This window comes from Mangrovitalea sediminis (assembly GCF_002514725.1).
Lineage (GTDB): Bacteria > Pseudomonadota > Gammaproteobacteria > Pseudomonadales > Oleiphilaceae > Mangrovitalea > Mangrovitalea sediminis.
The window spans coordinates 1-57671 of sequence record NZ_NTLB01000008.1; the positions used below are offsets into that span (position 1 = coordinate 1).

Consider the following 57671-nt stretch of genomic DNA (forward strand, 5'->3'; position numbering starts at 1 on the left):
TGACGAGCTCTGACCTTAATGTTTCTTACCGAAACATCCCAGTCAGCGCCCACACGAATTACTTGGTCAACTTGTTAAAGAGCTGCGAGCTTTCGCTCAATCAAGGCCGCGTATTCTACATCGAACCGCCACCTTGTCAACCGTTTATTTTTAAGTGGCTTCGCTATCCCAAAACCCTCAAAAACTCCCGGATCAAAATCCGTCAAAGTGGCGCGCATTTTACGCTGAATCACCACCTTGTCAACCGCTATTTTGAAATCTGAAAATCAAAATACTTCATTCAAAACAATCGGTTATCTTTCGATTTCTGGTCCGCCTCTGGGGCATTCCCCTCGAAAGAGAGGCGCATTCTACAGCCATCACAGAAAGAGTCAACACCTCTTTTTCACTCATTTCGGATTTCCGAAATGAGTGAAAATTTCCTAAGGCCTGGAGACAACATTTCCTGCAGTCAGAGCACCCCTGTTGCGCTTGCGAAACGCCCACCAAACACGCGACAACAGCAACAGACCCAGCACCATCCCATACGCCACCATGACACCAATATCACTCCGCGCCTGCCACAGGAAATGAATCCAGACCAACAGCGTCAGAGGGTAAATCAACCGATGGAGGCGCACCCAGTTTTTACCCAGCCGCCTCATCATGCCCCTTGTCGACGTCACCCCCAGCGGTATCAACATCACAAAGGCCGCAAAACCCACCGTAATGTAAGGACGCTTGGCGACATCATTCAGAATATCCTGCCAACCGGCGATAAACTGGAGATAGCACAGCACGTGAAGCGACGCGTAGAAGAGGGTATAGAGCCCCAACATCCGGCGACTCCTCAGCCACAGGGGCCACCCCGTCATACGACGCAACGGCGTCATCGCCAGGGTCGCAACAAGCAACTTCAAGGCATCCAGCCCCAATGCGCGCGTTATTGTCTTACCCGGGTCAGGCCCTAACTGGCCAGTGAAAATATCCCAGACCAGCCACAAGAGCGGCGCCAACGCCAACAGAAAGATCAGCGTTTTTCCCCAAAAGACCTTATCGAAGCGACGCGCTGCCATTAAAAATACTTCCGCAAGTCCATACCCTTATACATACCCGCAACATATTCGCCATAACCGTTGAACATGCGCGTCGGTATCCAGTGAGGGCTGAACAATCCGCTCGGCAAACGTCGCTCGCGTTTCTGGCTCCAGCGAGGATGATCGACGTGGGGATTAACGTTGGAATAAAAGCCATACTCATTGGGTGCGATGGTGTTCCAGGTGGTTTCCGGCTGTTTTTCCTGAAACCGGATCTTCACGATGGACTTGATACTCTTGAACCCGTACTTCCAGGGCACAACCAACCGCAGCGGCGCACCATTCTGGTTTGGTAACACTTTTCCATAGAGCCCGACAGTAACCAGGGTAAGCTGATTCATCGCCTCGTCCATCCGCAATCCCTCGCGATAGGGCCAGGGAATCTGACTGAACAGCGAGCTCTGCCCCGGCATATGCTTGGGATCGTACAACGTCTCAAAGGCAACATACTTGGCTCGCGAATTCGGCTCAAACCGCTTCAGTAAATCCGATAATGGAAAACCGACCCAGGGAATAACCATCGACCAGGCTTCGACACACCTATGGCGATAGATGCGCTCCTCCAGGGCATAGGGCTTGACGAGATCTTCCAACCCCAGCGTGCCAGGCTTATCGCATTCACCCTCGACAGCAATACTCCAGGGACGCGTCGGAAGGCTTCCTGCGTATTTCGCTGGATCAGTCTTATCGGTGCCGAATTCATAGAAATTATTGTAGGAGGTGACATCCTCAAAGGGCGTCTCCTTCTCATCGGTGCTTAGGCGCGTATTTTTCGAAAAGACCAGATCGCCGGCAGGCGGCAGCTCTGCCGCCTTCGCAAAAGATATCGGCATTGCCAGCGTTGCTGCGCCGGCAATAGTTCCTTGCATGAAACGTCGACGATTCAGAAAGACTGCTTCCGGCGTAACAGCAGATTCCGGAAGTTGCCAGGCGGGATTCTTCTTGATGAGCATGCGGTACACCTCTCCGTCTCAACCAATTTCATAGCGTATACGCTGGTTAGACACGGAGAGATGTCGGTTGTTACAGCTCCAAAAGCATCTTATGGAGACCGGCGCCTCGCCTTCCGCATCAGAAACCTCAAAGGACCGGATAACGTATAGACAAGGAAGATGGCAAAAAGTACGGTCGCAGGGTCCTGAGCGACCACCACAAAAGCCAGCACCACAATCAAAATGGCCGCAAATGGCACCCGGCCTTTCAAATCCAGATCTTTAAAGCTGTAGTACAGGATATTACTAACCATCAGAATGCCGACACCAGCCACAACGACTACTGTCAGCGCCGACAACCATCGGGAGGGTTCATCGGCATGAAAACACCAGACCAGACCACCCACGATCGCCGCGGCAGATGGACTGGGCAACCCAACGAAAAAGCGCTTATCGACCGAGCCGATCTGCGTATTGAAACGCGCTAGACGCAAGGCTGCCCCCGCGACATAGATAAAGGTAATGGCCCAACCGAATTTCCCCAGCCCATTAAGGGACCAGAAAAAAGCAACCAACCCCGGCGCCACACCAAATGCCACCATGTCGGCCAGACTGTCATATTCGGCGCCGAACTTACTTTGCGTATTGGTCAGACGCGCAACCCGCCCATCTAAACCATCCAGGATCATAGATACAAAAATAGCGATCGCCGCGTTTTCATATACACCGTTAGCCGCGGCTACGATGGCGTAAAAACCGGAAAACAGGGATGCCGTCGTGAACAGGTTGGGTAACAGGTAAATCCCACGTCGACGCACCTTTGCGCCACCCACTACCTCTTCTTCGATGACCTCGGCACCAGCCACCTCATCGGCTTCCCGCATTTCGCCTTCACTGGCCACTTCCGCCTTATCTTTGTCCGTCATGCAACCTACCTGTAGGGTCGACCCAAGAGAACTGTCTGGCGATTATAACTGATACCGGGCCATCACCGCCCTCCCCCTGACAGATACCCACAAAAAACGCGACCCGTAGGTCGCGTTTCCAGACAATCAGCGCACGTCTTAGTTGCGACTCTTGTCGACCAGCTTGTTTTGCTGGATCCAGGGCATCATCGAACGCAGCTTCTCACCCACCTGCTCGATCTGGTGCTCCTGAGCAATACGGCGCTTGGCCTTGAGGGTTGCCTGGCCAGACTGGTTTTCCAGGATGAATTCGCGCGCGAACTCACCCGTCTGGATTTCCTTCAGGCAGCGGCGCATTTCTTCCTTGGTTTCCTCGGTCACGATACGCGGACCACGCGTTACGTCACCGTATTCGGCCGTATTGGAGATCGAATAACGCATGTTGGCGATACCGCCCTCATACATCAGGTCAACAATCAGCTTGAGCTCATGCAGACATTCGAAGTACGCCATTTCCGGTGCGTAACCCGCTTCAACCAGCGTTTCGAAACCAGCCTGAACCAACGCGGAAGCACCACCACACAGGACAACCTGCTCGCCGAACAGATCTGTCTCCGTCTCTTCACGGAAGGTCGTCTGAATGATGCCTGCGCGGCCACCGCCGTTCGCGGAGCAGTAGGACAGAGCAACATCACGCGCCTGGCCAGTGGCATCCTGATGGATGGCGATCAACGACGGCACGCCGCTGCCTGCAACGTACTGACTACGAACGGTGTGGCCCGGCCCCTTGGGCGCGATCATGATGATGTCGAGATCCTTGCGCGGCTCGATTTGGCTGAAATGGATATTAAAGCCATGAGCAAAGGCCAACGCAGCGCCTTCTTTCAGGTTCGGCTCAACCTGAGTGTAATAGATATGGCGCTGATGCTCGTCCGGCGCCAGGATCATAACAACATCGGCACCCTTGACCGCCTCTTCAACCTCAGCCACCTGAATGCCGGCATTCTCGGCCTTGGCCCAGGAGCTGGAGCCTTTGCGCAGACCAACAACCAGGTTCTTAACGCCAGAGTCTTTCAGGTTGTTCGCATGGGCGTGACCTTGGGAGCCGTAGCCCACGATGGCAACTTTCTTGCCCTGGATGATGGAAAGGTCACAGTCCTTATCGTAAAAAACTTGCATGTGTTTCCCCTATTGGCTTTGCCCTGACGGGCATTCACTGTATGTAGTTTGGTGTCGCCGCGATCAGATGCTCAGCACCTTTTCGCCGCGCGCAATTCCCGACACGCCCGAACGCACAACTTCCAGGACAGCGGTAGCGCCAATGGCCTGAATGAAAGCATCCAGTTTGTCACTGTCGCCCGTCAACTGCACGGTATAGACCGTGCTGGTGACATCCACGATCTGGCCTCGAAAGATGTCCACCGTGCGCTTGATTTCAGCACGTTGGGCACCGGTTGCCTTGAGCTTGATCAGCATCAGCTCACGCTCGATGTGAGCACCCTCGGTCAGGTCCACCAGCTTGACCACCTCAATCAACTTGTTGAGCTGCTTGGTGATCTGCTCGATGACCTTATCAGAGCCCGATGTGGTCACCGTCAGGCGGGACAGCGTTTCGTCCTCGGTCGGAGCAACCGTCAGGGTTTCGATGTTGTAGTTACGCTGGGAGAACAGTCCCACCACACGCGACAGCGCACCCGGTTCGTTTTCCAGCAACACAGATATGATGCGACGCATGGTGATCAGACCCTCTCCGTTTTACTCAGCCACATGTCCTTCATGGAGCCGCGCGCTACCTGCATCGGGTACACGTGCTCGTAGGGGTCCACGTAGATGTCCAGGAAAACCAGTTTGTCCTTCATGGCGAAGGCCTTTTCGAGCATGGGCTCGAGGTCCTCGATACGCTCGATCTTCATACCGACATGACCATAGGCCTCGGCCAGCTTGACGAAGTCCGGTAGCGATTTCATGTAGGAATGGGAATGACGGGACTCGTAGTTCATGTCCTGCCATTGCCGCACCATACCGAGGGACTGGTTATTGAGGTTCACGATCTTGACCGGGAGGTCGTACTGCTTACAGGTCGACAGCTCCTGGATATTCATCTGGATACTGCCTTCCCCCGTCACACAGACGACGTCCTCATCCGGGAAATTCAGCTTCACACCCATTGCCGCCGGAAAACCGAACCCCATGGTGCCGAGGCCTCCGGAGTTGATCCAGCGGTTGGGCTTATCGAACTTGTAATACTGGGCCGCAAACATCTGGTGCTGGCCGACATCGGACGTCACAAACGCCTTGCCACCGGTCACCTTGTACAGGGCTTCGATCACCTGCTGCGGTTTGAGCAGCTTTTCGCCAGTCTCATAACGCATGCCATGGAAGGCTCGCCATTCGCCGATCTGCTTCCACCAGGCATTCAAGGCATCCTGATCCGGCTTGCCTTTGCTTTCCTTCAGCAGGGCGATCATTTCCTTGAGCACCGAATCGACCGGCCCCACGATGGGCACGTCCGCATCGATAGTCTTGGATATCGACGCTGGATCGATGTCTACATGCACGATACGCGCACCCGGGCAGAACTTCTCGGTGGCGTTGGTCACGCGATCGTCAAACCGGGCACCAATGGCCAGAATAAGATCTGCATGGTGCATAACCATATTGGCTTCATAACTACCGTGCATGCCGAGCATACCCAGGAACTGACGATCAGTACCCGGGAACGCGCCCAGCCCCATCAGGGTGCTGGTCACCGGAAAGTTCAGGTTATGCGCCAGTTCCTTAAGTTCTGCGGAAGCGCCACCAAGAACGACACCGCCACCGGAGTAGATCACCGGACGCCGGGCCGCCAGCAACATGTCCACGGCCTTCTTGATCTGACCAGCATGACCGCGCACAGCCGGATTATAGGAACGCAGTTTGACCTTCCTTGGGAAGGCGTACTCATAACGCTCGTTCGGTGTTGTCATATCCTTAGGGATATCGACCACCACCGGACCCGGACGACCGGACGCCGCGATGTAATAGGCCTTTTTCAGCACTTCCGGAATTTCTTCCGGATGACGGATCGTCATATTGTGCTTAACGACAGGACGCGAGACACCGATCATGTCCGTTTCCTGGAACGCATCCTCGCCAATCAGCGTCGATGCCACCTGGCCACACAGAATGACCATCGGAATCGAGTCCATGAAGGCGGTAGCGATACCGGTAACGGTGTTGGTTGCCCCCGGACCGGAAGTTACCAGGACCGTGCCCGGTTTACCGGTAGCCCGCGCATAGCCATCTGCCATATGAACGGCAGCTTGCTCGTGGCGAACCAGGATATGTTTGACTTTGTCCTGACGAAACAGCGCATCATAAATATGCAGCGCAGCCCCACCCGGATAGCCATAGATGTATTCGATGCCCTCATCCTGCAGGAAGCGGACAATCATGTCGGCGCCAGACAATAGCTCCACGACTAACTACCCTCTCATGAGTGAAATATTTCGTGATGTTGCGTTCTGCCCGGATTCCATTAAACGGCTTCTTGTGGATGCCGCAAGGGTCCTGTGCGCCACACCTGACGATGAGAGATTGTCTCCTGGCAAAATGGCCTCCCGAGGGTGACGGAGGACATTCGCAACTTCGGTCATAGGAACCGAGCGCCCCATCGATAAGACGGGGAAGAGCATTCAGTGTGGTAACAACGGGGGATACTGCTCGGGGTTGCCTGCCGTATTAGCCCCTGTTTTCAGGCAATCGGTAATTCTGACACCGCAAAAATCCGTGTCAATAGCGAAGGCGTTCAAAGTCGGGCACAGACGACATTTCAGGGGACCCGAATTTGGTCTAGTCTAAAAAGGGAATGAGGATTTCGACGCCTTAATATCTGCAAAGTGCTGCCATGAACATCGCGCAACCTTTGGATAGGATGCGGCTTTTAGCCATATCCACGAACGAGTGATCAGGAAACCAGAGTAGACGTTATGAAATTACGTGTTGGGATTGCCGGATTGGCTCTAAGCCTGCTGGCCAATGTTGCGTTTGCCGGAGCTGTCTATGTTTGGACCGTCAATGGCGTCAAACACTATAGCGACCAGAAACCCGACGGGGTGAAGGCTGAACAATTGCAGGTCATGACCGGCAGCGCCGTTACCGACAACGGCACGCCGACAAATGATCAGCCCCCTGCGGCCAACGCTACGGACGCGGCAAATACACCGCAAAACGCTGAAGCACAGAAGCAAAAGGCAGAGCAGGAAAAAATCCGCCAGGAAAACTGTGCCGCCGCCAAGCGTAACCTGGACGTACTGAATACCTACAGCCGAATTAAAGTGACCGAAGGCGGCAAAACCCGCTATCTCACGCCAGAAGAAGTCGCCACCAAGAAGCAGCAGTTCGAGAAGCTGGAAAAGGAATATTGCGGTACGCCCGCCGCTTCTCAGTAACCCGATCGCAGCCGTAAAAAAAAGGCCGGAAAGCTTCGCTTCCCGGCCTTTTGCTTTCGCGGAACCTCCTTCAGGCCAGCTTCACCCTACCGGCAGGTCCTTCAGGGGTCATGGTTAATGGGAGAAGGCGATCAGATCGCCCTGCACATCAGCGTGGATCGTATCCCCAGAGCGGAACTCACCGTTCAGGATCTGCTGCGCCAGCGGATTCTCGATCAGGCGCTGAATCGCGCGCTTGAGCGGCCGGGCACCATAGACCGGGTCGTACCCGACACTGGCCAGTTTATTCATGGCCGCTTCAGTCAGCTCCAGGCGCATGTTCTGGTCCGCCAGACGCTTGTTGACCAATTGCAGTTGGATGCGGGCAATTCCCTGGATCTGGTCGGAGCCCAACGGATGGAAGACTACCACCTCGTCGACACGGTTGATAAACTCCGGCCGGAAATGGGTTCCCACAACATCCATGACAGCGCTCTTCATCTCCTCATACTGCCCTTCGCCCGACATCGTCTGGATAACATCTGACCCCAGGTTTGACGTCATGACGATAACCGTATTGCGGAAATCCACGGTCCGCCCCTGGCCATCCGTCAAACGCCCATCGTCCAACACTTGCAGCAGCACATTGAAGACGTCCGGGTGCGCTTTCTCCACCTCATCCAGCAACAACACCGAATAGGGGCGCCGACGCACAGCTTCTGTCAGATAGCCGCCCTCTTCATAGCCAACATAGCCCGGAGGCGCGCCAATCAGGCGGGCCACGGAATGCTTCTCCATGAACTCTGACATATCGATACGCACCATCGCTTCTTCGGTGTCGAACAGGAACGATGCCAGCGACTTACAGAGTTCGGTCTTGCCTACACCGGTCGGCCCCAGGAACAGGAAAGACCCATTCGGCCGGTTCGGGTCTGACAAGCCTGCCCGCGACCGTCGTACCGCGTCAGCCACCGCCTTGACAGCTTCGTCCTGACCGATAACCCGATGATGCAGTTCATCCTCCATGCGCAGGAGTTTCTCCCGCTCGCCTTCCAGCATTTTGGAGACGGGGATACCGGTCCACTTGGAGACCACTTCCGCGATTTCCTCGTCGGTGACGCGGTTGCGCAGGAGCTTCATTTCCATCATTTCAGCCTGACTGGCCATATCCAATTGCCGTTCCAGCTCGGGAATCCGGCCGTACTGCAACTCAGACATCCGCCCCAGGTCACCAGCACGGCGGGCGTTCTCCAGCTCGATACGGGCCTGCTCCAGATCGCTCTTGATCTTCTGCGAACCGTGCAGCGCGGCCTTCTCTGTGTTCCAAACCTCCTCAAGATCGGCATACTCACGCTCGACCTTGCCGATCACATCATCCAGCTCTGACAGCCGCTGACGGGAGGCCGCATCGGTTTCCTTCTTCAACGCCTCTCGTTCGATTTTCAACTGGATCAGGCGACGCTCGAGACGGTCGAGGGCTTCCGGCTTGGAATCCATTTCCATACGGATCTGGCTAGCCGCCTCATCGACCAGATCGATCGCCTTATCCGGCAGCTGCCGGTCAGTGATATAGCGATGGGACAGCTTGGCTGCCGCGATGATGGCACCGTCAGTCACTTCAACCCCGTGGTGCACCTCATAACGCTCTTTCAGGCCACGCAGGATCGCAATGGTGTCCTCTTCGCTGGGTTCGTTGACGAAGACTTTCTGGAACCGGCGCTCCAGCGCCGCATCCTTTTCGATATATTCCCGATATTCGTCGAGTGTCGTCGCACCGACGCAATGCAGTTCACCACGGGCCAGTGCCGGCTTCAACATGTTGCCGGCATCCATCGAGCCTTCCGCCTTACCGGCGCCGACCATGGTGTGTATCTCGTCGATGAACAGAATGATCTGTCCTTCCTGCTTGGACAGCTCATTCAGAACCGCCTTCAGACGCTCCTCGAACTCGCCGCGGAACTTGGCTCCGGCAATCAGCGATCCCATATCCAGCGAGAGGACCTTCTTGTCCTTCAATCCATCGGGCACTTCGCCATTGACGATCCGCTGCGCCAACCCCTCGACAATAGCGGTCTTACCCACGCCGGGCTCGCCGATCAATACCGGGTTATTCTTGCGGCGACGTTGCAGGACCTGAATGGTCCGACGAATTTCGTCGTCACGACCGATCACCGGATCGAGCTTGCCTTCCTCTGCCCGCGCCGTCAGGTCGATGGTGTACTTGGACAGGGCCTGGCGATTTTCTTCCGCCCCCGGATCGTTGACCGAATCACCGCCACGCACTTGATCGATGGCAGCCTCCAGCGCTTTCGGCTGAACGCCAGCCTCGCGCAGCAGGCGGCCCAATGCGCCTTTATCCTCTGCCGCAGCCAGCAGAATCAGCTCACTGGAAATAAACTGATCTTTACGCTTTTGCGCCAGCTTGTCGGCCACATTGAATAGGCGCCCCAGCTCGTTCGACATATGAACTTCGCCAGGCGTCCCCTGCACTTGCGGCAGTGTGTCGATTTCCTTGGCAAGCGCCTGCCGGAAACGGGCCGCATCAGCACCCGCCTGTTGCAGCAGAGAGCGAACAGCACTCCCTTCCTGATCCAGTAGCGCCTGCATCAGGTGTAATGGTTCAATAAAATTGTTGTCTTTGCCGACCGCCAGGGACTGAGCGTCGGCCAAAGCCATTTGCAAGCGACTGGTCAGCTTGTCGATTCGCATGATCAATATCCTCGAAAACAGTGTCGGCTGGGGCAAAGCCGCATTGTGGCGATTAACGCCTAATAACTTGCCTTTAAATGTAAGGGCATGCGGAGGGAGTTCAAGCGTCACGCCATGAGGAATGCTGCGTATTTGTCGAGGATCAAGAATATGAAGGGCTTAACGGCTCGCCAGCCAGATCAGGGATGCCATACGCCCGGTTTCACCGTCACGACGATAGGAAAAGAAGCGGTCGGCATCGGTGACGGTACAATCACTGCCGCCGAACACCCGAACAACACCCAGGCGCCCCAATCGGCGACGGGCAAGGCCATATATATCCGCCAGATAGCACCCCTCCCGGGAAGGGCTCGGCAGAAAGCAGGCATCAGCCCCCAGATCGCCGGCGACGAATGCCGCACGCACTTCCGGCCCCACCTCGAAGTGCCGGGGGCCAATCGCAGGCCCCAGGTAAGCCATCACCTGATCTTCCGCCTCGAAGCTGGCCACAGCACTTTCCAGTACGCCGGCCGCCAGCCCTCGCCACCCGGCATGCGCAGCGGCCACCTGTGTCCCCTGCTGGTTACAGAGCAGAACCGGCAGACAATCCGCGGTCAGCACCGCACAAACAATCCCCTCCTGCCGAGTTGTCGCCGCATCCGCTGTAATGGGAGCCTCGTCGTACGGCAGCTCCACCACCTCGACACCATGCACCTGATTCAACCAGGCTATGTCAGGCGCACCGATGATCTGCAACAGGCGTCGCCGGTTTTCGCCGACAGCCACGGGGTCGTCATGCACATGTGCGCCCAAGTTAAACGTATCCCAGGGCGGCAGGCTTACTCCACCCTGACGTGTGGTAATCAGCGCCTTGACATTATCCGGAGCGGGCCAGTCCGGATAGATCAGGGGAATGCTCACGCGCCACCATCCCAGGCATCGTCAAAGGCCGCCAGTGTCGCAAGGAGTTGAACCATATCGTCTGGCAGAGGCGACTCCCAACTCATCGGCTCGCCCGTGGCGGGATGATCAAGCTTCAGCCGCCTGGCGTGCAATGCCTGCCGCGGGAATTCGCTGAGCGCGCGCTGCAGCGTTTCTGTCGTTCCCGGCGGCAACCGCATTCGCCCCCCATACACAGGATCACCGACCAGGGGATGACGGATATGCGCCATATGCACACGAATCTGATGGGTCCGCCCCGTCTCGAGCTGACACAATATGTGGGTATGTCCCCGAAATCGCTTGATCAGCCGATAATGCGTCACCGCAGGTTTGCCGCCTGCGACGACCGCCATTTTCTGACGCTGCTGCGGGTGCCGGCCAATGGGCTGATTCACCGTTCCGCCGCCGGTCAGCTCTCCGGTCACGACCGCTTCATATTCGCGCCCCATCGTGCGCTCCTGCAGTTGAGAGACCAGCGACGTGTGCGCTTCCAGGCTGCGCGCCACCACCATCAGGCCTGTCGTATCCTTATCCAGGCGATGTACCACACCGGCACGCGGCAGGCGATCGAGCTCCGGCGCATAGTGCAACAGCGCATTTACCAAGGTCCCGGCGGCATGGCCCGCGGCCGGATGTACCACCAGGCCCGCAGGTTTATCGATCACGATAAGGTCTTCGTCCTCGTACACGACCTGCAGACGGATGGGCTCCGCCTCCCAGCGACTCTGCCCTTCGACGACAGCCGCCACGACGATGCGGTCTTCGATCTGCACCTTGTCTCGTGGCTTGCGTGACTGACCGTTAACGGTCAGTTGTCCGGACTTGATCCAGCCCTGGATGCGGGCCCGGGAATGCTCGGGCATCAAGTCTGCAGCCGCCTGATCGAGCCGGCGTTCAGCCAGCTCGGGGGGAACCACAAACTCCGCATTAATCTGTTCAGTCGTCATGTCAATCCTCTGAGCGGCACCACTTCGATCATTACAGGGTACCAACAATCATCATTCACCCCTGCACAGGAGCCTTGCGGGTCGCTACAATGTCGGCCGGTCCACGAATCGCGGGCGGCATTGCGACTGCCCATCAGTTTACGTTGTTTCCGATCGTTTTCCGGCGATCGTCAACAGGCATTATACGGGAATCGGGCATGAGAACAGTTAGACTCGGCGTACTGGCCCTGCTTTGCGGACTTCTGGCCGCCTGTGCGTCAGGCCCTATCAAGGTGCTGCCGGAAAAAACCTATTACACTCAGGCAAAACAGGCGCTGGATTCCGGTAACTTCAAGGAAAGCATCAAGAACCTTGAGGATCTGGAAACATACTACCCCTTCGGACGCTATGCCGAGCAGGCCCAACTGGACCTGATCTACGCCCGCTACCAAAACCTGGACCTGGAAGGCGCGCGCTCCGCTGCCGAGCGGTTCCTGCGCCTACACCCGCAGAGTCCCCATGCGGACTATGCCTTGTACATGAAGGGGATGGCCTCGTACAACCTGGATTACAGCCTGGCTGAACAATATTTCCCGGTCGATGTCGGTGCGCGCGACCCAGGACAGCAACGGGAAGCCTTTAGGGATTTCTCACAACTGCTCAACCGCTACCCCGACAGCGAATATGCAGCTGACGCCCGCAAGCGGATGGAGGCTATTCGAAACCGTTTGGCCCAACTGGAGCTGGAGGCAGCGCGTTACTATATCAAGCGGCAGGCTTATGTCGCTGCATCAAACCGCGCCAGTTATATCCTTGAGAATTACCCGCATGCACCGGCGCTGGAGCAGGCACTGCCGATACTGATCGAAACGGACCGCAAACTCGGTATGAAAGATGCTGCAGATCACGCCGTTTCGTTGCTGGCGCTGAACTTTCCGCACAGCCGATGGCTCGATAAGAACGGCCACTATGTCACTCATGTCATCAAGCCGGAGAACCGCTCTCTGCTGAGCGTTGTCACTTTTGGCCTGCTGGGCGACAAAAAGGACGACACGCAAAACGATCAGTAGTCCTTGCTTGCCGTCCGGCCCCCAAAAGTGCCGGACGGCGCATTCCCTTACTCTCCCAAACGCCACCCGTTCGTGATCGGATAACGTCGATCCTTGCCGAAACCGCGCTCACTGATACGGACACCAATCGGCGCCTGACGCCGCTTGTACTCATTGATATCCACCAGGCGAATCACCCGCTCCACATCCTTCCGCTCGAAGCCTTCCGCAACGATGGCATCCGCACTGTAATCGCGCTCGATATAGAGGTTGAGGATCTGATCCAGGGTGTCATAGTCCGGCAAACTGTCCTGATCCTTCTGATCGGGCGCCAACTCAGCCGATGGCGGCCTGTCGATCACGCGTTGGGGAATCACCGGGCCAAGGCTATTGCGGTAGTCCGACAGTCGGTAAACCAGCGTCTTGGGAACATCTTTGAGCACGTCGAATCCGCCGGCCATATCGCCATACAGTGTTGAGTAACCGACAGCCATTTCGCTCTTGTTACCGGTCGTGAGAACCAGCGCCCGGAACTTGTTCGACAAGCTCATCAAGAGTACGCCCCGCAACCTCGCCTGCAGGTTCTCTTCCGTCGTATCCGGTGCCAGGCCTGCAAAGGGTTGTGCCAGCGTCGCCATGAAGGCGTCGTACATGGGCTCAATGGAAAATACGTCGTAGCGAACCCCCAGGGCCTCGGCTTCGGCGCGAGCATCCTCGATACTCATACTGGAGGTATAGCGGAACGGCATCATAACCGCATGAACCCGCTCCGGCCCCAGCGCATCGACAGCAATGGCGAGGGTCAGGGCCGAATCGATACCGCCGGATAAGCCCAACACCGTCGTCTTGAAGCCGTTTTTGTTGACGTAATCCCGTACACCGAGCACCAGGGCCCGGTAAACGCTTTCCTCCTCGGACATCGGCGCCGGCAACGGATGTGAGACCGGCTGGCAGTGGCGCTCGCAATTGAACGTCACGGGAACCAACGCCTCCTCGAAGCTGGGAGCCTGAACCGCCAGCGTGCCCGAGTGGTCATATGCCATTGAGCCGCCGTCGAAAATCAATTCATCCTGACCGCCCACCAGGTTCACGTAGACAATGGCTATCGCATTGTCCCTGGACCGCCGCTCAAGCAACGCCTGGCGGGTCGCCAGCTTACCCGAGGCGTATGGAGAGGCATTGATATTGAGGACCAGCGTCGCACCTTCTGCCGCGGCCGCCTCTACGGGTCCCTCTCGCCAGATATCCTCACACACCGTTAACGCGACCCGGACGCCGCGCAGGTCGGCAATAACCGTTTCATGACCTTCAGAGAAGTAACGTTTCTCGTCAAAAACCTGATAATTGGGCAGATGCTGCTTGCGGTACACGGTGGAAACCTGCCCATCATCAATGATGGCCGCCACATTGTAGAGCACCCCCTGATCCCACAGCGGATAGCCCACGACCAGCGCCGCCGTCAAACGGGCATCCGCCAGCTTGCTCAATGCCTTTTCGACACGAATCGACAGGCTGGGACGTAGCAGCAGGTCTTCCGGTGGATAACCGGTCAACGACAACTCCGGGAAGACGACCACATCCGCCTGATGCTCTTCGATGGAACGTTGAGCCGCCTCCAATATCTTGTCGGTATTGCCCGGAATATCGCCAACCAGTAGATTCAACTGCGCCATTACAACGCGCAAGGGAGTGGGCATCGTCCTCATTCTCCTATCAACGAACTTCGCAGCCTTCAGAGCTGCGGCGGCAGCGCGTATTTTACACGTCTTAAGGACCATGCCACAGGCACCGACACCGCACCACACCCGAAATTTCCAGCTACACTATGGGTCTGTATCCAACAAGCGCAGACTGAACCCATTCTCTGGACCGTCGTACTCCCTCAATGACTGCACCCGATAGCGAGTTGTCCTTCTCCCCACCCATAAAGCCAGGACAGGCACTGGACGCACAACGTACGCGGCTTTTCAGGATCTACAACCAGTACCGCGTTGTGGTCGGTCTGATCCTGGTGGCCCTGGTTTTTATCTCGGCACGTAATGCGCTTGGCCTGCAGTATCGCTTTCCGCTGCTTTATGAAAGCACCGCATTCAGTTACCTTGGCCTCAACCTCTTCATCGCCTTCCTGATGATAGCCGGCTTCCACCCTCGGCAGGGGCATGTCACGCTCTCGGTACTGCTGGACATCTTTGTCCTGCATCTACTGCTGTTCTTCAGTTCCGGCATCGGTAGCGGACTCGCCAACCTCGTCATCATCAGTGTCGCCGCAGGCAACATCCTCGCCCCGTCACGCATCGGCATCTTCTACGCCGCGCTTGCAACACTGGGCTCGCTCGGCTTAGTGGTTGGCGGCGCACTCACCTTTAATGACGGTGCCGACGCGATGGTGCGGGCCGGCTTTTTGGGGCTACTCTACTTTGCTGTCGCGTTTCTTCTGCAACATGTAACCCGGCGCCTGATTCTCAGCGAGACGCTGGCACAGCAACGGGGACGCAGTATTGCCGAACTGCAGCAGTTGAACCATCAGATCATTCAACGGATGCGCACAGGAATCGTTGTGTCCGATGCTTTCGGTCATATCCGTATGGCAAACCTTGCGGCAGCAGAGCTGCTGTCCGGTCGCAGCAATGACCCCAGTTGTGGCACGCAATTACCGACGCCCCTCAAAAAGCGCCTGGACAATTGGCTCAAAGACCCGCTCCAACGTACAGAACCCTTCCAGGCCGCCCCTGAAGCCCCTGTCGTGCAGGCAAACTTTACACGGCTGAGCAGAGAGCAAGGCGAGCAGATCCTGGTTTTCCTGGAAGACACCAGCAAGATCGCGCAACAGGCCCAACAGCTCAAGCTGGCGTCCCTGGGGCGCCTCACCGCTGGGATTGCCCACGAAATACGCAACCCCCTCGGAGCAATCAGTCACGCGGCCCAGTTGTTGGCCGAATCCCCCAAGCTGGAACCTGGCGACCGCAAAATGACGGATATCATTCAGCGTCACAGCGGTCGGGTGAACACCATTATCGAAAACGTGCTGCAACTGTCCCGGCGCAAAGAGGCCGATGCCGAGCTACTCGACCTCAATCACTGGAGCCGCAGCTTTGTCGACGATTACCAGTCCCAGCTATCCCAAACTCCCGAGCTAAATCTCGCGTTGCCCGAAAAGCCGGCCATGGCACGTTTCGACCCGAGTCAGCTGGAGCAGGTCCTGACCAATCTGTGCGAGAATGGTCTCCGATATAGCCTGGCCAACACGGGTGAGCCGCGACTGTGGCTGACCGTCGGCATGGCAGCCGACGGAGAACGCGCCTATATCGATGTGGAAGATGAGGGCAAAGGGATCTCTGCCGAACAGAAGAGCACCATTTTCGAACCTTTCTACACGACAGAAAAAAGTGGTACCGGTCTGGGCCTCTACCTGGCCCGCGAACTGTGTGAGGCCAACCAGGCCCACCTGTCACTGGTTCAAGGCACACATAGCGGTTGTTGCTTCAGGATCACCTTCGCCCATTACCGGCGATTGACCTGAATCAGCTGCAGCCATGCCGATATTTCGGAAGATAGTGAAAGACACGACGATAAATGGATAGCCGCATGACGACACCCCTGGCGCTGGTAGTTGACGATGAACCCGATATCCGGGATCTATTGGCCATTACCCTGGCTCGCATGGATATCGACGCCATCACGGTCGAGACACTCGACGAAGCTCGCGCACGCCTGCAGGACAGCCCGATAAAGCTGTGCCTGACAGATATGAACCTGCCCGACGGCAACGGTATTGATCTGGTGAAATGGGTACAGAAAAACCATCCTCAGATTCCCATTGCCGTGATTACCGCCTATGGCAGCATGGACACGGCGATCAGTGCCCTCAAGGCCGGGGCTTTCGACTTCGTCTCCAAGCCGGTCGAGCTGCCCCGACTTCGGGAACTCGTTGCCAGCGCGTTGCGTCTTTCCGAAGCACCTGCAGCCACTGAACCGCTGGAGAGCGAAGGGCCACTGCTGGGCGAGTCGCCGGAAATCCAGAAGCTGCGTAGCCAGATCCGCAAACTCGCCCGAAGCCAGGCGCCCATCTATATCAGTGGAGAATCCGGCAGCGGCAAGGAACTGGTGGCACGACTCATCCACCAACAGGGTCCTAGACGCGACCAACCCTTTGTTCCCGTGAACTGCGGTGCCATTCCCAGCGAGTTAATGGAAAGCGAGTTCTTCGGCCACAAAAAGGGCAGTTTCACGGGGGCAACCGACAATAAGGAAGGCCTGTTCCGCGCAGCCAATGGCGGCACGCTTTTTCTGGACGAAGTCGCCGATCTCCCCTTAGCCATGCAGGTAAAGCTTCTGCGGGCCATTCAGGAAAAATCGGTACGCCCGGTTGGCGAATCCCAGGAGGTGGAGGTCGATATTCGCCTGCTGAGCGCAACCCATAAGAACCTGGCCGAACTGGTCGATGAAGGGGAGTTCCGCCAGGACCTCTTCTACCGGATCAATGTCATCGAACTCAAGGTTCCGCCCCTGCGTTCCCGCCAATCCGATATCCCGCTGCTGGCCAATCACTTCCTGAAACGGATTGCCGCAGAATACGAATGCCCACCAGCACGACTGAGCCAGGATGCAATGAATGCCTTGATGGACTATGCCTTCCCAGGTAACGTCCGGGAGTTGGAGAATATCCTGGAGCGCGCTTTTACGCTCTGTGATGAGGACGAAATCTCCGCGGCCGACCTTCACCTCGACACACGCTCGATACAGGACAGCCCCGTCGTCGAAGGTTCCGCCGAGGTACCGGAGGGGCGTATCGACCTGGAAAACTATCTGGAATCGATCGAACGCCAGGCGATCGAAAAGGCGCTTGAAGCCACCCGCTGGAACAAGACGGCCGCCGCCAAACGGCTGGGTATCAGCTTTCGGGCTTTGCGTTACCGGTTGAAAAAGCTCGGCATGGAGTAATATCCTCTCCACGCTTGGGCCTCTGATCGAGACTTATGTATACTGCCGATGCCTACGGACAGGCATCGATATCCAACTCCAGGGAACGGAGAGACCACCATGCCTCCACGCTGCGGCCAAACCGGCCTCACGCTGATCGAGCTACTGACGGCGATTGCCGTCATCGCCATCCTCACTGTATCTGCGACAACCTTCGGCAGCTTGCTGGAACAGCACAGGGCCATCGCCGTCGAATCACACCTAAAGACACTGATCTATACCGCTCGCAGCGAGGCCATCATGCGAGGAACCCGGGTGGTCATCTGCCCTTCCCAAGACCGCCAGCACTGCGACGCCCAGTGGCATCGCCACATCCTGGTGTTCACCGATAGAAACCACAACCGGAAACTCGACGCCACGGAGAAGAGCATTCGCTATGTCGCGCTAACCAACACACAGGAAACGCTGACCTACAACCGCACCCTGCTGGCGTTCAGCGCAATGGGGACAGCCTTCGGCACCAATGGCACCTTCACCTACTGCCCCGGAGACGGAAATCCCCGGCATATCGCCATGGTTGTGGTCAGCGTGCTCGGACGAACACGCCTGGCCAGGGACATCACGGGAGATGGGGTTGTCGATAAATCCCAAGGAAAGCCGGGACACTGTCCTGGCCTTCCTGGGCACTAGCCTTTACCAACAGGTCCCGGCCGCGTTATCAGAAGAGGCGCCTTTGGCACGGGACCATTTATCCCCCTGCTCATTGATGGACATCGACCAACAATCGGGATCATCCTCCTGACCACCGCCAGCCTTGGGCGTCGCAGTCAGGATAAAGCAGGATTGCACCGTCACCCCGCCCACTTTATTGCTACAGGGGTTGCCATTGCTTTTAAGCTTGTTGGTCAGGGTGATAGTGTAGATACCCTGTTCAGAATCCATTGTGGTACCACTGCTGGCATTACCAAGATCCTTGACATCGGACGCATAGGTCGCAGGAGCCCCCAACGTATAGAACCGTTCCTGCTTGGCGGCCAGGTCTGTCAGGGTAGTCTTGGCATCGGTTCGCTGCCCCTCATTAACCGACTTCTGATACGCCGGCCAAGCGATAGCGGCGAGAATACCCACGATCGCCACAACAATCAGCAACTCCAGCAGGGTAAAGCCCTTTTGCCGAAATACCATCATTCACATCCTCACTGGATAGTCGTTGTATCGATCTGACGCCAGGATTGGCGACCGCTCTTGGGCTGAACGACCTTCACCTGCGTCGTCTTGATCTCACTGGTGGACATATTCGTCAATGCGTTCAGCTGCCCACCCGAACCCTGATGGAAGGTGACGCTCGAGGCCTGCCCCGAACCCAGGGAGATGTTGCTGAGAGACAGCGGATACTGGTTATTGACATAGCTGGTACTGGTTCCCAGCGACGCATCCGGTGTCGCGGTTCCTGTTGTCAGTCCCAACTCATACAGATAGCTGATCCCGTCGAACTCGCAGGAATCAGCCGGTGGTAGATATTCGGTGAACGCGAACTCACCGACGTTGGCCGGGTTGATCGTGGCATCACGAATCACTTTCCCGCTCGCCAAGGCGCCGCCGGAGGAATTGATCGGCTTATGCATGCGAATCTTCCAACCGGGCTCGGACTGCATGACGGTCTGCAACTGGGAATAATCCGTCACCGTCGTGCCATTGATACTCAGAGGTTGCAGGGTACCCGAGGACACATCCTTCACCGTACCGCTACTGGAAAAGACGGCGATATCGGTGGTATCGATCAGCGAACTGTCGGTCACGGACGAATATGTCAGAGCGCCACTGCTGTTTCGAGGCTCCTTGACGCCATAGAAGTACTGCTGATCCGTGTTGCTGTTGTCTCCAGGAACAAACTGACGGCCGCTACCTTCCAGAATCCAGCGTTCGCCGTTGGCGTCCCGCGTCGTGATCGGATTTGCCTGGAACGGTTTGCCGGGATTGAGCAGTGTCCCCAGGACGCCGGAGCCCAAACCATAGTAGACCTGCACGCTACCGTCATTGTCGTCGATCAGATAACGCATGATACGACCCGAGGGCGACGCTTCCGTGCCGGCAGTCAGCCCGACATAAAGGGCGTCATCACTGTAATCGTTATTCCAGTCGACGGACGTTAGTCCCCCGACAAAACTATTACTGACCCCGGTATCAAGCCCGTACGCGCTATTTGCTCCCATGGTAATCAGATAGCTCGTGCTGCTCCCTGTCGCATTCTGTACCAGCTTTTGCAGGTCAATCGCGTACAGGCGGGCATCAGAACTACTCTCTCCCTTCGTCAGCGCATTGCTTCCCGTCGGACCGGTACCGATCACCAGGTCCCACTTGTTCACACTGGGTTTGGACCAGTCACCGGTGGAATCCGGTGCACGCCGCTTGACGAGGACGGGTTTGCTGAAGGTAAGACCCATATCGTCCGGCAGCGTGATCTCACCCAACAACGTCGGCGGGCTCTCAGGATCGGTCACATCCATAATGATGTAGGCGGAGCGGAAGGTCTTACTCTGCCCGTCGATCGTTTCCGTTATCGGGGCACCACCCTGCCGCATACCCACGACCAGTATCGTGCCCCAGCCGTCCACATGCACAGTGTCGTTAGCTGGCCACGCATTGACATCAAAGGTTTCCGGCTCACCATCCACGTAATAGACATGGGGATAGTCCGGCGCCGCCAGCCACCGCAGATGAGGCAGCAGGTTTTCCGGAACATAGGCCCACATCTCCTGGCCCAGCGGGAACGCGGTTTCGCTCCCGTTCACAGAGGTCGTGCCGAACTTCTTGTTCGCTGCATCCCAGAAGCCGCCATTGAAGGCGTGCAACATACCGTCGTTTGCCCCCACATAGATCATCTGGCGACGATTCAGGTACTTGGTGACAAAAGCCTGATAGGTCGTATCGTTATACTTGACGTTGTACTGATCGTTCGGCGTCGCGACCACTGCCGGAGTGGAATGAATAATGTCGCCAAGACGCCAGACATCAAGCGTACCGTTACCGTCAATATCTATCGAGCGATTGCGCAGACCGGACTGTTCCTGCCCCCGGATATAGTTGATCAGGGTTGTCGCCGTCGTGGTATCCGGCATACCCAGGTACTGGTAATACTGACTGTCCGCGTTCTGCATAACGCTGGGCGTAAAGGCAACGACATCCTTTTCGTTGACCTCACCGTCGCCGTTTCTGTCCATCGCGGTCAGGATATACCGCTTGTTATCGGCCGACTGGGAGTTACTTGTCGTATTTCCCCCGCTCGTCGACGCATAAGTCCGCTGTTCTTCCGGGTGCTGCATCTTGGCCAGCCGATCGACCGCACTCCATATAGGTTTGATTTCATTCAGGTTTTTGGTATCGACATACTGCCAGGTGGTCGCGCCTGCCGACATGGAGTAACGGTCCACCGTCGTCTCGCCAGTGCTCTTCGTATACTTGAACACCAACCGGTAATCGGTCGCGGTGTCGTCCAACTGGCCATTCTGATTGGTGTCTTCCCGGATGTTGCCGTTTTGATCGATAAACAAGGCCCGAAGCGTGCCCGTCCAGGTTACCTGGCTGGCACCAACGGTATAGCGGGGCTGATAGAGGGCCTGGTATACCGCACCAATACCCGTACTACTATTCGCAACCACGGCGGCGTTGGTACCAGAAGAAGTGTGTGCAACCAACGACTCGAATACCCGTTGCATCTGGTTGACCAGGAGCGAAGGGTTACTGGCGAAGAAGTAGTTGTCCGGGACGCCATCGGGACCGGAGGCACCCGTCCGGTTGTTCAGGATGTCCCATTCCCGGGTCGAAGTCTTGCTGCCGGTCTGGGGATCGGTATAAATCGGGTCGCCGCTGCCGTCCATATCATTGAAGCCGCCATACTTCGCCGCCAGCCAGAGGGGTTTCTCCAGCAAGGTCGCTTCATTGGACGTTCCTGCAGCAAAGTACCGCGACTTCGGATAGTAGGTGTGGCCAGACTGCGTCGGCATCGGCATTTCATAGCTGCTGAGCTGGTACAGGTCGTTTTCGTTCTGGTTACCCGGACGCAGCAACCATTCAGACCCCGACGGCGCCCCATTGCCCGATGATGCCCCAGTAATATCGTACCCAAAACGCAAGGCAAAACCCGCCGCCGTCGAACCGACCCCTTGACTGATCCGCAACTCGTTGGCGCCGACAGTCACGTCGTCATAGTCCGAGTTCGGACGCGTGTCATCGTATTTACAGGCGCTACCGACACAAAAGCTGACGACCTGGGAGCCATCCAGCTCCGAATCATTCCCCCAAGGGGAATCTTCCCAATAAAACACCAGTCGTCCGGAAGTCAGGTTACCGTTGGCATCCTTGGTCAGGTTCAAGACTTCGACATCGTAAAGACGGCAGGGCAACCATCCGCTGGAAGTAACGGTTGCGTTCCCATTGTGATTGGACTCACAGGCCGGCAGGAACCGGATTTTTCCGCCACCGACCGGGATTTCAAAGCTGGGAACCGACTCGGCCAAATCCACGCCATAGGTATCAATCGTTTGCGAGCCGCTCAGATCGGGACGCAAATCATGGGTTTTACCGTAGTAGGCCAAACCGGCGATTGCATAGGTCCCCTCGAGGGCCGGTGATTCCGGACAGATCCCCAGCGCCCCACTTAGACCGGATAACGACTTCGGGGAACAGAGATCATCGGTTCCGCCACCGGAAAGAAAACTCAGGGGGAAAGTCCCGTACTCCTTCTGACCGACAAGATCCGTTTCAGCATTGATCCCGGACACGGTCAGACTATTGATGGAAGACACCGACGACAGCTCATCCCCATCAAACGAATTGACGCCCGACGAAATCATGATAATCGAACAGTTTGCACACGCATTGTCGGTCGACAGCGGGTTAGCCGACAGCTGGGAAGGCCAGGTCGCTGTCTTCAACGTTGAAATATAGGGCGTGTCATCGGCGACAAATGCCGAGGTCGCATCCGTCGCGCCTGCGAAGTAGCGCAATGCCTCCAGATAGATTTCAGAGACCGGGTTACCCCAGTCCCGGCACTGATAGGTTGCACCGCTCTTGAACGCCGAAATGGAAATCCCCGGCTGGTTACAATAGTCGTACTTGCTACCGTTCCAGTTAATGATGTGGATACTGTCCAGGGTATTGATAATGCCGTAGACACTGGAGTTGAAGGTGCCATCCGTCAGGCTGAGCTCATCTTTCGTCGGGTCGGTATTGCTGGCGATCAGCCCGATATTCTTCCGAAGGGTTCCGCCGGAAATATATTTGTCAAAGCTCCCACTGATCAGACCGAACTTCAGCGAACCGTCTTCGCCATAGCGTTGAAGCAGGCCCACCGGCTTACTGTCACCGGATTTATAGGTTTCACAGGACGACGCGGTAAGCGCGTCTTTCCCCGCGACACAGGCCGCCACCCTTACCTGGTTTTCCGACCCCTTGTTCAATTCGCTACTGGCACTGGGGATATTGTCACCCTTGTCCCACTGACACCCCTGCCCTTCCGTAATGGCCCAGTGAGGCCAGGCGCCGGCAGCCAACCTCAATTGCGGGGCACTGGAAGAGGGAGAGGGTGAAGAGGATACGTTACACATCGTCAACGCGGACAGGCTGCCATACGGCGTATAGTCGCCAAGATCGGAGCCCGAGTAGACCTTCGCAAAGGCGTGCATATCGTCCGGAATATAGGCACGCTCCAGGACCGTGGCGCTGCTCGTATCCAGATAGCGTTTGCCGCCATAAAGCACCTTACGCAGCACATCCATGCGCGTCATCGTTGCCCAGTTCAGGAAGTTGCCGCTCCAGTGGGCGCCGTCACTGTCCTTACAACTGTGGCCGTTAGTACCGGCAGCCTTGTTTTCCGGCTCGAAATAGCCGCTACCGCTGTTGTACTGATAACACCAGTCGCTCTCGAAATAGCCGTAGTAATTGAAGGTGTCCTTGTAGGTCAGATCCAGGTTACCGTCGCCGTCGATGTCCGAGTAATCGGAATAGGCACGGAAAAACAACTGCTCGTCCACCGACAGCCCGAACATGACCAGCGGCGTTTGACGCCGGATCAGAATGGGCGGCAACTGCGAGTAGTCAGACGCGGAGACCGCGTAGACGTCTGTCGCCAGGAGACACAGCGACAACAGCCCCAAGAGGAGGATCGACCTATAGCTTCGCGTATTCATGACATGCCCATCCTGTAACCGTGATGGCGGTTAATCGATTTTCTTGTATGTGGACTGCAGCATCACCTGCGAATCAGCACTGGAGCCACTGGCCAGCGCGGTGATTCTGAATAGCGGCGACCACTGCGCATAATCCGAAGGATCGGGAGATGCATTGGACGAATCCCGGGGTGTAAAACACCGAAACTCGATAATGTAACGCGCGTTCTGCACCGTTCCCTGCATCTGGTCCGCGGCCGCCAACTGGTGGTATCGCGTTGCGGTGCTCCAAAGCGTCGAGCTGGTCCAGGGCGTTGTCGTTCCCGGCACACAACTGGTCACCGGTGCAGACGAACTGGGGAAGGTGCCGTCGAAACACAATCCGTTATTACACGTCGCCGTAAAGGCATTCACCCCGGTCGCCTGAGGATTGGTATACACCTGGGACAATTCAAAAGAGTTGCTCTTTACCCATTGTTCCCCTTCCAGCAAGGCAGCTTCAGCCGCCTGAAAGGCCAGGTCCTGATCCCGGTAATTACCTGCCATGTGTTCCTGGAGAGTGGAAATATTCATCGCCGTAACGCCGACTATCGTCAGCAGCAACAAAAAGACCAGACTAATCAGCAGCACACTGCCCTTTTGCGTTTTCATCTTCATCAGTGGTCAGCTCCGATTCCGAATCATCACGGTCCGTGAAAATACCCGCGAAACAGGGTTACCGTTGTCGGCTTTGGTCAGGCTTTGAGCAGTCACCTGCAGTTTGACCACCACCACGGATTTCCAGGTATTCCCACTGATGGCACTGGCGTCCTTGTACTGAATGTTGCCGGAACTGTCCTTGACGCCATAGGTAATCGTGAGATTGCTGATACCTTCTACGAGGGGCTGCACCGTGTTGCTGGACGACCCATACTGGGAGGCGAATTCAACCCGGTACAGGGTGGGAGACGAAATGGTATTGTCCTGCGCCGGATCCCGTACGTAATAGCCAATAGAGGTGATCGTGTAGAGCGTCGAACCCGGGCTGTAGGCCGTTTGGGACGCATTCGCCTGGTTACTGCAGTCGAAGTCGCCTTTCAGGGCCTTGGTGCAGTTGCCAATACTACCGCCAGCCCCATAGTTGAAGGTTTTGCCCGTGTTGTGAACGACGTTGCCTGCGTTGGCGTTGGTATTGGTCGGCCCGGTCATCACGAAGATACCGCGGTTGGAGCAGTTCGCATCGACAATCATCATGACGGTTCCCGCCGGATAGGGATGCGTGCCCACAAGATTGATCTGCGCTGACGAGGGGTTGTGACTTTGCACCGTCAATCCCGACGAATTGGACGTCGTGTCGATGACCACGGCATCGGAGCCCGCCAAGGCGTCGGGGAACGTTGTCGATGGCAGGCTGCCGGCCTGATAGCCCTCGATACCGTAATCATAGTTGGTCAGGAAACCGGTACCCCCGGAAACCGCGTTGGCCGTACTCATTACCTGCGCACAACCGGTATAACCCGCCATGCGAATATCCCGGGCCAAAAAGTCCAGCGCAAAACGTGCGTTCTCCTGCACTTGCGAGATAGCGTCCTGGGTCTGGTAGGTATTCTTTGACTGGATAAAAATATTGATCACACCCAAAGAAATAATCAGCCCCAAGACCAGGGCAATCATCAGTTCTACCAGCGACAGACCTTGTTGATTCAGGGATAGCCCCTGCATATTCCGCTGCATCGTCAGATTCTCGCTATGTAGGTCAGTGTCACGGCCTGCCCATTGCCCTGTCCGCCCTGCTGCAGGGTGTAGGAAATCGTGATCTTGTAATCCTGCCAGTCAACGCTGCTGCCTTTCGCTAACGGCTCGAGTGCCCCTTTACCATCCGGCAGGTCGGCAGAAATCTCGCCGCGCCACTGAGCGAAATCGTACTGCGCCAATTGCTGGGGCGAGCAGTTCGAGCTATCACAGAGCGTTAAATTCGAGCCTGGGGTATCGGTCAGCTTGAAGGTATAGAGCGAGGTATTGGTGATGGCCACATCGCGGTTGGCCCGCAGCCGGTCCGCCATATCCTGGGCCAGGATCGTTGCCCGGCTGCGCAAATAGGCCTCGTTGTTATATTTAAGGCTTTGCGTCTGCAAACCAGCGAGGCCCAGCAGCCCCACGCCTAAAAGCAAAATGGCGACCAGCACCTCGATAAGTCCGGCCCCCATTTGTGACTTTTGCGAATCCAACATTGGCATGACCTCTACCTCTAGCCTTTTGTCGCCCGGCCCGTAAGCGATAGGCTGATCGTCTTGTCGTACTGGGTATCCTGGGGATCGGAAATCTTGAATTTCCCGAAATAGCTGATGGGGCTGACCGCTCCCACCTCGCAAATCCCCTGACTGTTGAAAATAATCACGTTGGCACTGTTAGTACCGGTGCTGTTGGTATCGGCTGTATAGGTCACGGTCAGTCGTTGATCGAGCTTGTCGTATACACGGACGATCGTATCAACAGAATCCTTCGTGCCATTGCCGTTCTTGTCCACAAACACCAGCCAGCCATCGGTCCAGGCGGCAGTGTTGTCACAGGTCGACTTGTCCTTGCTTTTACAGATGGTCACGTACTGGCCGCGTTTGACGGCTTCCGCTCTCGCATAAATCAACGTTTCGAACAGCTGATCCGTCGCGGACGACACGGTATTCGACACCATCAGTGAATTGAAACTGGGAATGGCGAAGCTCGCGACCACCGCCAGCACGATGAGCGTTACGAGTAACTCGATAATGGTAAAACCGGAGTTCTTGCGCATAACCTTTTATCCCTTTGTCCGCCTAATTAGCGTAATCAAGGGAGAACGGTCATGCAGGGGGATTCCGATGAACGGTCGAAGAGAGGAGATGAACGGTAGTTAATGAAACGGAAATGTGAGGAGAGACACAGGAATGAGAATATCCGGAGCCGCTCCCCGAGGGGATCAATCCACTTGCTGGGCAGGTATCCGCAATTCCTTCGGCATGCTGAAGACGATATTCTCCGCGCGTCCGGCAATCTCTTCAGGTGCTTCGCCACCCAGCGCACGCAAGCGATCGACCACTTCCTTGACCAGCACCTCCGGCGCGGAAGCACCTGCCGTGATCCCCACGGTGCTCACCCCTTTCACCCAGGCCGGGTCGATCTGGGAGGCATTGTCGATCAGGTAAGCCGGCGTTCCCATACGTTCCGCCAGTTCACGCAACCGATTGGAGTTCGAACTGTTGGGCGACCCCACGACCAGCATCAGGCCACAGTCACCAGCCAGTTGCTTGACCGCATCCTGGCGATTCTGGGTCGCGTAACAGATATCGTCGCGACGCGGCCCCTGAATATCGGGGAAGCGCTCACGCAGGGCCTCGATAACCCGCGCAGTGTCATCCATCGACAAGGTGGTCTGGGTCACATAGGCCAGGCGTGAAGGCTCGCGCACGGCCATCGAGGCAACATCGGACTCCTTCTCGACCAGATAGATATCGCCCCCTTGCGAGCGATCATACTGCCCCATGGTGCCTTCCACTTCAGGGTGTCCAGCATGGCCGATCAGGATGCATTCCCGCCCTTCGCGACTGAAGCGCATCACTTCCATATGCACTTTGGTCACCAGCGGGCAGGTCGCATCAAAGACCTTCAGGCCGCGGTCCGCAGCCTCGCGCTGCACCGCCTGGGACACACCATGGGCGCTGAAGATAACCAAGGCGTTGTCCGGCACTTCCTCGAGTTCGTCGACAAAGATCGCGCCCCGGTTGCGCAGGTTGTCCACGACAAAGCGGTTGTGTACCACCTCGTGACGAACGTAGATCGGTGCACCGAACACATCAAGCGCACGATTGACGATTTCGATCGCACGATCGACGCCGGCGCAGAAACCACGGGGATTAGCCAGTTGGATCTTCATCTCAGTCTCACTCGGCCCGCCAATGGCGGAAAAACATTACTCGACAGGTTGAACTTCCAGCACCGCAACGTCAAACCGCAGGGTCTCTCCCGCCAGCGGGTGATTGAAGTCCACGATGACAGTGTCGCCCTCGACAGCCTTGATGATGCCAGGCAATTCCGTTTTGCGGGCATCGGCAAAGGAAATGACGACACCCGGCTCCAGCGCCAGATCGGCCGCAAACTGGTCCTTACGAAAGGACTGGACATTATTGGGGTTCGGCTGCCCGAATGCCTTTTCCGGCGGCACTTCGAAACTTTGACGAGCGCCGGCTTCGAGGCCGACCAGCAACGCCTCGAAATTCTCCGGCAAATTGCCATCGCCGAACTCAAAGGAAGCGGGATCGCCTTCGAACGTCGAGTCAACGGTCCGGCCATCTGCCAGGGCCAGGGAAAAATGCAAGGTTACCCGGGTACCCGGACCTACCAATTGCTGCGCCATAATCTCAACTACTCCACAGATTCCCGGTCACCCGATCCCCGCAACAGGTCCACCGCCAGCATGACAGCGCCGACCGTAATGGCACTGTCGGCCAGGTTAAAGGCCGGGAAGCTGTATTGATGCCAGTGAAAATGCAGAAAATCGACGACATAACCCTGCACGATGCGATCGTGCAGATTTCCAAGCGCCCCCCCCAGCACCAGCGCTATACCCGCCGGCAACCAGCGATCCTGCCGAGGAAGCTTTGTGAGCCAGCGAATCAACACAATGCTGATGACGATAGCGAGGGCCACGAAAAACCAACGTTGCCAGCCTGAGGCTCCAGCCAAAAAGCTGAAGGCGGCCCCAGTATTGTGCAACAGCGTCAGGTTGAAGACCGGCAGGATATGCTGAGGCTCGCCATAGGGCAGATGGCTTTCGGCCAGTCGCTTCGTGCCCAGATCGAGCACCACGACCAACCCCGAAAGCCATAGCCAGCGTAACATGCCATAGTCTGTGCGGTTCGCATCCGTCGCTTCGTGCTCAGGCATAACGCCGTTTTTCTCCCTCACCTTCGATATTCTCCACGCAACGGCCGCAAAGGTCCGGGTGTTCTGCGATCTGCCCGACTTCCTCACGGTGATGCCAGCAACGGGCACACTTGTTGTACGTTGTCGGCGTCACCAGCACCTTGAAACCCTCCAGCTCGGTGTCCTGGGCATCGCCCGCCTCAGCCAACGGCGCAACCGTTGCTTCCGAGGTAATCAGCACGAAGCGCAACTCTTCACCCAGCAACGCCAGCTGTTCGCGCAGAGACTCGTCAGCGAAGAGCTTGACCTCTGCACTCAGCGACCCTTTGATCTGGCCTGCAGCACGCGCACTTTCGAGGCACTTGTTGACGGCCTCCTTCACACGGAGGATCTTGTTCCAGTATTCCCGTCCCAAGGCATCGTCAGCCGGCAGTTCTGCCAACTGCTCGTACCAGGTCTCCAGGAAGACACTCTCCCCACGCCGTCCCGGCAAATGCGTCCAGATCTCGTCGGCGGTAAAGCTCAGGACCGGCGCCATCCAACGCACCAACGCTTCCACGATGTGGTACATGGCCGTCTGACAGGAGCGGCGCGCCAGGCTGTCCTTTTGGGTGGTGTACTGGCGATCCTTGATGATGTCCAGATAGAACCCACCCAGCAGGGACTCACAGAATCCATAAAGCTTCTGGTAAACCTGCAGGAAACTGTAATTTTCGTAGGCCTGATCGATGTCCTGTTGCAGGAGCTTCGTCCGGTCAACGATCCAACGGTCAAGCGCCAGCATATCCGCCGCCGCAACCTGATCGGTTTCCGGGTCGAAGCCATTCAGGTTGGAAAGCAGGAAGCGCGCGGTGTTACGGATCCGCCGGTAGCCATCGGCCGTTTGCTTGAGGATATCCTGGGTGACCGCGATTTCGCCGCTGTAGTCGGTGGACGAAACCCAAAGCCGCAGGATATCTGCGCCCAACTGGTTCATGACCTCCTGAGGTGCAATGACATTCCCCAGGGACTTGGACATTTTTCGCCCCTGTCCATCTACGGTGAAACCATGCGTCAGCACCTGGCGGTAAGGCGCCTCGCCGCGAATGGCGATGGCGGTCTTCAGCGAGGACTGGAACCAGCCTCGATGCTGGTCAGAACCTTCCAGGTACATATCGGCCGGGAACTGCCCCAGCTCCGGGCGCTTGATGAGCACCGCGGCGTGCGTGACCCCGGAATCGAACCAGACGTCCAGCGTATCGGTCACCTTTTCGTACTGGCTCGCCTCTTCGCCCAACAACTCGGAGGCATCCAGGTCAAACCAGGCGTCGATGCCATCGGTCTCGATACGCTGCGCAACCGACTCGATCAGTTCGGCAGTCCGCGGATGCAGCTCCTGGGTTTCCCTGTGCAGGAACAGCGTGATCGGCACACCCCAGGTACGCTGACGCGAGATACACCAATCCGGCGACTGCTCCACCATTGCCTCAATCCGGTTCTGGCCCCAGGCCGGAATCCATTTGACGCCTTTGATGGCTTCCAGGGCATCCCGCTTCAGCCCTTTCTTGTCCATGCTGATGAACCACTGCGGCGTCGCCCGGTAGATCAGCGGCGTCTTGGTCCGCCAGCAATGGGGATAGCTGTGCTGGAAGGTGGTACGTCGCACCAGCTTGCCGTTCCGCTCCAGCGCTTCGCAGATCGGACCATCCGCCTTGTAAACGTGGACCCCGGCGAATTCCCCTGCGCCACTGGTATAGGTGCCATCGGCCTGCACCAGATTCAGCGTGCCGATACCATAAACCTGCCCAACCTCGAAATCTTCCATACCGTGATCCGGCGCGGTGTGTACGGCACCCGTACCCGCATCGGTGGTCACATGGTCACCCAGCACCACCGGCACCTGCCGGTCGTAGAACGGGTGCTGCAACAGCTGTTTTTCCAACGCACTGCCAGGCACCGATCCCAACACCTCATAGGACTCGACACCCCAGCGTGCCATGATGTCGTCCAGCATCGGTTGGGCCAGAACCATGCGTTCGGTTCCCTGCCCCGCATCGAGCTGCACCAGGGCATAGTTCAGGTCGGCATTGAGTGCGACAGCCTGGTTGGCAGGAATCGTCCAGGGCGTGGTGGTCCAGATCACGATGGATACCGGCTCATCCCCGCCACTCACCCCGAACAGGTTGAGCAGCGCTGCCGGATCGACGGCTGTAAAGCGGACATCGATTTGCGTCGACGTCTTGTCCTGGTATTCAACCTCGGCTTCCGCCAGGGCCGACTGACCGACAACGCTCCAGTAAACCGGCTTGTAACCGCGTACCAGATGACCGTTCTCGACGATTTTGCCCAAGGCCCGAACGATATCGGCTTCGACCTTGGCGTCCATCGTCAAATAAGGATTATCCCAGTCGCCCATAACGCCAAGACGGATGAAATCCGCCTTCTGACCAGCCACCTGCTTGGCCGCATAATCACGACAGGCTTGCCGGAACGTTTTGTAATCGACTTTGACACCAGCCTTGCCAATTTCCTGCTCGACCTTGTGTTCGATCGGCAGACCATGACAATCCCAACCCGGCACGTAAGGCGAATCGAATCCCATAAAGCCACGGGACTTGACGATAACGTCCTTGAGAATCTTGTTGACCGCATGACCGATGTGAATACTGCCGTTCGCGTAGGGAGGGCCATCGTGCAGAATGAACTTCTTCCGTCCGGCATGCGCCTCGCGCACAGCCTTATACAGGTTCAGTTCCTGCCAGCGCTTGAGCTGCTCCGGCTCCCGTTGGGCAAGGTTCCCGCGCATGGGAAAACCGGTTTCCGGCAAATTCAGGGTATGTTTGTAATCGCTCATAGTCAGGTCTGGTCAGTTGTCATGGGTCAATCAGGGATTGTCGGCGTGTCGGTCGGGGCGAACGCGACCAGAGGATCTGGGTGCTCCGCCAACCAATGACGCGCCGTCTCAATATCCGCCTGAATCTGACGGGTCAATGCAGCGATGTCGGCAAACCGCACCTCATCCCGCAGATGGTGCAAAAAAGTCACATGCAGACGCTGGCCATATAATGCGCCCGCAAAATCGAACAGATGCGTCTCCAACAGAGGCCTGCGCCCATTCACTGTCGGTCGCAAACCAATATTGGCGACACCCCAGTGACGCTCACCGGCTTCATCTTCAGCCGCCACGACGTACACGCCGCTGAGCGGCGGGCGCGTTGGCCCGAGCCGGATATTCGCAGTGGGCACACCAATCTGGCGCCCCAATGCCTGGCCATGTATGACCGTCCCGGTAATCGAATAGGGGCGGCCCAGCAGGCGGCTCGCGCTCACCAATGCATTTTCAGCCAGGCACTGCCGTATGCGGGTACTGCTGACTCTGTCGCCATCAAGACTGATCGTGCGCGTATGCGCCACACTGAAACCAGCGCTCCGCCCCACCTCCTGCAACAGGTGAAAATCCCCCTTGCGGTCGTAGCCAAAACGAAAATCGTCTCCCACGACCAAATGACGTGGCATCAGGCCATGACAGACCACCTGCTCGGCAAAATCGTTCCCCGATAACTGGCGCAGCCTAGAATTGAAATGCAGGCAAACCACAAGATCGACGCCGCAATCCCGCAGCGCTTCGTATTTCTCACGGAAACGCATTAGGCGCGCAGGTGCATCCTCACCTTGGAAAAACTCGCGAGGCTGCGGTTCAAAAATCATGACCACGGACGGTAACCCGAGCGCCAGCGCCTTCTCGCGAACCTGCTCGATAATGGTCTGGTGTCCAAGATGCACCCCATCGAAATTGCCGATGGTCGCGACACAACCGTTTCGAAGAGGAGAATCGTCTCGGCCTGCCAATGCCAGCAGATTATGCAGACCACGAATCAACCGCATTGCCACCTCTTACCGTTTTTACGTCGTTTCCGGGGAACACGCGAGTATACCGCAACCCTTGCACGCACCCAATGCTTCAGGTGTGACAGGCTTCAACGGTGCAAAAACTGCCGCAACCGCATGCCGCCCAGAAAGAGCGCCAGGAAATAGACCGCCAGCCCGGCCACGACCAGCAGCGCCAAGTGCAACCCGCGATGCAGGGCATCCCAACCCAGCCAGCGGCTATCTGCCCCCTTCAGGGCGAGCAGAGTAGCGACCAGAGCCAGGTTTCCCAGCAGCAGCCGCGCGCCATAACGCCCCCACCCCGGCTGGAAGGCGTAGGCTTTCTCCTTCCGCAAGCCTCGCAACAGCAGCCCGGCGTTCAGCCAGGCGGACATTGACGTCGCCAATGCCAGCCCCGCATGGGCCAACGGAAATACCAAAACCAGATTGAACGCCATATTGGCGGCCATGGCGATCACCCCGATACGTACCGGCGTCTGCGTGTTCTTGCGCGCAAAGAACCCTGGCGCCAGCACCTTGATCGACATAAAAGCGACAAGGCCCACCGCAAAGGCCCGCAAGCTGCGCGCAGACATTTCGATGTCGTGGGTGGTAACCCGGCCATAGTGAAACAGCGTGGACAGCAGGGGCACCGCGAGAACGATCAAGGCCAGCGCCGCCGGCACGCCAATCACCAGCACGGAGCGCATACCCCAATCAAGGGTCGCGGCAAACTCGGCTTGCGATTTAGCCGCATGCTTACGCGAAAGATTGGGCAGAATCACGGTCGCGATGGCTATCCCAAACACACCCAGCGGCAGTTCCGCCAGCCGGTCCGAGTAGTACAGCCAGGATACGCTTCCTGTTTGCAGAAAGGACGCCAGCACCGTATCCAGCAACAGATTTATCTGACTGACCGATACCCCGAACAGTGCCGGCGTCATCAGCTTGAGCACCTGTCGCACCCCCGGATCGAAGTAATCCAGTCGAGGCCGCGGCAGCAATCCCAACCGCATCAGGAAGGGAATCTGGAAAAAAAGTTGCAACATGCCGGCGATCAACACACCCCAAGCCAGGGCGACAACCGGCTGGGAAATATGGGGTGCCAGGAAAACGGCGGCACTGATCAGGCAGAGATTCAGCAATACCGGCGTAAAGGCAGGCACGGCAAAACGGTCGTAGCTATTGAGTATCCCGCCGGCAAAAGCCGTCAGTGAGATCAGCAGCAGATACGGGAAGGTAATTCGCAGCATTTCGCTGGCCAACCCGAACTTCACCGGATTGTGCAAAAAGCCGGGCGCAAAGATCGTCGTCAGTACCGGCGAGCCCAGCATGGCCAGCAGAGTGATCACCAGCAGAATGAAGCCCAACGTACCGGCAACCGCATCCACCAGGCGCTTGACCTCGTCATGCGTTTTTTGTTGCCGGTATTCGGAGAGCACGGGCACAAAGGCCTGGGAAAAGGCGCCTTCGGCGAACAGGCGGCGCATAAAATTTGGAATCCGGAACGCTACAAAAAAGGCGTCAGCACCGCTGGTCGCACCAAAATAACGAGCGATCACCATATCCCGCACCAGCCCAAGTACACGGGACAGCATGGTCATCAAACCCACAGTGCCGGAAGAACGCAGCAGACCCGGTGTCCTCCGGGTCCCGGCAGCGGATGTCGGTAATGACGCCGATTTGGCGGGGGGCGTTTCCGAGCTCTCGCTCATGCAGGACTCCAGGCATGTTACGTATCGGCGGCACCTCTCCATCACGGTTCAGGCACCCCACTCTCCTGCGAACAACCTCACACACTGCAAACACAGCAGCGAGGGCCTCGCTCAGATTCCACGATATTGATGGCGAGGCATGGTATCATCGCTCCGCAGACTTCGCAGCAGCGCCGATGTCTATTGACATCGAGCCGCCAAGACGGCATAGTTCCGCGTCATTTATTTGCGTACCCGGGACGCCTCCGCCGATACCGGCGCGGTTACAATGATGCCCGGGCAGCCGATTGCTATAGAAACACCCAGCCTGACACGAATTTGAGGAGTTACAAGGTGGCCAACTCTCCGCAAGCCAAGAAGCGCGCGCGTCAAAGCGAGAAACGTCGCAAGCAGAACGCCAGTCTGCGCTCAATGGCACGCACCTATATCAAGAAAGTGATTGCCAAGATCGAAGCCGGCAACCAAGCTGAGGCGCAAGCTGCGCTGCAAGCGGCACAGCCGATTCTCGACAGCATGGTCAACAAAGGCATTTTCTCCAAGAACAAAGCAGCTCGTCATAAGAGCCGCCTGAGCGCCCGCATCAAGGCGCTGCAAGCCTGATCTGGAGATCAAGCCTGACAAAAAACCGGCCCCATGGCCGGTTTTTTTGTTGTCCAACAGCCATCTCACAAACCTCGCAAGACAGCCCCTGAACTCCACACCCTCACTTCAGGAAACCAACACCAGGTTATCCCGGTGAATGAGCTCCTCTTCTGAAACAAATCCCAGCAACGACTGAATACGGTCACTGGGCTTTCCGATAATCAGCCCCGCATCCTCAAAATCGTAATTGATCAGCCCCCGGGCAATCTCTCGCCCCTGTTCGTCGACGCAAGACACCATTTCGCCCCGCCGAAACTCACCGCTGACCGCTTTCACGCCAACGGGCAATAGACTCCGTCCCCGCTCCCGAACACCTTTCACCGCCCCGGCATCCAGCACCAGCCTTCCCCGGGTCTTCAAGTGCCCGGCGATCCACTGTTTACGCGCCGCCAAACGCTCCTGCTCCGGTAGCAAGAGCGTGCCGACGACTTCTCCTCGTCGAACACGCAACAATGCATCATCCAGCCGCCCACCGACGATCACCGTAAAAGCCCCAGAACGCGCCGCCAATCGCGCTGCGCGCACCTTGGTCAGCATGCCACCCCGACCCAAGGCACCAGCCGCCCCGCCAGCCATGACATCCAGCTCCGGATCGCTGGCCTCCCGCTGCTCCACCAGCCTCGCATCGGCATGTTGCCGGGGATCACGATCAAAAAGCCCAGCCTGATCCGTCATAATGATCAAGCCGTCGGCCTCAATCAGGTTCGCGACCAGAGCCCCCAAGGTGTCGTTATCACCAAAGCGGATTTCGTCGGTCACCACCGTATCGTTTTCATTGACGATGGGCGTAACGTCAAAGTCCAGCAGCGTACGCAAGGTGCTGCGGGCGTTTAGATAGCGCTTGCGGTCCGACAGATCCTCATGGGTCAACAAGACTTGCGCCGTATGCCGCCCATGACGCTTGAACTGCGCCTCCCAGGCCTGCACCAACCCCATCTGCCCGACAGCCGCCGCAGCCTGCAACTCATGCAACAAGGCCGGTCGCTTCTTCCAGCCCAGCCGACTCATACCTTCAGCCACCGACCCTGATGAGACCAGAACGAGCTCGACCCCCTCACCAACCAGGGCCGCCATCTGATCCACCCAACCGGCGATGGCATCCACATCGAGACCACGACCATCATTGGTCAGAAGCGCACTACCAATCTTGACCACCAACCGCCGGGCAGTCACCAGCCTTTGCCGATCGCTCATGGGACCTGTCACACCAACTCAAACGCTATGAAAGACGGGCGAAGGCCCGGCTATCACCCAGGCCTGCCAACAAACGATTACTCAGGGGCATAGACGACTTCAACGTCGTAGTCATCGTCATCAAAATCATCATCGTCGTCATCGTCATCCACCTTGCGACGACGCTTCAGAGCCTGAATCTGCTCGCGCGCTTCAGCATCCATCCGGGCCCGAGCCTCACGCTCGCGCTCCGCGGCCTCGGGATCCTCGGCCTCCAGCAGTGCACGCTCCTCAATCCAGTTCATGATCGCCTGACACAATGCCGCCGCTCCCTTGCCACTCAACGCCGATACCTGGAATACCGGCCCCTGCCAGTTCAACGCGGAAACCAGCTCCTGGCAACGAGCCTCCTGCTGATCTTCAGGCAGCAGATCGACCTTGTTGAGCACCAACCAACGCTCGCGCAACGCCAGAGCAGGGCTGAAACGCTCCAACTCCCGGGCAATCGTCTGCACATTTTCGACTGGGTCCGACCCATCAAAGGGCGCCACATCCACAAGATGCAGCAGCAAACGCGTTCGCACCAGATGCTTGAGGAAACGAATCCCCAAGCCCGCACCTTCGGAAGCGCCCTCGATCAAACCCGGGATATCCGCCACCACAAAGCTACGGTGCGCCTGAACACTCACCACCCCCAGATTCGGCACCAGGGTGGTAAACGGATAATCCGCCACTTTCGGCCGAGCTGCGGAAATCGCCCGGATCAGCGTCGACTTGCCGGCATTCGGCAACCCCAGCAAACCGACATCCGCCAATACCTTCAGCTCCAGGCGAAGATTACGGATCTCTCCTGGCGTGCCATTGGTTGTCTGCCGGGGCGCACGATTGATGCTGGACTTGTAACGCGTATTGCCGAGACCATGAAAACCACCCTGCGCAACCCGCAGTTGCTGCCCGGCAACCGTCAGATCCCCCAGGACTTCATGGGTATCGACATCGACCACCGTCGTACCGACCGGCACCGGCAGCACAAGATCTTCCCCTTTCTTGCCGGAGCAGTTACGCCCACTGCCGCTCTCTCCGGTTTCAGCCCTGAACTTGCGCTGGTAACGGTAGTCGATCAACGTATTGAGCGAAGCATCCGCCTCAAGGAAAACCGACCCGCCGTCGCCACCATCGCCGCCATCAGGGCCACCCTTGGGGACATATTTTTCACGCCGAAAGCTCAGACAGCCATTGCCGCCTTTTCCCGCCTCGACGCTAATCGTCGCTTCATCTACAAACTTCATTTTTCTGCTGCCTCGCCGCGCCACGCCGGCGCCGACTCGCTATTATCCGGAATGTACGCATTATAGGGGGCGCCGCTGGCGCGGAACATACGAAAAAGCCCCGCTTAAGCGGGGCTTTCGGGAACATCGGGCTTGGTATTGCCGATTTAGCTCGCCGCTTCAACGCTCACGAACTTACGGTTTTCCGGACCCTTGGTTTCGAACTTGATCACACCGTCCGACTTCGCGAACAACGTGTGATCACGGCCAATACCGACGTTGGTGCCCGCGTGGAAACGCGTGCCACGCTGACGTACGATGATATTCCCGGCTTTAACCACCTGGCCACCGAACATTTTGACGCCAAGTCGTTTGGACTCGGAATCGCGACCGTTGCGGGTACTACCTGCAGCCTTCTTGTGAGCCATTGTCCTACTCCTCTAAACGCGGGACAGAAACAAGAGCGATTAGCCCTTGATCCCCGTAATCTTCACTTCAGTGTACCACTGACGGTGACCCATCTGCTTCATGTGATGCTTACGACGTCTGAACTTGATGATTTTCACCTTATCATGACGACCGTGGCCAACAACCTCAGCAGTTACCTTGGCACCATCAACCACAGGCGTACCGACTTTAACGTCGTCGCCGTTGGCAACCAGCAGAACGCGATCGAACTCAACGGTGCCGCCAGTTTCAACTTCAATTTTTTCCAGCTTGAGGGTCTCACCCTCGGTAACACGGTGCTGCTTACCACCGCTAACAATCACTGCGTACATGTTCACTTCTCCGATACTGACCCATCCCTGCTCTTTGGCACCTGGTTCTAAGGGAAGCGCTTTGGCAACCCTATAGCAGGGAGCGCAGGTTGGGATGAGGTACAAGGGCGCGTGATTGTACGAAAAGCACGCGCAATTGACAACCTCGGTTGACACTTAAAGCCGCAATACCTAGCATTGCCGCGTTCCTACCTCCCACTTTTCGATCAGCTCTGGATCAGCGGCATGAAGGTGCAACAAATCTACGACACCGTGGCGGACGATTTTGGTCTGGTCAACCAACTCATTTTCGACCGGCTGTCCTCGCATGTGCCACTGGTGGAAAAGATAGCCCAATACATCGTGGAAAGCGGCGGCAAGCGCATGCGCCCGTTATTGGTGCTACTCACCGCGCGGGCCCTGAAGCATCGGGGAGAGGATCACCTCAAACTGGCCGCGGTTATCGAATTCCTGCATACGGCCACACTCCTGCACGACGATGTCGTCGATACGTCGGACCTGCGCCGCGGTCGCGCTACGGCCAATGCCCGCTGGGGTAACGCACCAAGTGTTCTGGTTGGCGACTTCCTGTACTCACGCGCCTTCCAGATGATGGTCGAGCTGGACAGCATGGCCATCATGAACGTGCTGTCGAGCGCTACCGCCGTCATTGCAGAAGGCGAAGTGCTACAGCTGATGAATGTGAAAAACCCGGACATTAGCGAAGCCAACTATATGGACGTCATCCGCAGCAAGACGGCCATGCTGTTCCAGGCGGCCTCTCACAGCGGCGCCATACTTTCCGGTGCCGACGAGCACACGGAAGCGGCCCTTCGCGACTACGGGCTGCATCTAGGCCTGGCGTTCCAATTAGTGGACGATGTCCTGGATTATCGCAGCAGCGCCGAAGCAATGGGCAAGAACGTCGGCGACGACCTCGCCGAGGGGAAACCCACCCTGCCCCTGCTGAAGGCCATGGAGCACGGTAACGAGGAAGAGCGCCAACTTATCCGCAGGGCTATCCGTCAGGGTGGACTGGACCAGTTGGAACGCATTTGCGGCATCGTCGAAACCACCGGCGCCCTGGACTACACAATGCAACTGGCCAAGGACCACGTCGACAAGGCGAAATCCTGCCTGACCTGCCTGCCCGAATCGCCACACCGGGAATCGCTGTTCGGACTCGCAGAACTCGCCGTCGCGCGCTCAGCCTGACCGCTTCATGAGGTTTTCGTCGCGGGCGCAGAGCTGTGCCCGCGGACACCCCCCAATATCACAGCCTCAAAAAGAGTCCGGCCCGAGGGCCGCCCGCCCATGGGGCTGGGTAAAATCCAGCAGCGGCCCGACCGGCACAATCCCTGTAGGATTCACCGTCCGCTGACTGTAGTAATAGTGAGACTTGATCTCGCCGACATCCACGGTTTCCGCCACCCCCGGCACCTGGAAGAGATCTCGCAGATAACCTGAAAGATGGGGGAAATCTGTCAACCGCTGCCGGTTACATTTGAAGTGACTGAAGTAGACGGCATCGAACCGTATCAAGGTGGTAAAAAGGCGCCAGTCAGCCTCGGTCAATCGATTCCCCACCAGATAGCGCTGCCGCCCCAGATGTGACTCGAGCCGATCCAGCATCTCGAACAACGCCTTGTAGGCTTCTTCATAGGCATCTTGTGTGGTGGCGAAGCCAGCCCGATACACGCCGTTATTAACCTTTGGGTAGATCTCTGCATTCCAGGCATCGATATCACCACGCAGGTCCTGCGGGTAGAAATCATAGTCACGGGCGCCCAGCCCACTGAACGCCGTATTCAGAATCCGGATGATATCGGACGACTCATTATTGACGATGCGCCGCGTCTCACGATCCCAGAGCACCGGCACGGTAACCCGCCCGGAATAGTCCGCGTCGGTCGCTGTATAGATCTGGTGCAGATATCTCGCCTGATTCACATCATCCCGGTGTACCGCAGCATCCGGGCGAAACTCCCAGCCATTTTCCAGCATGTGTGGATGCACGAACGACACCGAAAGATGCGATTCCAATCCCTTCAGCTTGCGAAAAATCAGCGTACGGTGAGCCCAGGGACAGGCCAGAGAAACGTAAAGATGGAAACGACCGGACGCGGCTGGAAGTGCCGCCTGCCCCTCAGGACCGGGTTCGCCTCCGGGAGTAATCCAGTCACGGAACTGACTGTCTTCCCGGATAAAGACACCGCCCGTGTTTTCAGTGTCGTACCAGCGATCCTGCCACTGTCCTTTCACCAGTAAACCCACGAAAACCTCCTGCATCAAGTCACTTTGCTTATTGTCGACACAATAGGGGTACACTGACTCGGGCTCAAATGATCATTTTTGACTGATTACATCAGAAAGTTTGAACCATGCATCCTCCCATCACTATCGAAGCACTCCGAGTACTGGACGCGATCGAGCGCTGCGGTAGTTTTGCCGCTGCAGCCAGCGAGCTGCACCGCGTCCCGTCGGCGATCAGCTACACCATCCAGCGGCTGGAAGAAGACCTTTGCGTATCGCTCTTCGACCGAAGCGGCCACAAGGCTATCCTGACACCTGCCGGGCGTTATCTTCTGGATCAGGGAAGACATCTTCTGGACGCTGCCGATCAACTGGCCCACACAACCCGCCAAGTGGCCCAGGGCTGGGAAACCCGACTCAAGATAGCGATCAACACCTTACTACCGATCCAGTGCCTGTTCCCCGCCATCCAGGAATTTCAAGCCCTGGGCGTCCCGGTCGAAGTCCAGCTGATCGAGGAAGTCTTTGTTGGCGCCTGGGAAGCACTGATGGCCCGACGGGCGGATCTGGTGGTCGGCGCCGACCCGCTCACCCGACCGGCGGGCGAGTTCGCCACCCACCCACTTGGCGAAATCACCTTTGTTTATGCTGTCGCAGCCGACCATCCACTCACCCGCTTACCCACACCGCTGAATGACGACCATATCAGCGCCTATCCCGCCGTAGTCGCAGCCGATAGCGCCAGGCGGCTACCACCGGGCTCGGCAGGCATTTTCGCCCGGCAACAGACGCTGACGGTGACCAATATCGATCAGAAAATTCAGGCGCAGGTCGCCGGACTCGGTGTTGGCTGGCTACCGGAACCTCGCGTGCGCCAGCTCCTGGAGCGGGGCCAACTGATAGCGCTGAAAACAGAAAGCCGGCGTAACCCGGTCAGCCTGCACCTGGCCCGCCACACCGACGCCCAGGGCAAGGCGTTGGACTGGTTCTGGGAGCGGCTGAGCCGCCCTACCGCATTTCACGACTGGACAACCCACGGCTGACAGCCAGCCGGACACAACTCAACTCCCTGCGGAGCCAGTGTACCCAGGCTGCCGAAAACCGGCATTCAAAGCACTGCGGACTGCAGATGTCCCACAAGGCCATGTGAATTCAGCGCATTGGACAACGCCCCCATAGTATAATCAGCGGCCTTCAATCAGATATCAGATGAAACGAGGCAGGGAGCACAACCATGCAGCAGTTGTCCGAGCTGGACGCGTCTTTCCTCTATTTGGAATCGGAGAACACGCCGATGCACATCGGCGGAGTCTATGTTTTCGACGGTTCCGCGCGAGACAGACCTTTATCGTTCGAGGCTTTCGCCGGCTATCTGCGCAGCCGCCTGCATGTTGCACACTTCTTTCGCCAGCGACTGATGACGATTCCCCTGGCGCTGGATCTTCCCTACTGGGTGGACGATCCCGATTTCAGCATCGAGCGCCACCTGGCTTATGTGACGCTGAGCGGGCGACAGGACCTGAACGGGGTGGTGCAACTCGCCGAGCGCATTATCGAGGAACCCCTCAAGCGCGACCGCCCACTCTGGCACATTACCTTCGTCGACGGCCTCGAAGTCAGTGATGAGCTGCCCCCCCACAGCTTCGCCATGATCATACGTATCCATCACGCGGCCATCGATGCCTTCAGCGGCGAGGACATCATGGGCACGCTACTGGAATATTCGCCAGAGCCGCGGCCCGTGCCGCCTGCACCGGCATGGCGCCCCCGGCCGCTGCCGTCGACACAACGGCTGGTAATGCAGGGAGCAACCAACGCCCTGCGCAAACCCTTCCGTTTGGCGGCGATTGGCCGACATGCGCTTTCAGCATCGCTGCAGAATCTCATGCTGCCCCAAGTCGTTCGACGGAGCCTGCCTCGCGCCTTTTTCAACGCACCCCGCAGCCCCTTCAATCGAGGCATCACGGCACGCCGCAAACTGGTTTCCGTAGACGTCCCACTGGCACGGCTGAAAGCCGTAAAGTCCGCCATCGGCGATGTCACACTCAACGACGTGGTCCTCGGTGTCTGCGCCGAGACCCTGAGCCGCTACCTGAACGATCACCGCCAGATGCCCGATCGCCCCCTGGTCGCACTCACCCCGGTTTCAGTGCGCTCAAGAAGCCTGCGCCGGCCGACGGGCAACCAAATGTCCGCCATGACGCTCAGTCTCGCCACCGATGAACCCGATCCAGCCAAGCGCATCCGCATCATCCATCGCAATGCGGTCGTCTCGGAGTCGTACCAGGAAGCGATCGCCGCCGACCGTCTCACCGAACTGGTTCCCTCGACCCTGCTGGGTCTGTCTGCGCGGCTGTATTCCGAGTTCCAGCTGGCCCAATATTACCGCCCGATGTTCAACGTCCCGATCACCAATGTGCCAGGCCCGCAGGTACCGCTGTACCTGCAAGGTGCCCGACTGATGCGGCAGTTCAATTTCGCACCGCTGTTCGATGGACTGGGCCTGGTTATCGTGGCCGTCAGCTATGAAGGGGTTCTCAGCTTCAACCTGACGCTCGCACCGGATGTGATTGACGATGGTGACTGCTTCAGGGTGCTTATCGAGGAAAGTCTGAGCGCCATTGAGGACGCCGCCGCGGAACTGCTGCCGGAAGACGACACGGTTCCGCCCCTGCCTCCCCGACAGGGCGAGGTGCTCATGGAAACCGCACTGAACTGTGCTGAGCAGGTGGTCGACAACGTCAGCCAGCAGTGGAAACGCTTTCGCCAGCGCAGCTAAGGTGCCTTAACGCCGGACGCGTCAGACTCTTTGAAAATCAGCGCCTTGTAACGGAAAAACCGCAGCTCCTGCCCCCAGAAATCCCTGGGCAGACCGGCTTTGAGCCGCAAATGGTCGAGGAAATCCTGCGGTTCCGGCAAGGACGACCAGACACTGGGCAAAAAGGTTGCCCGCCGAGATCCCGCTTCCAGCACCAGGCCGTCGACACCAGGTCGCAACTGGTTCAGCAGACTGCGCTCATCAGCAGCCTCCAGCGCCTGCGGCGGCATCAACACCGAGATATCCAGGCAGATCGTCCCCAGTTCATCCGGCGCCACAGGGGCAAAGCGTGGATCACGGCAAGCAGCCGAATAGGTATTCTGGACAATATCGCTCAGTAAAGGGCCTCGCGCTTGCAGGGAGCCGATACATCCCCTCAAGTCGCCACCACAGGTCAACGTCACAAAACTCATCCCGGCCGCACTCAATGCCGGCGGCCAGTCATCGTGCTCCAAAGGCATCACCTCGCGCTGACCGACGCTATAGACCAACGCACGGCGCGCCACCCTGAGCAAAGTGTCACCATGGGGACGCAGGGTCGCCTCAGTAAAAGGCAAATCCACCATAACCTACTACTCTATCCCGACTTCCCGCAGTATCGCCTGAATTTTCAAGCGCCACCAATTCAGGCTTCCAACCGCGCTGAGCAGCCACCTGGAGCAGACCGTTAATCGCATAACATCCACAGGCCTGCTCCCCCCTCAAGTGCCCCTCCAGCCGCAGGATAAGATCGGCCGTGTCCTGATCCCGCTGCCGCGCATCCCTCCAAGGGTGGTAATGACTCAAGTCCGAACTGACGACCACCAGCGTTCCGTCCTGCCCAACAACGGTGTCGATCACAGCGGCGACCAGCTCGGCCGGAACCTCACCCACCACAAGTGGCACCAGCGTATAGCGGTCAAGAATTGCATTTAAAAAAGGGAGCTGAACTTCAAGCGCATGCTCGAGCACATGGGGCTGATCGGCTTCGATGACCCCCTCGCAGCCAGCGACCAGGTCAATTCCCTCGCGGTCCAGTAGGACTTCACCTCCCGGCAAGGCAAAACGCTGCCAGCGGGGCACGGCAATTCCCCTCAAAGGCACCCTGTGCGATGGACCCAGCAACAACACACGCCGAATGGCTTGGGAACAGTTTATAAGCCGACGATAAACCAGGCCGGCGACATGCCCGGAATATAGATAGCCGGCATGGGGCACGATCAGCGCCCTGGGTTGACGTGAATCCAGCGAGTTTCGCGGCTCGCCAGCATCACCGAGAAAGTGGTGAACAGTCTGTTGCAGTTCGAGAGGGTCGCTCGGGTAAAAAAGGCCGGCGACCGCAGCGGGACGCACGTTGGACATGAGGGCTGCCTCCACGAGGTATCCGGCCTCCAGTGTGAAGAGACCGGCACCCCGGGATCAAGCACTTTTACAGGCGGAAAAACGCGCTCCCCTCACCGCGTCTTATCGGCCCAATCCAAAAATGCTTTGCGGTCTTTCGGAGATGCATTCTGCCAGAGAGATTTCAACTGCCCCAGAGTGGCACTGTCGACCGGCGCATTCGTGGTCTTGACGGCGACCTTTCCGCCTTCGTCGATCAGCTTCGGGTTGAAGTCGCTGACCAGTGCGCGAGTCTCCTCACGGGTGCTGGGCTTCGGATAGGCGAAATGGTAGCGATGGCCCGCCTCGGCATTGAATGTCAGAGCCTGCGGCGCAGAGTCGATCGCGATCGCATTATCTACCTGGTCAGGATTGAACTGTTTCCTGGTCCAGACACTGACATATTTGAACTCAATCGTGTGAGTCCCCGGGCTAAGCTCGAAATCCTTCGCGAAATGGCCCAGTAACGGCGGCAGTTGCTTCTTGCCATCGATGGCTAACACTCTGATGTGATCATCAGTATGCAATACGGCGACGTTGCTATTCTGCATCACTGACTGTTCGGACGAAGGCGTCATGCTACAACCGGCAAGTGCAATCGAAATCGCACAGAAAGCAATAACAGACCTGATGGGTTGAAGGCGCATGGCCATTCTCCTTGGTTCAAAGCGGACGGGAATCGGCGGGAAGTTTTCTGGCATCCGATTCTGGCGTGCCAGGACGTCGCAATCAAGCATCGCGTTGGTCAACTTGCGACCAAAGTCCGATACGGATGACCCGCTGCCGACTTACAATGTAAAAAAATGTTGCAAAGTTTTTGCTCTGGCATACATTTTAAACAATCCAACCCCAAAAACAGGTCGTCGACAAAAACACAAGAGGGTGGGAATGGGAGGCAACATGGTAGAGCAAGCGCATCGCGATGGTGAAGCAGGCTCGATTCCTTTCCGCAGCAGTCGCTTTTTCTGCGTAGGATCGCGCTGGTATTTCACGACCAGAGAGGGGTTCGACAGTGGTCCTTATGCCTCACGCGAACGGGCAGAGACGGGTTTGCAGCGTTTTTTGCGTGTGGTGAACCTGCTACCGATGGAAGCTCGCGCCCAGTAACCATCGCGAAGGGTTCAAAATGCCTCATGGAAGCCAGGGAGTCGGCGTCCTTTTCACCCGAAAACGCCTGCTCCCCGCCACTCCGTGTGTTCCCGATTCAGCCCCAGCTGCCACCCAGCGCCAGAAAGTGCTGGAGAATGACCAGTGCTATCAGCGCGTATAAACCCGCAATCACATCATCCAGCATGATCCCTACACCGCCAGGGACGCGGCGATCGAGCCAGCCAATGGGCCAGGGCTTAACGATGTCGAACAGGCGGAACAATGCAAACCCCAGCAGGATCACCCATAGGTTCGACGGCCGTAACACCAACGTCAGCCACATTCCGACGAATTCATCCCAGACAATGCCGCTGTGATCATGGACGTTGAGCGCGCGCGAGGTTCGTCCACACAGATACACACCAAACACAAAGGCTGCGATCAACATCACCCCATAGGCCCAGGCCGGCATCAACCTCAATAGAGCATACAGAGGTAACGCGGCCAAGGACCCCCAAGTACCCGGTGCGGGCCGGATGGCACCACTGCCCAGTCCAAAGGCCAGAAGATGCAACGGGTCGCGGAGGAATCCCGGTGGTAGCGGCGGTGGTGTCGGCTTGCCGGATGAGGAACTGTCGGACATCAGGGCGACTCCTCGCGCACGGGTTTCGCTGGCGGGCGAAAATGATCAAAGCCGGAGGAAAGCTGCTCGCTCACGTTGTCACCGGCGCGCAGCCGAATACCCGGCAGCGCTTCAACAACACCGACAGCAGTCACCGGTGTATCGGCAATCTTTGCAGGCAGCGGCAATGATGACGGCCAGCAAAAACAAAGTTCGTAGTCGTCACCGGCCTGCAATGCTTTCTGAAGCGCCCGCTCTCCTGCTACCCGGTGCAACGCCGGCGATATAGGCAATGCGTCGGCGTCGATAACGGCGCCGGCGCCGGATGCCGTCAGGACATGTCCCAGATCGGCTAAAAAGCCATCGGATATGTCTATCGCGGCAGAGGCCCTACGCCGAAGAGCCTGCCCCAACGCCAGTCTTGGCGTTGGCCGGTAATAGCGTTCCAAAAGGAATGCCACGTCAGTGTCGGCACCCGGATGCTCCAACCAGTTTAGCGCTTCACCCGCATCGCCGAGTGTGCCGGAAACACAGATCAAGTCCCCGGCCCTCGCGCCCTGACGGTGCAAGGCATGCTGCGGCGGAACGGACCCCTGCACCTGAATCGTGATATTCAGCGGACCGCGAGTGGTGTTACCCCCGAGCAGAGCCAGATCAAAGCACTGCGCTGCTTGCCCAAGTCCTCGCGCAAAACCTGTCAGCCAAGATGGATTGGCCTGTGGAAGTGTCATCGCCAGCGTAAAACCCAGGGGGCGGGCGCCCATTGCGGCCAGATCACTCGCCGCCACCGCCAGTGAGCGCCAACCCAGGCGCTCTGGATCGCAGTCTGCCGGAAAGTGAACACCTTCGATCAGGCTATCGACCGAGATCGCCATGGCCTCTCCCGCCGGTAACCGCAGGAGAGCACAGTCATCGCCGATCCCAAGGGCAACTTCCGGGTGTTGCACCCGGCTGCCCAGAGGCTCGAAAAAGCGGGAGATAAGCTCGAATTCGCCCATCGACATCCCGAACCGGCTTAGCGACCGGCCCGGGCCTCGACGATCCGGATACGCTGGGAAAGCTTGTCGAGGATGCCATTGACGTATTTGTGTCCTTCGGTGCCACCAAAACGCTTGGCAAGCTCAATGGTCTCGTTCAAAACCACCTTGTATGGCACATCGATACGATGCTTCAGCTCGTAGGCACCGAGGCGCAGGATACAGAGTTCGATAGGGTCGACCTCGTGGATCGGCCGGTCCAGATAGGGTTGAAGTACCTGGTCCAGCTCATTCTGGTGGCGATCCACGCCTCGCAGGAGATCCTGGAAATAAGGAAGGTCGACATTGGACATGTCGTTATCCACCCGGAACTCCGCTTCAATCTGGCTAACCGCCGCCTTGGCCATATGACGCTGGTACAGCGCCTGTAATGCCATCACACGGGCACGCCGCCGCTCTGCCGGCTTCGGCGCGCGATTGGTGCTGCCTGGAACCCCGTCTTGATCGTCAGTCACACTCATTACTCACCCATGTTCCGCAACAGGCTGACCATTTCCAACGCCGACAGGGCTGCTTCGCCCCCCTTGTTACCGGCTTTGGTGCCAGACCGCTCGATAGCCTGCTCAATCGTATCCACCGTCAGTACACCAAACGAGACAGGAATTCCCGTTTCCAGACTTACCACGCCCAGCCCCTTGGCACACTCGCCAGCCACATACTCAAAATGCGGTGTACCACCACGAATAACGGCACCCAGTGCAATAACTGCGTCGTGCTTCCCGCCGCTGGCAACCCGCTTCACGACCAGGGGTATCTCGAAGGCACCCGGCGCCCGGTAAATCGTGATGCTGTCGCTGTCGATGCCATGCCGACGCAATGTATCCACAGCGCCGTCGAGCAGACTCTCCACCACAAAACTGTTGAAACGACCGACCACGATTGCATAACGGCCGGTACACTGTGCGAAGTCGCCTTCGTATGTCTTGATATCGCCCATGCCTCACTCCCACCTGATCGTCACCCGGCGAAGGCGACCATCGTATTGTCCGTCGGTACGGAACCGACCCGTTAGCCCTCGAAGGGCAGGTATTCAACAACCTCCAGGTCAAACCCGGAAATCGCCGTAAATTTTATGGGCGCACTCAGTAGCCGCATCTTGGCCACGCCCAGGTCACGCAGAATCTGAGACCCGGTACCCACCGTCATGTATACGCCGGCCGGCCCCTCTTTCGGAGCGGACGGCCGTCCACCAAAAAACTCGCGGATACGATCACCGAGGCCAACGCTATCCTCACCATTATTGAGGATAACCACCACACCCTGACCTTCCTCGGCGATTTTCGCCAGCGAACGATGCAGCGGCCAACTTGCCGTACCGGCGCGATGCGCGCCCAACAGATCACGCAGGGTGTCTGTGATGTGAACCCGCACCATCACCGGCTCATCTGCGGTGAAGCTGCCCATCGTCAAGGCCAGATGCGTACTTCCCTGAATGCTGTCACGGTAGGTACGCAGGTGGAAAGTACCGTGATCGGTTTCAAGATCGTATTCGTCAACGCAAGCCACCGTGTGCTCGGTCGTCACGCGATAATGGATGAGATCCGCGATGGTGCCGATTTTCAGGCCGTGCTGCTCTGCGAACTTCTCCAGCTCCGGGCGACGCGCCATGCTGCCGTCGTCGTTCATGATCTCACAGATCACTCCCGAAGCCTCGAAACCCGCCATGCTCGCCAGGTCACAGGCGGCCTCCGTATGGCCGGCCCGGGAAAGCACCCCACCGGGCTGCGCCATCAACGGGAAGATATGGCCAGGACTGACGATATCTTCAGGGCGCGCGTTACGCGCGGCCGCGGCTTCCACCGTGCGCGCCCGGTCGGCTGCCGAAATACCGGTAGTCACCCCTTCGGCGGCCTCGATGGATACGGTAAAACGAGTACCGAAACCGGAATTGTTGCTCTGCACCATCAGTGGCAACTTCAGTTGCTCGCAGCGCTCACGACTCATCGGCATACAGATGAGGCCGCGAGCTTCCCGCGCCATGAAATTGATATGTTCGGCGCGGACGCATTCAGCGGCCATAATCAGGTCGCCTTCGTTTTCGCGGTCTTCATCATCCATCAGGATAACCATCTTGCCCTGACGGATATCTTCGATAATCTCTTCGATACTGTTGAGTGCCATTGAACTGCACCTTTCTCCAGACGGCCTTGTCAGCCGCGGGTTTATCGCCGGTAGCCCTGTTGCACAAGCCACGCCAGCGTCATGCCGGACGAGGACTCGTCCGCATCATGCGATGACTGTAGCAAGCGTTCCGTATAGCGCGCGATCATGTCGGCCTCGAGATGAACTCGCTGCCCGACACGGTAGTCCCCAATAATGGTTTCGCGCGCGGTGTGGGGCACCACATTCAGCCAGAAATCCTTCGCACCCACCGTATTAACGGTGAGGCTGACGCCATCAACGGTAATGGAACCGCGAGTGGCGATATAACGTGCCAGTCCTTCGGGCGGCATAATCCGCAGACGAATGGCCCGCCCGTCTTCCCGGCGCTCCACAAGCGTGCCGACACCATCCACATGGCCGCTCACGAGATGACCGCCAAGCCGGCCGCCGAGTTGCAGCGCCTTTTCCAGATTGACCTTGTCCCCGGTGGCAACATCCCCGAGACGGGAATGACGTAGTGTTTCCGCGGAGACGTCGGCCTGAAAACTGTCGGCATCCCACTGCGTCACGGTCAGGCAGACGCCGTTGACGGCAATGCTGTCGCCCAGTTGAACGTCGCTCATATCCAGGCCCGCAGAACCGACATCGAGCACCAGGTCATCCCCCTGCCGCACACTCCGTCGAATGCGCCCTACCGCCTGAATAATTCCGGTAAACATGCCGCTATTCTCCGACACCAAGAACCAGACGCTGATCCTGGCCCACCATACGCCGATCCAAAACCCGCAAACGGAGACGGTCCGCCATCTGCTGGATCGGCAGGTCAACCAGCGGCCGGGCCTCGCTGCCCAGCAAGACCGGGGCCTGGTAGAGCCAGAATTCATCGACCAGGTCTGCTGACAGGAAAGCCCCCGCCAGCGTCGGCCCGGCTTCCACCAGAACTTCGTTACAACCCCGAGCCCCAAGCCAGTCGAGGACAGCAGCAAGGTCTACAGCCTCAGTCTCGCCAAGGGCCTCAACGAGCACGCCGGCCGAACTCAATGCAGCCGCCTGCACAGAATGGTTCTGCAGACTGTCCCGCGTGGTCAGGACGACACTGTTGCCGGCCTGCTGAAACAAAGGCGCATCGAGGGGAGAACGCAAGCGGCTGTCCAATACCACCCGTAAGGGCTGCCGGCCGGGCGACGCATGGTCGCCCAGGCCACCCATCTCCGTCTCTCGCACCGTCAGCGCTGGACGGTCCGCCAGCAGCGTCCCAATCCCAGTCACTATCGCAGAGCTGCGCGCACGGAGACGCTGGACGTCGGCCCGCGCTTCCGGGCCGGTAATCCACTGGCTTTCCCCTGATGCCATAGCGGTCCGCCCATCCAGGCTGGCCGCAATCTTGACCCGAACAAAAGGGCGCCCGGTTCGCATCCGCTTCAAAAAGCCCGGATTAAGCGCTTCCGCCTGAGCGGCCATCAGCCCCGACTCGACATCGATACCCGCGCCACGTAGCCGCTGAAGGCCGCCACCCGCAACCTGCGGATTGGGGTCTTCCATAGCGACGACGACCCGAGCAATGCCCGCACGGATCAACGCATCCGCGCAGGGCGGCGTCCTGCCATGATGACTGCAGGGTTCCAGCGTGACATAGGCCGTGGCGCCGAGCGCCTTAGCGCCGGCTGCCTGCAAAGCGTGGACTTCTGCATGGGGGCCTCCAGCACGCTCATGCCAGCCTTCGCCGACGACCTCACCAGCAGCGACGATAACGCAGCCAACGCGAGGATTGGGATCGGTGGAGTACAGGCCGCGCTCTGCCAATTGCAGCGCCCGGGCCATATGACGGCGATCATCAGAGACTGTCATTCGCGTAGAAAAGGGGCTCACTCTTACTCTTTGTCGCGGGCCAGAGCACCAGCAACTTCCGCGGCGTCACCGGCCTCATTCCCATGACGGGACAGCCGCTCGATCTCTTCCTTGAATTCGTTGACGTCCTGGAAGCTACGGTAAACGGAAGCAAAACGCACATAGGCCACTTTGTCGAGCTGACGCAGCTCAGACATCACAGCTTCCCCTACCACCAGGGACTTCACTTCCCGTTCTCCAGTGGCACGCAGATGAAACTTGATACGGTTAATCGCCGCTTCGATCTCTTCAATGCTGACAGGCCGTTTTTCCAGCGCTTTCATCATGCCGGCACGTAGCTTGTCTTCATCGAAGGGTGTGCGCGTGCCGTCCTGCTTGACCACACGCGGCATCACCAACTCGGCCGTTTCAAAGGTAGTGAAACGTTCTTTGCAGGACAGGCACTCCCGCCGTCGACGCACCTGATCACCATCCGCCACCAATCGTGAATCGATGACTTTAGTATCCGCCTCACCACAAAATGGGCAGTGCATAACGGGCTCCTGTCGCAGCGAATTATGTCGGCTCACCCGAGCCGGGCGCGGCCGCGAAGGCCGCGCATGGATCTTTTACTGCGCGTAAACCGGGAAGCGAGCGCAAAGTGCCTTCACATGTTCGCGAACCCGGTTGATCGTCTCTTCATTGGCGATGTCGTCCAAGATATCACACATCCAGCCTGCCAATTGCCGACACTCCGCTTCACCGAAACCACGGGTCGTCACTGCAGGGGTACCGACGCGCAGGCCGGAGGTGACAAAGGGAGAGCGAGGATCGTTGGGAACCGCGTTCTTGTTGACGGTAATATGGGCACTACCCAGCGCTGCATCCGCATCCTTACCGGTAATATCCTGCTTGATCAGGCTTACCAGGAACAGGTGGTTCTCGGTACCACCGGAAACAACGTCAAAACCACGGTCGATGAAGACGCCGGCCATTACCTGGGCATTCTTGACGACCTGCTGCTGGTAAGTCTTGAACTCGTCGCTCATCGCTTCTTTGAAGCAGACTGCCTTGGCGGCGATCACATGCATCAGGGGACCACCCTGGCTGCCCGGAAAAACGGCGGAATTCAGTTTTTTCTGCAGGTCTTCATTGACGCGAGCCAGGATCAGGCCACCACGCGGACCCCGCAACGTCTTGTGCGTGGTCGTGGTCACAACGTCCGCGTAAGGCATCGGATTGGGATAAACCCCGGCAGCGACCAAGCCGGCGACGTGGGCCATATCTACGAAGAGGTAGGCGCCGACCTTATCCGCAATATCACGGAAACGTGCGAAATCCAGCGCCTGGGAATACGCGGAGAAACCCGCCACGATCATCTTCGGCTTGTGCTCCAGAGCAAGGCGTTCGACTTCGTCGTAATCAATCAGGCCGGTTTCCGTGTTCAGGCCATACTGAACAGCCTTGTAAATCTTGCCGGAGAAGTTCACGGAAGCACCGTGAGTCAGGTGGCCACCATGAGCCAGGCTCATGCCGAGCACGGTATCGCCCGGTTGCATCAAGGCCATATACACTGCGGCATTAGCCTGTGAGCCAGAGTGCGGCTGGACGTTGGCATAGTCAGCGCCGAACAGTTCGCAGGCGCGCTCGATGGCCAATTGCTCCACCTGATCGACAAATTCACAACCGCCGTAATAACGCTTGTGCGGATAGCCTTCGGCATACTTGTTGGTCAGCACGCTACCCTGAGCTTCCATAACCCGCGGGCTGGTATAATTTTCCGACGCGATCAGCTCGATATGCTCTTCCTGGCGGACCTTCTCGGCCTCCATGGCAGTCCAGATCTCGTCATCAAAACCGGCAATCTTCATGTCGCGCGTAAACATCATCAGCCCCTGTAGCGTTAACTTGCCGCGCCAGCCAGCGCAGCCCTGCGGAAATGGGCGCCTATTTTAGCGTATAAGGGCGCCAATGGCACCACGCCTGTGCAGGCCTTCGCCAATTGCCATGCCCAGTCGGATTGGTTAACGTAGCGGCTTGAATCCCTTGCGCACCCAATCCTTCGAAGAGTCCGTGAATCCAGGCCGTTCAGGCGCATCCGGTTCGCGACACCGACGAGGCCTTACACACAGGACCTCATAAGGATGCGCGTCGACGCAACACTACGACCTCAGGTATCGATTCCGTTATGGCTCAATACGTTTTCACGATGAACCGGGTGGGCAAAGTCGTCCCACCCAAGCGAGAAATCCTCAAGGACATCTCCCTCAGTTTCTTCCCAGGCGCAAAAATCGGCGTCCTCGGCCTGAACGGTGCCGGCAAGTCGACATTGCTGCGCATCATGGCCGGCGTCGACCAGGACTATATCGGCGAAGCCCGTCCCCAACCCGGCATCAAGGTAGGTTACCTGCCCCAGGAGCCGCAACTGGATGAAAGCAAGACTGTCCGCGAGGTCGTGGACGAAGCCGTATCCGCCGTACGCGACGCCCTGCAGCGCCTGGATGCCATCTACGCTGCCTACGCCGAACCTGACGCAGACTTCGATGCCCTAGCCAAGGAACAAGGCGAACTTGAGAGTTATATTCAGGCCGCCGAAGGACACGACATCGACCGCAAGCTGGAAGTCGCCGCCGATGCCTTGCGCCTGCCGCCCTGGGAAGCTTCGGTGAAGAACCTGTCAGGAGGCGAACGCCGGCGGGTCGCTCTGTGCCGCCTGTTGCTGTCCGGGCCGGACATGCTGCTCCTCGATGAGCCTACCAACCACCTGGACGCCGAGAGCGTCGCCTGGCTGGAGCGTTTCCTGCACGACTACCCCGGCACAGTCGTAGCCATCACCCACGACCGTTACTTCCTGGACAATGTCGCAGGCTGGATACTGGAGCTCGACCGCGGACACGGCATTCCCTACGAAGGCAACTACAGCCAATGGCTGGAAGCCAAAGAGAAGCGTCTCGAAGCCGAGGCCAAGCAGGAAGCTGCCCACCAGAAGGCCATCAAACACGAGCTGGAATGGGTGCGTAGCAACCCCAAGGGGCGCCAAGCCAAGAGCAAGGCACGTCTGGCCCGTTTCGACGAACTGAACTCCCAGGACTTCCAAAAGCGCAACGAGACCAACGAGCTCTATATCCCGCCCGGCCCGCGCCTTGGCGACAAGGTCATCGAGATCGACAATATCAGCAAGCGATTCGACGATAAGCTGCTCTATGAGAACCTGTCCCTGACAATTCCGCCCGGCAGTATCGTCGGTATCATCGGCGGTAACGGTGCCGGTAAATCGACGCTGTTCCGGATGATCGCCGGCGCCGACAAGCCGGACAGCGGGGAAATCCGCATCGGTGAAACCGTCGAGCTCGCCTGGGTAGACCAGACGCGCGATCTGGATAGCAGCAAGACCGTTTGGGAAGAGGTCAGCGACGGCCAGGACATCATCCAGGTAGGCAGCTATCAGGTCCCGTCCCGCGCCTATGTCGGCCGCTTCAACTTCAAGGGCACCGACCAGCAGAAGCGGGTAGGCGACCTTTCCGGTGGTGAACGCAACCGCCTCCACCTGGCCAAGCTGCTCAAGGCGGGCGGCAACGTTCTGCTGCTCGATGAGCCGACCAACGACCTCGATGTCGAGACCCTCCGCGCCCTGGAAGAGGCACTGCTCGCCTTCCCCGGCTGCGCCATCGTGATCTCCCACGATCGCTGGTTCCTGGATCGTGTGGCAACACACATCCTGGCATTCGAGGGCGACAGCGAAGTGGTCTGGTTCGAAGGCAACTTCAGCGAATACGACGAGGACTACCGCCGCCGTAAGGGCGATTCTGCCCTCGCGCCGCAGCGAGTGAAGTACAAGCGCCTCGCCTAGGCGGCTATTGGCACCCCGCGCCCTGAACCCGCGGGGTGCCAATCCATTCACGCTTCACCCAATCGCGTCTATAGTAAGAAGCTAGAGTGATCAAGAGACGACAATGAGCCAAACTTGGCCCTCGTCGGCTGCCATAAACTGTCAGAGACCACGCGTCTTCTTACTTTAGCGATGCAGGTGAATCCGTTGAGCATGAAACCGACCGACCGGCGCCGATTCAGCAGAATCCTTTTCGATGCCCCTTGCGAACTGCATCAAGGCGACCAGCAATGGCGCACCGAAGTGCAGGACATTTCTCTCAAGGGTATCCTGGTGCGCAAACCGGACAACTGGAACGGCGACCTGAAAAAGCCCTTTGAAGTGGTCATCCATCTGGCCGAACAGGGCATCGCCATCGTCATGGCCCTCCAGCTCAAGCACACCGCGGAAACCCAACTGGGATTCCTCTGCCAGTACATCGACCTGGAAAGCGCAAGTCACCTCAAGCGGCTAGTCGAACTCAATCTCGGCGACCCCACCCTGCTCGGCCGTGAACTTATGGCCCTGGGGAAGGACGCCTGAGAAACAACGTTGCTTAACGGTATAAATCCGCCAGCGCCTCCAGCGCCTCGCCAAGCCGCGTTACGGGCACGATTTTCATATTCTCTACCGGCTTTCTGGGCGCATTGCCCTTCGGTACGACCGCCACTTTAAAGCCGTGCTTGGCCGCTTCCAGAATACGCTCCTGCCCACTCGGTACGGGGCGAATTTCTCCGGACAATCCTACCTCGCCAAAAATCACCAGATCCTGCGGCAGCGTCCGATCCCGAAACGAAGAGACTATCGCCGCCAGCAGGGCCAGGTCGGCCGATGTTTCGGTAACCTTCACCCCGCCGACGACATTGACGAAAACATCCTGGTCCGCACAATGCAAACCACCATGACGATGCAAGACCGCCAACAGCATCGATAGTCGATTACCATCGAGTCCGACAGCCACGCGCCTCGGATAGCCGGCCTGCGCCGTATCCACCAACGCCTGAATCTCGACCAGCAGCGGTCGCGTTCCCTCCCATACCACCATGACGACGCTACCCGGCGCCTCTTCGGAACTCCGGTTAAGGAAGATCGCGCTGGGATTTTTCACCTCTTTCAGCCCTTGCTCCATCATGGCAAAGACACCCAGTTCATTCACCGCCCCAAACCGGTTTTTGGTGCCACGCAGGGTCCTGAAGCGACTATCGGAGGAGCCTTCGAGCAACATCGAGCAGTCGATCATGTGCTCAAGCACTTTCGGCCCCGCAAGACTGCCATCTTTGGTAACGTGCCCCACCAGCAGCAACACTGTGCCGGATTGCTTGGCGAAACGGGTCAGGAACGCCGCACTCTCACGCACCTGGGAGACGCTCCCGGGCGCCGACTCCACCTCACCGATATGCATCACCTGAATACTATCGACGACCATGACCCGCGGCTTTTCCTGCTCCGCGATCTGGACGATCTGCTCGACACTGGTTTCCGAGAGGATTTTCAGGCGATCCGTCGGCAACCCCAGACGGCGCGCCCGCAAGGCCACCTGCTGCAGGGACTCTTCCCCGGTCACATACAAGGTGGACAGTTGCTGAGAGAGATGACAAAGGGTTTGCAGTAACAGCGTGCTTTTGCCGGCCCCGGGATGGCCGCCGATCAATACGGCGGAACCGGGCACCAACCCGCCCCCCAGAACACGGTCCAGCTCACTCATACCGGAGCCGACACGTTCCTGCTCCGAAAGATCGATCTGATCCAGGGTACTGACCTGACTCAGGGCACCGGCATAGCCCTGAAAACGGGCACCCCTTGAGGCCGTGCCCGGGGAGGACGCCCCGCGAAATTCGCTGATGGTGTTCCAGGCCCGGCAGGCACCGCACTGGCCCTGCCACTTCGTGTATTCCGCACCGCAATCGGTACAAACGAAGGCTACCTTGTTCTTCGCCATAACGCCGTTCATCGCCACTCAGTTGGAGACGGCCAACCGTAGCGAATCTGTCAGCAAATAGCTACTCACCCCTGAGAGAGAATCCCTCAGGCTTCCGGGTGCAGTACGGCATGCAGGAATTCCTGCGTGCGCTGATTTTTGGGCTCCGTAAAGATCTGGTCGGGCGGCCCCTCTTCCCGGATAGCGCCCTGATCGAAGAAACAGACCCGGTCCGAGATCCGGCGCGCAAAATCCATCTCATGGGTTACCAACAGCATGGTCAGATCATGCTCTTCCGCGAGCCGGTGAATGACCTTGAGTACGTCGCCAACCAACTCAGGATCCAGAGCACTCGTCGGCTCATCGAACAACATGACCTGGGGACGCATGGCCAAAGCCCGGGCAATACCGACCCGCTGCTGCTGGCCACCGGACAGTTGCGGCGGGAACTTGTCCGCCTGATCGGACAACCCCACCATATCC

Annotated in this window: 54 protein-coding genes (1 of these 54 running past the window's edge); 13 read left to right on the forward strand and 41 right to left on the reverse strand. The window is 57.9% G+C overall.

Annotation, left to right across the window (positions count from 1 at the left end; translation table 11 throughout):
• Positions 1 to 263: hypothetical protein (locus CLR77_RS20375; protein WP_227520003.1), on the forward strand; the 263-nt coding region annotated here is incomplete at its 5' end.
• Between the two features lie 159 nt (positions 264 to 422).
• Here the strand turns inward: CLR77_RS20375 and CLR77_RS18775 are convergent.
• From CLR77_RS18775 to CLR77_RS18800, 6 genes are all read right to left on the reverse strand, one after another.
• A complete protein-coding gene (locus CLR77_RS18775; protein WP_097462255.1) occupies positions 423 to 1055 on the reverse strand; it encodes a protein-methionine-sulfoxide reductase heme-binding subunit MsrQ in 633 nt (210 codons plus the stop codon).
• Positions 1055 to 2029, reverse strand: coding sequence for a protein-methionine-sulfoxide reductase catalytic subunit MsrP (msrP, locus tag CLR77_RS18780; protein ID WP_097462256.1), 975 nt, complete (start codon positions 2027 to 2029; stop codon positions 1055 to 1057). Before msrP ends, CLR77_RS18775 begins: the two co-directional genes overlap by 1 nt.
• Before the next feature lie 89 nt (positions 2030 to 2118).
• A complete protein-coding gene (gene pssA, locus CLR77_RS18785; protein WP_097462257.1) occupies positions 2119 to 2934 on the reverse strand; it encodes a CDP-diacylglycerol--serine O-phosphatidyltransferase in 816 nt (271 codons plus the stop codon).
• Between the two features lie 138 nt (positions 2935 to 3072).
• Positions 3073 to 4092 carry a ketol-acid reductoisomerase gene (ilvC, locus tag CLR77_RS18790; RefSeq protein WP_097462258.1) on the reverse strand — a complete coding sequence of 340 codons (1020 nt, stop codon included), beginning with the start codon at positions 4090 to 4092 and terminating at the stop codon, positions 3073 to 3075.
• A 63-nt stretch (positions 4093 to 4155) separates the two neighbouring features.
• The gene (gene ilvN / locus CLR77_RS18795; protein WP_097462259.1) at positions 4156 to 4647 is read right to left on the reverse strand and encodes an acetolactate synthase small subunit; all 492 of its coding nucleotides are present in this window, start codon (positions 4645 to 4647) and stop codon (positions 4156 to 4158) included.
• A gap of 5 nt (positions 4648 to 4652) precedes the next feature.
• A complete protein-coding gene (locus tag CLR77_RS18800) occupies positions 4653 to 6371 on the reverse strand; it encodes an acetolactate synthase 3 large subunit (RefSeq protein ID WP_097462260.1) in 1719 nt (572 codons plus the stop codon).
• A gap of 510 nt (positions 6372 to 6881) precedes the next feature.
• Here CLR77_RS18800 and CLR77_RS18805 point away from each other — a divergent pair.
• Complete coding sequence (locus tag CLR77_RS18805) at positions 6882 to 7343, forward strand: DUF4124 domain-containing protein (RefSeq protein WP_097462261.1); 462 nt, start codon at positions 6882 to 6884, stop codon at positions 7341 to 7343.
• A gap of 114 nt (positions 7344 to 7457) precedes the next feature.
• Here CLR77_RS18805 and clpB read toward each other — a convergent pair whose 3' ends face one another.
• The 3 genes from clpB to rluD form a co-directional block, all read right to left on the reverse strand.
• On the reverse strand, positions 7458 to 10031 hold the full coding sequence (gene clpB / locus CLR77_RS18810) for an ATP-dependent chaperone ClpB (RefSeq protein ID WP_097462262.1): 2574 nt from the start codon (positions 10029 to 10031) through the stop codon (positions 7458 to 7460).
• Positions 10032 to 10190: 159 nt separating this feature from the next.
• Entirely contained in the window at positions 10191 to 10931 is a 741-nt protein-coding gene (pgeF, locus tag CLR77_RS18815; RefSeq protein WP_097462263.1) for a peptidoglycan editing factor PgeF, read from the reverse strand.
• Positions 10928 to 11899, reverse strand: a complete 972-nt coding sequence (rluD, locus tag CLR77_RS18820; protein WP_097462264.1) for a 23S rRNA pseudouridine(1911/1915/1917) synthase RluD — start codon at positions 11897 to 11899, stop codon at positions 10928 to 10930. The genes pgeF and rluD overlap by 4 nt, the downstream gene beginning before the upstream one ends.
• A gap of 197 nt (positions 11900 to 12096) precedes the next feature.
• Between rluD and CLR77_RS18825 the strand changes: the two genes are divergently transcribed.
• Positions 12097 to 12948, forward strand: a complete 852-nt coding sequence (locus CLR77_RS18825) for an outer membrane protein assembly factor BamD (RefSeq protein ID WP_097462404.1) — start codon at positions 12097 to 12099, stop codon at positions 12946 to 12948.
• Positions 12949 to 12995: 47 nt separating this feature from the next.
• Here the strand turns inward: CLR77_RS18825 and CLR77_RS18830 are convergent, their stop codons facing one another.
• Entirely contained in the window at positions 12996 to 14624 is a 1629-nt protein-coding gene (locus tag CLR77_RS18830; RefSeq protein WP_198962835.1) for an NAD+ synthase, read from the reverse strand.
• Positions 14625 to 14812: 188 nt separating this feature from the next.
• Between CLR77_RS18830 and CLR77_RS18835 the strand changes: the two genes are divergently transcribed.
• The 3 genes from CLR77_RS18835 (at position 14813) to CLR77_RS18845 (ending at position 18537) form a co-directional block, all read left to right on the forward strand.
• Positions 14813 to 16447, forward strand: coding sequence for a sensor histidine kinase (locus tag CLR77_RS18835; RefSeq protein WP_097462266.1), 1635 nt, complete (start codon positions 14813 to 14815; stop codon positions 16445 to 16447).
• 65 nt (positions 16448 to 16512) lie between these two features.
• The gene (locus tag CLR77_RS18840; protein WP_097462267.1) at positions 16513 to 17868 is read left to right on the forward strand and encodes a sigma-54-dependent transcriptional regulator; all 1356 of its coding nucleotides are present in this window, start codon (positions 16513 to 16515) and stop codon (positions 17866 to 17868) included.
• A 99-nt stretch (positions 17869 to 17967) separates the two neighbouring features.
• Complete coding sequence (locus CLR77_RS18845) at positions 17968 to 18537, forward strand: GspH/FimT family pseudopilin (protein ID WP_158227247.1); 570 nt, start codon at positions 17968 to 17970, stop codon at positions 18535 to 18537.
• A gap of 3 nt (positions 18538 to 18540) precedes the next feature.
• Here CLR77_RS18845 and CLR77_RS18850 read toward each other — a convergent pair whose 3' ends face one another.
• From CLR77_RS18850 to murJ, 12 genes are all read right to left on the reverse strand, one after another.
• Positions 18541 to 19035: a type IV pilin protein gene (locus CLR77_RS18850; RefSeq protein WP_097462269.1), complete on the reverse strand. Its 495-nt coding sequence runs from the start codon at positions 19033 to 19035 to the stop codon at positions 18541 to 18543.
• Positions 19036 to 19043: 8 nt separating this feature from the next.
• Positions 19044 to 24035 (reverse strand): pilus assembly protein, encoded by a 4992-nt coding sequence (locus CLR77_RS18855; RefSeq protein ID WP_097462270.1) that lies wholly within the window; start codon positions 24033 to 24035, stop codon positions 19044 to 19046.
• 30 nt (positions 24036 to 24065) lie between these two features.
• Positions 24066 to 24671, reverse strand: a complete 606-nt coding sequence (locus CLR77_RS18860) for a pilus assembly PilX family protein (protein ID WP_097462271.1) — start codon at positions 24669 to 24671, stop codon at positions 24066 to 24068.
• 6 nt (positions 24672 to 24677) lie between these two features.
• On the reverse strand, positions 24678 to 25727 hold the full coding sequence (locus tag CLR77_RS18865) for a PilW family protein (RefSeq protein ID WP_097462272.1): 1050 nt from the start codon (positions 25725 to 25727) through the stop codon (positions 24678 to 24680).
• Between the two features lie 2 nt (positions 25728 to 25729).
• The gene (gene pilV / locus CLR77_RS18870; RefSeq protein WP_227520004.1) at positions 25730 to 26224 is read right to left on the reverse strand and encodes a type IV pilus modification protein PilV; all 495 of its coding nucleotides are present in this window, start codon (positions 26222 to 26224) and stop codon (positions 25730 to 25732) included.
• Between the two features lie 17 nt (positions 26225 to 26241).
• Positions 26242 to 26784, reverse strand: a complete 543-nt coding sequence (locus CLR77_RS18875; RefSeq protein WP_097462274.1) for a GspH/FimT family pseudopilin — start codon at positions 26782 to 26784, stop codon at positions 26242 to 26244.
• A 165-nt stretch (positions 26785 to 26949) separates the two neighbouring features.
• Positions 26950 to 27903, reverse strand: coding sequence for a 4-hydroxy-3-methylbut-2-enyl diphosphate reductase (ispH, locus tag CLR77_RS18880; RefSeq protein WP_097462275.1), 954 nt, complete (start codon positions 27901 to 27903; stop codon positions 26950 to 26952).
• A 36-nt stretch (positions 27904 to 27939) separates the two neighbouring features.
• Positions 27940 to 28383, reverse strand: coding sequence for an FKBP-type peptidyl-prolyl cis-trans isomerase (fkpB, locus tag CLR77_RS18885; RefSeq protein WP_097462276.1), 444 nt, complete (start codon positions 28381 to 28383; stop codon positions 27940 to 27942).
• Positions 28384 to 28391: 8 nt separating this feature from the next.
• On the reverse strand, positions 28392 to 28913 hold the full coding sequence (gene lspA, locus CLR77_RS18890; protein WP_097462277.1) for a signal peptidase II: 522 nt from the start codon (positions 28911 to 28913) through the stop codon (positions 28392 to 28394).
• Complete coding sequence (gene ileS, locus CLR77_RS18895) at positions 28906 to 31725, reverse strand: isoleucine--tRNA ligase (RefSeq protein ID WP_097462278.1); 2820 nt, start codon at positions 31723 to 31725, stop codon at positions 28906 to 28908. Before ileS ends, lspA begins: the two co-directional genes overlap by 8 nt.
• 26 nt (positions 31726 to 31751) lie before the next feature.
• Positions 31752 to 32756: a bifunctional riboflavin kinase/FAD synthetase gene (gene ribF, locus CLR77_RS18900; protein WP_097462279.1), complete on the reverse strand. Its 1005-nt coding sequence runs from the start codon at positions 32754 to 32756 to the stop codon at positions 31752 to 31754.
• A 92-nt stretch (positions 32757 to 32848) separates the two neighbouring features.
• Positions 32849 to 34453 (reverse strand): murein biosynthesis integral membrane protein MurJ, encoded by a 1605-nt coding sequence (gene murJ / locus CLR77_RS18905; RefSeq protein WP_097462280.1) that lies wholly within the window; start codon positions 34451 to 34453, stop codon positions 32849 to 32851.
• A gap of 333 nt (positions 34454 to 34786) precedes the next feature.
• Between murJ and rpsT the strand changes: the two genes are divergently transcribed.
• Positions 34787 to 35053 (forward strand): 30S ribosomal protein S20, encoded by a 267-nt coding sequence (gene rpsT / locus CLR77_RS18910; protein ID WP_097462281.1) that lies wholly within the window; start codon positions 34787 to 34789, stop codon positions 35051 to 35053.
• Positions 35054 to 35161: 108 nt separating this feature from the next.
• On the opposite strand, the gene proB is transcribed toward rpsT, so the two are convergent.
• The 4 genes from proB to rplU form a co-directional block, all read right to left on the reverse strand.
• A complete protein-coding gene (proB, locus tag CLR77_RS18915) occupies positions 35162 to 36289 on the reverse strand; it encodes a glutamate 5-kinase (RefSeq protein WP_097462282.1) in 1128 nt (375 codons plus the stop codon).
• 77 nt (positions 36290 to 36366) lie between these two features.
• The gene (gene cgtA, locus CLR77_RS18920) at positions 36367 to 37557 is read right to left on the reverse strand and encodes an Obg family GTPase CgtA (RefSeq protein ID WP_097462283.1); all 1191 of its coding nucleotides are present in this window, start codon (positions 37555 to 37557) and stop codon (positions 36367 to 36369) included.
• A 146-nt stretch (positions 37558 to 37703) separates the two neighbouring features.
• Complete coding sequence (gene rpmA, locus CLR77_RS18925; protein WP_097462284.1) at positions 37704 to 37964, reverse strand: 50S ribosomal protein L27; 261 nt, start codon at positions 37962 to 37964, stop codon at positions 37704 to 37706.
• Positions 37965 to 38003: 39 nt separating this feature from the next.
• On the reverse strand, positions 38004 to 38315 hold the full coding sequence (rplU, locus tag CLR77_RS18930) for a 50S ribosomal protein L21 (protein WP_097462285.1): 312 nt from the start codon (positions 38313 to 38315) through the stop codon (positions 38004 to 38006).
• Between the two features lie 225 nt (positions 38316 to 38540).
• On the opposite strand from rplU, the gene ispB reads away from it, so the two are divergent.
• Entirely contained in the window at positions 38541 to 39509 is a 969-nt protein-coding gene (ispB, locus tag CLR77_RS18935; protein WP_097462286.1) for an octaprenyl diphosphate synthase, read from the forward strand.
• A gap of 66 nt (positions 39510 to 39575) precedes the next feature.
• On the opposite strand, the gene CLR77_RS18940 is transcribed toward ispB, so the two are convergent.
• Entirely contained in the window at positions 39576 to 40568 is a 993-nt protein-coding gene (locus tag CLR77_RS18940) for a glutathione S-transferase family protein (RefSeq protein WP_097462405.1), read from the reverse strand.
• A gap of 107 nt (positions 40569 to 40675) precedes the next feature.
• Here CLR77_RS18940 and CLR77_RS18945 point away from each other — a divergent pair, with 107 nt between their 5' ends.
• Positions 40676 to 41590, forward strand: a complete 915-nt coding sequence (locus CLR77_RS18945) for a LysR family transcriptional regulator (RefSeq protein WP_097462287.1) — start codon at positions 40676 to 40678, stop codon at positions 41588 to 41590.
• Between the two features lie 191 nt (positions 41591 to 41781).
• Positions 41782 to 43326 carry a wax ester/triacylglycerol synthase family O-acyltransferase gene (locus tag CLR77_RS18950; protein WP_097462288.1) on the forward strand — a complete coding sequence of 515 codons (1545 nt, stop codon included), beginning with the start codon at positions 41782 to 41784 and terminating at the stop codon, positions 43324 to 43326.
• Here the strand turns inward: CLR77_RS18950 and amrA are convergent.
• The 3 genes from amrA to CLR77_RS18965 all read right to left on the reverse strand — a co-directional run bounded on the left by amrA (position 43323) and on the right by CLR77_RS18965 (position 45371).
• Positions 43323 to 43931, reverse strand: coding sequence for an AmmeMemoRadiSam system protein A (amrA, locus tag CLR77_RS18955; protein ID WP_097462289.1), 609 nt, complete (start codon positions 43929 to 43931; stop codon positions 43323 to 43325). The two genes, CLR77_RS18950 and amrA, sit on opposite strands and share 4 nt — an antisense overlap.
• Complete coding sequence (gene amrB / locus CLR77_RS18960; protein WP_097462290.1) at positions 43909 to 44706, reverse strand: AmmeMemoRadiSam system protein B; 798 nt, start codon at positions 44704 to 44706, stop codon at positions 43909 to 43911. Before amrB ends, amrA begins: the two co-directional genes overlap by 23 nt.
• Positions 44707 to 44798: 92 nt before the next feature.
• On the reverse strand, positions 44799 to 45371 hold the full coding sequence (locus CLR77_RS18965; RefSeq protein ID WP_158227244.1) for a DUF2057 family protein: 573 nt from the start codon (positions 45369 to 45371) through the stop codon (positions 44799 to 44801).
• A gap of 253 nt (positions 45372 to 45624) precedes the next feature.
• Here CLR77_RS18965 and CLR77_RS18970 point away from each other — a divergent pair, with 253 nt between their 5' ends.
• Positions 45625 to 45831, forward strand: coding sequence for a DUF6316 family protein (locus CLR77_RS18970; RefSeq protein ID WP_097462406.1), 207 nt, complete (start codon positions 45625 to 45627; stop codon positions 45829 to 45831).
• Between the two features lie 97 nt (positions 45832 to 45928).
• Here the strand turns inward: CLR77_RS18970 and CLR77_RS18975 are convergent, their stop codons facing one another.
• From CLR77_RS18975 to glyA, 9 genes are all read right to left on the reverse strand, one after another.
• Positions 45929 to 46456: a phosphatidylglycerophosphatase A family protein gene (locus tag CLR77_RS18975; protein WP_097462292.1), complete on the reverse strand. Its 528-nt coding sequence runs from the start codon at positions 46454 to 46456 to the stop codon at positions 45929 to 45931.
• Positions 46456 to 47433 (reverse strand): thiamine-phosphate kinase, encoded by a 978-nt coding sequence (gene thiL, locus CLR77_RS18980; protein ID WP_097462293.1) that lies wholly within the window; start codon positions 47431 to 47433, stop codon positions 46456 to 46458. Before thiL ends, CLR77_RS18975 begins: the two co-directional genes overlap by 1 nt.
• Before the next feature lie 17 nt (positions 47434 to 47450).
• Entirely contained in the window at positions 47451 to 47933 is a 483-nt protein-coding gene (gene nusB / locus CLR77_RS18985; protein WP_097462294.1) for a transcription antitermination factor NusB, read from the reverse strand.
• Positions 47933 to 48409, reverse strand: a complete 477-nt coding sequence (gene ribH, locus CLR77_RS18990; protein WP_097462295.1) for a 6,7-dimethyl-8-ribityllumazine synthase — start codon at positions 48407 to 48409, stop codon at positions 47933 to 47935. The genes nusB and ribH overlap by 1 nt, the downstream gene beginning before the upstream one ends.
• 71 nt (positions 48410 to 48480) lie before the next feature.
• Positions 48481 to 49593, reverse strand: a complete 1113-nt coding sequence (ribBA, locus tag CLR77_RS18995) for a bifunctional 3,4-dihydroxy-2-butanone-4-phosphate synthase/GTP cyclohydrolase II (protein ID WP_097462296.1) — start codon at positions 49591 to 49593, stop codon at positions 48481 to 48483.
• Positions 49594 to 49634: 41 nt separating this feature from the next.
• Positions 49635 to 50294, reverse strand: coding sequence for a riboflavin synthase (locus CLR77_RS19000; RefSeq protein ID WP_097462297.1), 660 nt, complete (start codon positions 50292 to 50294; stop codon positions 49635 to 49637).
• Between the two features lie 4 nt (positions 50295 to 50298).
• Positions 50299 to 51423: a bifunctional diaminohydroxyphosphoribosylaminopyrimidine deaminase/5-amino-6-(5-phosphoribosylamino)uracil reductase RibD gene (ribD, locus tag CLR77_RS19005; RefSeq protein ID WP_097462298.1), complete on the reverse strand. Its 1125-nt coding sequence runs from the start codon at positions 51421 to 51423 to the stop codon at positions 50299 to 50301.
• Between the two features lie 23 nt (positions 51424 to 51446).
• Positions 51447 to 51956, reverse strand: coding sequence for a transcriptional regulator NrdR (nrdR, locus tag CLR77_RS19010; protein WP_097462299.1), 510 nt, complete (start codon positions 51954 to 51956; stop codon positions 51447 to 51449).
• A gap of 75 nt (positions 51957 to 52031) precedes the next feature.
• Entirely contained in the window at positions 52032 to 53288 is a 1257-nt protein-coding gene (gene glyA / locus CLR77_RS19015) for a serine hydroxymethyltransferase (protein WP_097462300.1), read from the reverse strand.
• 302 nt (positions 53289 to 53590) lie between these two features.
• Between glyA and ettA the strand changes: the two genes are divergently transcribed.
• A complete protein-coding gene (gene ettA, locus CLR77_RS19020; RefSeq protein WP_097462301.1) occupies positions 53591 to 55252 on the forward strand; it encodes an energy-dependent translational throttle protein EttA in 1662 nt (553 codons plus the stop codon).
• 192 nt (positions 55253 to 55444) lie between these two features.
• Positions 55445 to 55813 carry a PilZ domain-containing protein gene (locus tag CLR77_RS19025; protein WP_406564973.1) on the forward strand — a complete coding sequence of 123 codons (369 nt, stop codon included), beginning with the start codon at positions 55445 to 55447 and terminating at the stop codon, positions 55811 to 55813.
• A 13-nt stretch (positions 55814 to 55826) separates the two neighbouring features.
• Here CLR77_RS19025 and radA read toward each other — a convergent pair whose 3' ends face one another.
• Positions 55827 to 57209: a DNA repair protein RadA gene (gene radA / locus CLR77_RS19030; RefSeq protein ID WP_097462407.1), complete on the reverse strand. Its 1383-nt coding sequence runs from the start codon at positions 57207 to 57209 to the stop codon at positions 55827 to 55829.
• A gap of 86 nt (positions 57210 to 57295) precedes the next feature.
• Positions 57296 to 57671, reverse strand: partial view of an ectoine/hydroxyectoine ABC transporter ATP-binding protein EhuA gene (ehuA, locus tag CLR77_RS19035; RefSeq protein ID WP_097462303.1) — the final stretch only. 407 nt of this gene lie beyond the right edge of the window; 376 of the gene's 783 nt are visible here — the last part of the coding sequence; the start codon falls outside the window, past its right edge; it ends in the stop codon at positions 57296 to 57298.

Excerpts from the sequence above, each read along its gene's own strand:
- CLR77_RS18775 (WP_097462255.1), bottom strand. The coding sequence starts at position 1,055 with ATGGCAGCGCGTCGCTTCGATAAGGTCTTTTGGGGAAAAACGCTGATC.
- msrP (WP_097462256.1), bottom strand. The coding sequence starts at position 2,029 with ATGCTCATCAAGAAGAATCCCGCCTGGCAACTTCCGGAATCTGCTGTT.
- pssA (WP_097462257.1), bottom strand. The coding sequence starts at position 2,934 with ATGACGGACAAAGATAAGGCGGAAGTGGCCAGTGAAGGCGAAATGCGG.
- ilvC (WP_097462258.1), bottom strand. The coding sequence starts at position 4,092 with ATGCAAGTTTTTTACGATAAGGACTGTGACCTTTCCATCATCCAGGGC.
- ilvN (WP_097462259.1), bottom strand. The coding sequence starts at position 4,647 with ATGCGTCGCATCATATCTGTGTTGCTGGAAAACGAACCGGGTGCGCTG.
- CLR77_RS18805 (WP_097462261.1), top strand. The coding sequence starts at position 6,882 with ATGAAATTACGTGTTGGGATTGCCGGATTGGCTCTAAGCCTGCTGGCC.
- clpB (WP_097462262.1), bottom strand. The coding sequence starts at position 10,031 with ATGCGAATCGACAAGCTGACCAGTCGCTTGCAAATGGCTTTGGCCGAC.
- rluD (WP_097462264.1), bottom strand. The coding sequence starts at position 11,899 with ATGACGACTGAACAGATTAATGCGGAGTTTGTGGTTCCCCCCGAGCTG.
- CLR77_RS18825 (WP_097462404.1), top strand. The coding sequence starts at position 12,097 with ATGAGAACAGTTAGACTCGGCGTACTGGCCCTGCTTTGCGGACTTCTG.
- CLR77_RS18830 (WP_198962835.1), bottom strand. The coding sequence starts at position 14,624 with ATGCCCACTCCCTTGCGCGTTGTAATGGCGCAGTTGAATCTACTGGTT.
- CLR77_RS18835 (WP_097462266.1), top strand. The coding sequence starts at position 14,813 with ATGACTGCACCCGATAGCGAGTTGTCCTTCTCCCCACCCATAAAGCCA.
- CLR77_RS18840 (WP_097462267.1), top strand. The coding sequence starts at position 16,513 with ATGACGACACCCCTGGCGCTGGTAGTTGACGATGAACCCGATATCCGG.
- CLR77_RS18845 (WP_158227247.1), top strand. The coding sequence starts at position 17,968 with ATGCCTCCACGCTGCGGCCAAACCGGCCTCACGCTGATCGAGCTACTG.
- CLR77_RS18850 (WP_097462269.1), bottom strand. The coding sequence starts at position 19,035 with ATGATGGTATTTCGGCAAAAGGGCTTTACCCTGCTGGAGTTGCTGATT.
- CLR77_RS18855 (WP_097462270.1), bottom strand. The coding sequence starts at position 24,035 with ATGAATACGCGAAGCTATAGGTCGATCCTCCTCTTGGGGCTGTTGTCG.
- CLR77_RS18860 (WP_097462271.1), bottom strand. The coding sequence starts at position 24,671 with ATGAAGATGAAAACGCAAAAGGGCAGTGTGCTGCTGATTAGTCTGGTC.
- CLR77_RS18865 (WP_097462272.1), bottom strand. The coding sequence starts at position 25,727 with ATGCAGCGGAATATGCAGGGGCTATCCCTGAATCAACAAGGTCTGTCG.
- pilV (WP_227520004.1), bottom strand. The coding sequence starts at position 26,224 with ATGTTGGATTCGCAAAAGTCACAAATGGGGGCCGGACTTATCGAGGTG.
- CLR77_RS18875 (WP_097462274.1), bottom strand. The coding sequence starts at position 26,784 with ATGCGCAAGAACTCCGGTTTTACCATTATCGAGTTACTCGTAACGCTC.
- ispH (WP_097462275.1), bottom strand. The coding sequence starts at position 27,903 with ATGAAGATCCAACTGGCTAATCCCCGTGGTTTCTGCGCCGGCGTCGAT.
- fkpB (WP_097462276.1), bottom strand. The coding sequence starts at position 28,383 with ATGGCGCAGCAATTGGTAGGTCCGGGTACCCGGGTAACCTTGCATTTT.
- lspA (WP_097462277.1), bottom strand. The coding sequence starts at position 28,913 with ATGCCTGAGCACGAAGCGACGGATGCGAACCGCACAGACTATGGCATG.
- ileS (WP_097462278.1), bottom strand. The coding sequence starts at position 31,725 with ATGAGCGATTACAAACATACCCTGAATTTGCCGGAAACCGGTTTTCCC.
- ribF (WP_097462279.1), bottom strand. The coding sequence starts at position 32,756 with ATGCGGTTGATTCGTGGTCTGCATAATCTGCTGGCATTGGCAGGCCGA.
- murJ (WP_097462280.1), bottom strand. The coding sequence starts at position 34,453 with ATGAGCGAGAGCTCGGAAACGCCCCCCGCCAAATCGGCGTCATTACCG.
- proB (WP_097462282.1), bottom strand. The coding sequence starts at position 36,289 with ATGAGCGATCGGCAAAGGCTGGTGACTGCCCGGCGGTTGGTGGTCAAG.
- cgtA (WP_097462283.1), bottom strand. The coding sequence starts at position 37,557 with ATGAAGTTTGTAGATGAAGCGACGATTAGCGTCGAGGCGGGAAAAGGC.
- rpmA (WP_097462284.1), bottom strand. The coding sequence starts at position 37,964 with ATGGCTCACAAGAAGGCTGCAGGTAGTACCCGCAACGGTCGCGATTCC.
- rplU (WP_097462285.1), bottom strand. The coding sequence starts at position 38,315 with ATGTACGCAGTGATTGTTAGCGGTGGTAAGCAGCACCGTGTTACCGAG.
- ispB (WP_097462286.1), top strand. The coding sequence starts at position 38,541 with ATGAAGGTGCAACAAATCTACGACACCGTGGCGGACGATTTTGGTCTG.
- CLR77_RS18945 (WP_097462287.1), top strand. The coding sequence starts at position 40,676 with ATGCATCCTCCCATCACTATCGAAGCACTCCGAGTACTGGACGCGATC.
- CLR77_RS18950 (WP_097462288.1), top strand. The coding sequence starts at position 41,782 with ATGCAGCAGTTGTCCGAGCTGGACGCGTCTTTCCTCTATTTGGAATCG.
- amrA (WP_097462289.1), bottom strand. The coding sequence starts at position 43,931 with ATGGTGGATTTGCCTTTTACTGAGGCGACCCTGCGTCCCCATGGTGAC.
- amrB (WP_097462290.1), bottom strand. The coding sequence starts at position 44,706 with ATGTCCAACGTGCGTCCCGCTGCGGTCGCCGGCCTTTTTTACCCGAGC.
- CLR77_RS18965 (WP_158227244.1), bottom strand. The coding sequence starts at position 45,371 with ATGCGCCTTCAACCCATCAGGTCTGTTATTGCTTTCTGTGCGATTTCG.
- CLR77_RS18970 (WP_097462406.1), top strand. The coding sequence starts at position 45,625 with ATGGTAGAGCAAGCGCATCGCGATGGTGAAGCAGGCTCGATTCCTTTC.
- CLR77_RS18975 (WP_097462292.1), bottom strand. The coding sequence starts at position 46,456 with ATGTCCGACAGTTCCTCATCCGGCAAGCCGACACCACCGCCGCTACCA.
- thiL (WP_097462293.1), bottom strand. The coding sequence starts at position 47,433 with ATGGGCGAATTCGAGCTTATCTCCCGCTTTTTCGAGCCTCTGGGCAGC.
- nusB (WP_097462294.1), bottom strand. The coding sequence starts at position 47,933 with ATGAGTGTGACTGACGATCAAGACGGGGTTCCAGGCAGCACCAATCGC.
- ribH (WP_097462295.1), bottom strand. The coding sequence starts at position 48,409 with ATGGGCGATATCAAGACATACGAAGGCGACTTCGCACAGTGTACCGGC.
- ribBA (WP_097462296.1), bottom strand. The coding sequence starts at position 49,593 with ATGGCACTCAACAGTATCGAAGAGATTATCGAAGATATCCGTCAGGGC.
- CLR77_RS19000 (WP_097462297.1), bottom strand. The coding sequence starts at position 50,294 with ATGTTTACCGGAATTATTCAGGCGGTAGGGCGCATTCGACGGAGTGTG.
- ribD (WP_097462298.1), bottom strand. The coding sequence starts at position 51,423 with ATGACAGTCTCTGATGATCGCCGTCATATGGCCCGGGCGCTGCAATTG.
- nrdR (WP_097462299.1), bottom strand. The coding sequence starts at position 51,956 with ATGCACTGCCCATTTTGTGGTGAGGCGGATACTAAAGTCATCGATTCA.
- glyA (WP_097462300.1), bottom strand. The coding sequence starts at position 53,288 with ATGTTTACGCGCGACATGAAGATTGCCGGTTTTGATGACGAGATCTGG.
- ettA (WP_097462301.1), top strand. The coding sequence starts at position 53,591 with ATGGCTCAATACGTTTTCACGATGAACCGGGTGGGCAAAGTCGTCCCA.
- CLR77_RS19025 (WP_406564973.1), top strand. The coding sequence starts at position 55,445 with ATGAAACCGACCGACCGGCGCCGATTCAGCAGAATCCTTTTCGATGCC.
- radA (WP_097462407.1), bottom strand. The coding sequence starts at position 57,209 with ATGGCGAAGAACAAGGTAGCCTTCGTTTGTACCGATTGCGGTGCGGAA.